Source organism: Burkholderia sp. Tr-20390 (genome assembly GCF_017104595.1).
Classification (GTDB): Bacteria; Pseudomonadota; Gammaproteobacteria; order Burkholderiales; family Burkholderiaceae; genus Burkholderia.
Map to the genome: position 1 here is coordinate 1 of NZ_JAAGPC010000046.1, position 52,191 is coordinate 52,191.

Sequence of the window (52,191 nt, forward strand, 5' to 3'; positions counted from 1 at the left end):
CGATCGCCACGAGCCCGAGCGCGTCGCCCGCGAGGCCCAGAGCCAGCGCGCGGCGCTCGCCGAGCCGCGCGATCAGCGGCCCGATCGCGAAGGCCTGCGCGAGCGCGTGACACGCGCCGTAGCCCGCCAGCGACAGCCCCGCGATCGGCGTCGACCAGCCGAAATGCTCCTGGCCGTACAGGATCCACAGTGTTGCGGGCGCCTGCGACACCAGCGCCACGATCACGTAAATGCCGATCAGCGGGGCGAGCGCGGGCGCGCCGGTCAGCCGGCGCAGGCTGGCGAACGGATTGAGCGGGCCAACCGCATGGCTTTCGCGGGCCGAACGCGGCCGTGATTCCGGCAGCGCACGCCAGACCAGCACGAGATTGAGCGCGTTGAGCACGGCGGCCGCGACGAATGGTGCGCGCAGATGCAGCGCGCCGAGCAGGCCGCCGATCAGCGGGCCCACGATGAAGCCGATGCCCATCATCGCGCCGAGCTGGCCGAAGCGTCGAGCGCGATCGGGTTCGGCGGTGACGTCGGTGACATAGGCAGTCGCGACCGCGACGTTCGCGCCGGTGATGCCCGCGATCAGCCGCCCCACGTAAAGCCACGCGAGGGTCGGCGCGAGCGCCATCAGCAGGTAGTCGAGCGCGGCGCCCGCGAGCGACGCGAGCAGGACGGGCCGGCGGCCGAAGCGGTCGCTCAGCGCGCCGAGCAGCGGGGCGCACAGGAACTGCGCGAACGCATACAGCGCGAGCAGGATCCCGTAATGGGTGTCGGTGCTGCCTGCGTCGGCGAGCGAGCGCAGCAACCCGGGCAGGATCGGCATCACGATCCCGACGCCGATCGCGTCGAGCAGGACCGTGGCCAGGATGGCAATCAGGGACGGGTTCAAGAGCGTGACTCTATCGGTGATAGAGTGGCAATTATTCCACAGCTTTCCCTATCGGTGATAGAGATGAAGGACACAGGGGCGCGGCTGACGCGCGACACGGTATTGCGCGCGGCGCTCGAACTGCTCGACGAAGTCGGCATCGACGGGTTGTCGACGCGCAAGCTCGCCGAGCGGCTCGGCGTGCAGTCGCCGACGCTTTACTGGCATTTCAAGAACAAGGGCGAACTGCTCGACGCGATGGCCGAGGCGATCATGCTCGAGCGTCACGATGCGTCGCTGCCGCGGCCGGGCGAAGCGTGGGATGCGTGGCTTTTGGACAACGCGCGCAGTTTCCGTCGTGCGCTGCTGGCCTATCGCGACGGCGCGCGCCTGCATGCCGGTACGCGGCCGCGGGCGCTGCATTTCGGCTCGATCGAACGCAAGGTCGCGCTGCTCGGCGATGCGGGTTTCGCGCCGGACGAGGCGGTCGACGTGATGTATGCGCTGGGCCGCTTCGTGGTCGGATGGGTGCTGGAAGAGCAGGCGGAAGCGGACGGCGACGCCGATGCGCCGCTGCCGGACGCGGCCGAGTATCCGCTGCTCGCGAAGGGTTGGGCCGCGCTGCGCGCACGTGGCGGCGACGAGGCGTTCGAGCGTGGCGTTGCGTTGATCGTCGACGGCGCTCGCGCGCGCCTGGCAGCGCGCAAGCGCTGCTGACGCGGTCAGTCCGGCGTGCGGCCGTCGAGCACGCGTTCGAGCGCGTCGAGTGCGCGGGCCGTCGAGTCCGGCGCGATGCAGTCGACGACGATCCGCTCCGGCATCGCGCGCAGCCAGGTGATCTGGCGCTTGCAGAGCTGGCGCGTCGCGAAGATGCCCTTGTCGCGCATCGTCCGGTAGTCGGTATCGCCGTCGAGGAATTCCCACGCCTGCCGGTAGCCGACGCAGCGCATCGACGGCAGGTCGGGATGGAGGTCCTCGCGACGACGCAGCCGCTCGACTTCGTCGATGAAGCCCGCGTCGAGCATCGCATCGAAGCGCTGTTCGATCCGTTTGTGCAGTACTGCGCGATCCGACGGTTCGAGCGCGACCGGCACGAAGCGGTAAGCGGCGGCCGCATTGTCGGTGCGCCGCGGCGCGGCAAGCAGCACCGACATCGGCTGCCCGCTCAGCATGAACACTTCGAGCGCACGCTGGATCCGCTGCGAATCGTTTGGCGCGAGTCGCGCGGCCGTGTCGGGATCGACTTGCGCGAGCCGCGCGTGCAGCGCGGGCCAGCCATCGCGCTCGGCTTCGGCATCGAGCGTCGCGCGCACGTCCGGATCGGCGCCCGGCAGGTCGTTGAGCCCCTGCGTCAGCGCCTTGTAGTACAGCATCGTGCCGCCCGCGAGCAGCGGCGTGCGGCCGCGCGCGGCGATCTCGCCGATCAGGCGCAGCGTGTCCGCGCGGAAACTCGCGGCCGAATACGCGTCGGCCGGATCGATGATGTCGATCAGGTGATGCGGCACGCTCGCGCGCTCGTCGCGCGAAGGCTTCGCGGTGCCGATATCCATGTTGCGGTAGACGAGCGCCGAATCGACGCTGACGATTTCGATCGGGCGGCGCGCGGCGAGCGCCAGCGCCGCGGCCGTCTTGCCCGATGCGGTGGGGCCGAGCAGGCAGGCGATCGTCGTCGGGCTGGGGGTGGCGTGCTGTGCTGCGCTCATTGGCCGCGCATGAAGAGGCGGTCGAGATCGTTCAGCGTGAGCTGATACCACGTCGGCCGGCCGTGATTGCACTGGTCCGCGCGTTCGGTCGCTTCCATCTGCCGCAGCAGCGCGTTCATCTCGTCGAGCGTCAGGCGCCGGTTCGCGCGCACCGCGTGGTGGCACGCGAGCGTGCCGAGCAGTTCGTGCTGACGCTCGGTGAGCACGCGCGAGCCGCCGAACGCGTGCAGATCGGCGAGCACCGCGCGCGCGAGCGACTGCAGGTCGGCATCCTTCAGCAGCGCCGGGACTGCGCGGATCGCGAGCGTCGTCGGCGACAGCACCGCCAGGTCGAAGCCGAGCGATTCGAGCGTGTCGCGCTCTTCCTCGACCGTCCCGATCTCGACCGGCGTGGCCGTCATCGAGATCGGCAGCAGCAGCGCCTGCACGGCGACCGAGCGGTCGGCCAGCGCGTTCTTGAACTGTTCGTACAGGATCCGCTCGTGCGCCGCGTGCATGTCGACGATCACGAGGCCGTGCGCGTTCTGCGCGAGCACGTAAATGCCGTGGATCTGGCCCAGCGCGAAGCCGAGCGGCTGCTCGTCGTGCGCGGTCGCCGCGATCGGCGACGCGGTGAAGCCCGACAGCGGTCCGATCGGCGCGTCGGCCGAATCGCGTGCGAGGGTCGTCGTGCCGTCCGGCGTGCCCGCGCTCGTGTCCTTGCGGCCGAACAGCGCGTCATAGAGCGCGAGCGGCTGCGCGACGGGCAGCGTGCCCTGGGTCATCCGCGCCTGGCGCATCCACGTGTTGCCCGACGACGGGGACGACGACGGCGACGAGAAGCCGCTACCGCCGCTGCCGGTTGCGTGGCCCTGGCTCTGCCCGAGCGGTGTGTCCAGGAATGAAGCGGGCCCGCGCGGTGCCGGTGAGAGTTGCGCGGCATGGCCGCCCGCCGTGGTTTCCGGCGACGCGCCCGCGTGGCGCGCCAACGCGCGCTGGACCGCATGGAAAACATATTGGTGGATCGAGCGCGAATCGCGGAAGCGCACCTCGATCTTCGACGGGTGCACGTTCACGTCGACGGCTTCGGGCGGCAGGTCGAGGAACAGCACATATGACGGGTAGCGGTCGCCGTGCAGCACGTCCTCGTAGGCCGCGCGCACCGCGTGCGTCAGCAGCTTGTCGCGCACGAAGCGGCCGTTGACGAAGAAGTATTGCTGGTCGGCGCGACCGCGGCTTGCGGTCGGCAGGCCGGCGCAGCCGTAGACCGCGAGCGGGCCGGCCTGCTCGTCGAGCGGCAGGTGTGCGGTCGCGAAGCTGTCGCCGAGGATCTTCGCGACGCGCTGCGCCGGCTCGGTCGCATTCCAGTGCTCGACCGCCTTGCCGTTGTGCAGCACCGAGATCGCGACGTCCGGCCGCGCGAGCGCCGCGCGGCGAATCATTTCCAGGCAGTGGCCGAACTCGGTCTGCTCGCTCTTCAGGAACTTGCGCCGCGCGGGCGTGTTGAAGTACAGCTCGCGGACCTCGATCGTCGTGCCGGTCGCACCGGCGGCGGGCGACAGCACGCCCGTCTGCGCGTCGATCTTCATCGCGTGCGCGGCATCGGCCGTCCGGCTCGTGATCGACATCTCGGCGACCGACGCGATCGACGCGAGCGCTTCGCCGCGGAATCCGAGCGTCGCGACCGCCTCGAGCTCCTCGAGCGAGCGGATCTTGCTGGTCGCATGGCGCATCAGCGCGAGCGCCAGCTCGTCCGGCGGAATCCCGCAACCATCGTCGGTGATCGAGATGCGCTTGACGCCGCCTTCTTCCAGCACGATGCGCAGCGTGCTGGCACCGGCGTCCATCGCGTTTTCGAGCAGCTCCTTGACGACCGACGCCGGGCGTTCGACGACCTCGCCGGCGGCGATCTGGCTGATCAGCTGGTCGGGCAGGGGCTGGATCGCGCGCAGCAGGCGCGGAGCGGGGGCGGGCGCGGCGCCCGCGGCCGTTTCGGTGATATCGGACATGGCCGAATTATAGCGAGGCGGCGAATGCGTGCCGGGGCGACCGGCGGTTACGTTTTTTCACGGAGCCTTAAGGTAGTTTCGGTATCATGGGTCCGTAACACGCCCGGCCTTGACCGGCGGGCGCTTCAGCCTTTTTCGGCCGTTCCGGCCCTATCGCCTTCGAGGAATCGCATTTGGATACGCTGCTTCATTTCGTCAACCTTGTCCTGCATATCGACGCTTTCCTCGGCGATTTCATCCGGCAGTACGGCGCGTGGGTCTATCTCGTGCTGTTCCTGATCGTGTTCTGCGAGACGGGGCTCGTCGTGTTCCCGTTCCTGCCCGGCGATTCGCTGCTGTTCATCGGCGGCGCGTTCGCGGCGACGGGCGAGATGAATGTCGGCCTGCTGATCGTGCTGCTGCTCGTCGCGGCGATTTCCGGCAACACGGTGAACTACATGATCGGCCGCTGGATCGGCCCGAAGGTGTTCAATACGCATATCCCGGTGCTCGAGCGCTTCCTCGATCGCGCCGCGCTGCAGAAGACCCACTCGTTCTACGACAAGCACGGCGGCAAGACGATCGTGCTCGCACGCTTCATTCCGGTCGTGCGGACGTTCGCGCCGTTCGTCGCGGGCGCGTCGTCGATGAGCGCCGCGCGTTTCCAGCTCTTCAACGTGATCGGTGCGCTGGTGTGGGTGCTGCTGCTCGTGCTGCTCGGCTATTTCTTCGGCAACATCCCGTTCATCCGCCAGTACCTGAACGTGATCGTGCTGGTCGGGATCGGCGCGGCGGTCGTGCCGGTCGCGCTTGGCGCGGTGTGGAAGCTGGTGCGCGGGAAGCAGTCGGATAATGTGCCGAAGGCGGGTGGGCGCTGAGCGGGAGTGGTCGGTTCTCTTCTCGGTGCAATAGAAAAGCGTGGCGGCTGCCACGCTTTTTTTTCGTCCGGTGCTTCCGTTACGCGTTGCGATGCGAGATCGGGGTTTCGGGCGTCGGGTATTGCGCGTCGCGGAACGTCTCGATGATTACGCGGTTGGTGTCGCAATACACCTGCCAGTAGTTCTCGGGTGCCGTGGACGGGCGCACGAACAGCAGCGGGCCTTCCGGCGTGAACTGCAGCACGCCGACGTCCGGCGCCGGGGTGGTCAGCACGTTCGGGATCTGCTGGATCGACGTCTTCAGGCGGTTGATCGCGTCGACCGCATCGACGCTGTTCGCGATCTTCGCGGTCAGGTCGACGCGGCGATGCGGCGTGGCACTGTAGTTCGCGATGTTGTCCGAGAAAATCTTGTTGTTGCCGACGATCGTCACGATGTTGTCGGCGGTGATGATCGTCGTGCCGAACAGGCCGAGCTCCTTCACCGTGCCCGTGACGCCGCCCGCGCTGATCACGTCGCCGATCTTGAACGGGCGCAGCACCTGCATGAACACGCCTGCGGCGAAATGCGCGAGCAGGCCGCCCCAGGCGGTACCGATCGCGAGGCCGAGGCCGGCGAGCAACGCGGCGAACGAGGTCGTCTGAACGCCGAAGATCTGCAGGATCGCGAGGATCAGCAGGATCGTCAGCAGCACGCCGACGACGGAGGTCAGGTAGTCGGTCAGTGTCGGGTCGACCTTGCCGCTGCGGCGCACGACCTTGCCGAGCAGGCGCGTGCCGATACGGATTGCCCAGCGGCCGACGAACCACAATACGATCGCGGCGAGCAGGTTGAGGCCGAAGTCGAGGCCGCGGGTCATCAGGAATTGCTGGGCTGTGGCGAGATCGATCATGCGTTCTCCGAAGTCAGGGGTAGAAAGGGCGGCGCATGCACCGGATGGGTGGCGCTTTTATAACCTGACCTGGGAGGGGCGGGCAACCGGCCTGACATTGCTTGACGTAATGGAAAACGGGCAGGACGCGTGTGCGTGCTGCCCGTGGCGGTTGCCGGTCTCATGCAAAATGACATCTGAACCGGTTCGAGTAGAAAATGCCTGACGATTCCGTGAGTGACTATGTCGTCAGGCAGCGGATGTACCGATCGTCGTCAGCGTATCGTTCGATCGCGAAAATATTGCTGCCCTTGCCACCCGGCATAACGTATCGCGTTGCGCGTCCAACGTATTGCCTTGACGAGTGGGCGGGCGCGGTTTCCGCGTATTTTCTCAAGCGGCCGAGCTGCATTCGGCGCCAGTTGCCGGGCGATTGCTTCGGGTGTCGTGAACAGCGAGAGCTGCCAGTCCCAATAAATGGCGTAACGGAGCAGCACTCCCGCCGTCAGCATGTCGAGCGATAGTCGGCGTTCGCGCCACGGCTGCTCCAGCGCATCGTGCGTCAGCCCCCAGCCAGCATAAAAGGGCAGGCCATAGGTATGGACTTCCTTCCCGCGCATCAGTGCATCGAAGCCGGCGAGCGACGAGAGCGTATGCAACTCGTCCGTCACGTCGATCAGCGAAATGAGATCCGCGTCCGCATCGACGATGTCCGCGAGGTGTTCTGCATCGACGAGCCCGGCGCGATTGCCGGACAGTACGTCCGGATGCGGTTTGTAAATGATGAATGCGTCCGGTCGGCGAGCACGCACTTCCTTTAATAAGGCTTCCGATGTGGCTATCGTGCCGGTTCCCAGTCGGATCGACGCGTCGTCCGCAACCTGGCCGGCGACGAGTACGACACGCTTGTCATGAGGGATGTGCCACGTAGGCGCCTGGCGGCCGAGATTGTATTTCGTGAGCCCGAGCCGCACGATGTCCTGCCTGAGCGCCGCCGCGCGCCGCAATTCTGCTTCGTCGAACGTGGTCTGGTTAAGGATGACGGTCAGGTCGCTCGGACGACTCGCGTCGAAATACAGGCCGCGGCGGTCGATGACCTGGCTGCACGGTGGTGACATGTCGGAGCCGAGTCCTGTCGAATGGATAAAGCCGTCTTCGATCCGGACATGGGCGACGCCGGTGGGCAGGCCTTCGGCCGATCGTCCCCCCCATATCGCCGCGTGTTCGTCGGTGTGGGCGTCGCGCGGATCTGCGATCCAGCGCAACGTTCCGCCTCCCGCCGACAGGTAGGGCGTGGCGTAAGGCCGCTTCCACCATTGGAAGCGCACGCCGGCCACGCGGCCGAGATCCCTGTATCGGTCGGCGACGGCGTGCTGCAGCTCGATGCAGTCGAGTGCAGTATCGAGCGTGCCTTGTGTGCCGCGCGCCGGGTCAAGGTAGCGCGCGAGCTGCAGGAAAGCGGCATCGAATAACGCAAATACCGAGGGGCGCGCACGGCGCTCTGGCATGGCGGTGTGGTCCTGCGTCAGTCCCCAGCCCGCGTAGTAGGGGGTGCCGAACACGTGAACCGGGACGTCGGCCAGAAGCGCTGCCATCCCCTCAGATGCTCCCACGACATGGACGGCGTCGGCGCGCCGCAGCACGTCCCGCAAGGAATGCGCAACGTCGAGAATCCTTGCATTCCCGTGCAGTTGCGTTTTCGTCGAAAGCCAGTTGCCAGCACCTGCATCGGCGGAACGCAAGATCCAAAGGTCTGCATCGCGGTGCGCCGCACGTGCTGCATCCGCCATTACAGCAAAATTCTGTCGGCGGAGTGTTGCCGGTGTGCAGATATCGGTATGCGACGTTTCGCGTTCATCGATCAGCACAATGCGTTTGCCACCACCGGATTCGTGCCATGCATTCGGCAATTCGGCGAGCTGATGGCGAACGTGCAACGCGTCGCTGTCGAGCACGCGGCGCATCAGGTCGCGACATAGCCTGTCCGTGTCGGTGTCAGGCGTGGCCGCTAGCAGGCCTTCGAGTGCGGCGACCAGTCCACCGCGCGCAACCAGATCCGACGGAACGCAGAACCACGAAAGAGGCGGAGCGTGGGTTGCGTGCCGGGCGAAGATCGGACCGGGGCATGCAGGGTACACGGTACGTCCGATCGACGCGGACGTTCGGGCAAGCGCGACGCCAAGCCACGAATCGATCCACACGAACGGCGACTTTCCGGTCAGCCAGCCGATCATGCGTTTGCCGCGTGCGGTTGCACTTGCGTCGAATGACCGGGATTCGGACGTCATCGAGTGCTCAGTGGGTGCCGGAATCATTTACCGGAGCGAATCGAGGAAGCCATCGATGCGATCGAAGTGCTCGGCCCAGGTCGGCGCTCGAAAGCGCTCGATCCGCGTGAGCTGATTCGCGCGCTCGCTGCTGTCCGAGCGAGCGTACTCGCGAATCCGTGCAAGCCATCCCGGCCCGTCGAGCGGGTCGAGATAATCGGGAATGTCCGATGCAATCTCGTGAAAGACCGGCAAGTCGCTGGCGAGTACCGGCACGCCCAACATCAGTGCCTCGACGAGCGGCATCCCGTAGCCTTCGGCGAACGACGGGAAGATGAGCGCTCGTGCATGTTGCAACCATGCGTGCAGTCGTTCATCGCTGCAATCCGATTCTTCGATAACCGCACCGCGGATCGTTGTGCAGCGCTCCAGCATATCGACGACGTTCTCGCATTCCCAGCCGCGCCGACCGATGACCACGAGCTTGGGGGCGGTTTCCCCAAACTGTTCGACCAGGCGCCGCCAGACATGCAAGATGAACCAGTGGTTCTTGCGCGGCTCGATCGTACTGAGCATCACGAAGTACGGGCCATCGATCGGAGCCGGGCTCGGTGGATGAGGTTCCACGGCGGGTGCGAGTGGAGCGACGACGACTGGCGGGAGCGGAAGCGACGCTTGCCGGGCCTCGTTCGCCAATTCGTCGTAGGTCGCCTGTGAATTGCTGATCAGGCCACTCGCATGTCGGAGTGCTGTATGGATGCGGGCACGATGCGATGCGTCCACGCCAGGGCGGCAGTATTCCGCATGCGTCAGCGGAATCAGATCGTGGACCATGAAGACCGAGCGCGCGTTGCGTTGCGCCATCGCTCGATAATATCGGGTGAACTCCATCCCGTTGTGACTTGTATGCAACAAAATTGCGCGATCGAATGTTGCCGATCGAAGCCCGTTTAGCAACGCGGAAGCAACTATTCTGCGCACTGCCCATCGGTCTCGATCGGACGACAGCAGCAACGAGAACGTCTTCTGCGAGGCTTTTTCCGTTAAAACGATGGAAAAACCGCGTTCACTCAGGACTGCGCGCGCACGGTTCCCATATCGACGGATGTAAGCCAGTCCAACTCTGTCTACCCCGGTGGGAATCAGGCCGTCATAAAATCGGGTGGCAAGACGAGTGACGTCTAGAAGTATTTTTGTCACGCAGGTGCAATGTGGTTGTGCGTACGGAAATGAAAAATGTTTCCGTTTGCCGAAGCCTGATGGCTCATGCAACAATTCCGCCGGGTAATTCTATGGCATCTCGCATGGCGGGACAATTCGCGTGTGCGTCTGTTGGTCAGCACGAATGCGGGGCATGCCAAAAAAATTGAAGCTTGATGTCAGATTTACCGATTCGTTCGCGCCCCTGTGCGCGGAAGCAATGGATTTTTGAGGCCGCCCCTGTTTGTGCGAGACCGGCTCGCTCCTTAGCGGGCTAAGGATTCGGCTGAGCGTAGCCAGGGCAGATGGACGACGAAAAACCGAGGGGGCTCCAAGGGCGTCTGCCGGCATTTCGGATGCGCCATGCTGGTAAATTCTCCGGTACATCTTACATTGTGCGGTAAAATCCGGCGGCCTTTGAATGACTGGATTGTTAAATGCAGAGTTTAAATCGCAGTGTTTGGGTGGCTGCTGCCATCGGCGGCACCATTGGGTTGGCTGCGTGTGGAGCCATTCCCACGTCCGGGCCGAGTCGTTCCGAGATTAATGCCAGTGGTGCCGGCACAAATCAAGTCAGTTCGCAAGGAGTCCAGGTCGTCGATGTGACTGATCAGGTGGCGCGGCAACTCTATGCCGGCCGCAAAAGTACGGATTTTGCTGCAGCACTAGGCGGCGATTCGGCGTTTCAGCAACAGTTAGGTGTGGGGGACGTGGTCGAGGTGTCGATCTGGGAAGCACCGCCTGCCACTCTGTTTGGCGGTGGTACGAGTGACGCTCCGACGCCCAGCGGTGTACCGACTGGCGCGCGGCTGACCAAGTTGCCGACGCAGGTGATCGACGGTAACGGCAACATCCATGTGCCGTTCGTTGGCGCCATCAAGGCAACGGGCCGTTCGCCAAGCCAGTTGCAAGCCTATATCGCAGCGCGTCTCAAGAATATCGCGCATGACCCGCAGGTTCTGGTGCAACTGGCGCGGAACGAAACCTCGTATGTCACCGTGGTAGGAGACGTATCGAGCAGCACACGCATGCAACTGAGCGCGCGTGGCGAACGCGTGCTCGACGCGCTCGCCGCGGCCGGAGGTGTGAAGCAGCCGATCAACAAGACCATGATTCAGGTGACGCGCGGCGAAACCGTCGCGCTGGAGCCGCTCGAAACGGTGATCCGCGATCCGCGCCAGAACGTGCCGCTCAAGGCAGGTGACGTTGTCACCGCATTGTTCCAGCCCTACAGCTTTACTGCGTTTGGTGCGACGGGCAAGAACGAGGAAATCAATTTCGAGGCACAGGGAATTACGCTGGCGCAGGCGTTGGCGCGGGCGGGTGGCCTGCAAGACTCGCGTTCAGACGCACAGGGCGTATTCATTTTCCGGTTGGAAGATCAACAGGCGCTGAAATGGCCCAACCAACCGGTGCGAACGACGGCAAACGGGAAAGTTCCGGTTATCTATCACATCAATCTGAAGGACCCGGATTCGTTCTTCGTGGCGCAGAGCTTCATGATGGACAACAAGGACGTCCTCTACGTCTCTAATGCGCCGGTGGCAGAACTGCAAAAAGTGCTGAACCTGGTGTTCTCCGTAGCCTACCCGATCGTGTCTGGTGTGCAGACGTTCAAATAATTATGAAATTCCTGAAGCGAATTAACCGCTTGTTTTTGATAACGGTCGTTATACCTACTAGTATTGCGATTATATATTTCGGAATTGTTGCCAGTGATGAGTATACCTCTGTCAGTAGCTTCCTGATTCGCAGTCCGCAGCAAACTAATACTTCCGGATTGGGTGGTTTGTTGAAGGGCGTCGGTGGTTTTTCGCAGCCGGAAGGGAGTGCGTATACGGTTCAGAAATACATTCTCTCTCGTGATGCAATGATGGTGTTGGATCGGGAGCAAAAGATCAAATCGAAATTTCAAAATGGTTCGATCGACTTTATTAATAGATTTTCAGTATTTGGTTTGAATGATAGCCTCGAAGAGTTCTATCTTTACTATGGTAAGAAAATCGTTGAGGCAAAGGTTGATACCGATTCCCCGATTGTGACGCTGAATACCAATGCGTATGATGCGCATCTTGCTTGGAGTATGAATAAGCGTCTGCTGGAGTTGGGTGAGCGGATCGTCAATCAAATGAATGCCCGAGCTAGGGCGGATCTGATTAATACTGCGCAGCATGATGTCGATGTTGCAAAAGAAAACGACCGTATCGCTACATTGGCGTTGGCTCGTTATCGGAATAACGCGGGTGTTATCGACCCCGAACGCCAGTCCAATATTCCACTGCAGCAGGTTGGAAAGCTTCAGGACGATCTAATTGCCACCCGTGTGCAGATTGCCCAAATGGAAAGGTTGTCGCCGGCCAACCCGGGGCTGCCGACTCTGCGCGATCGCGCTAAGTTGCTGCAACAAGCGATCGATCAGGTGAGTCAGCACGTTGCCGGCTCTCCGGGCGGCTCGTTGGCCAGCAAGGCTGCGGAGTTTCAGCGTCTGACGTTGGAGAAGGACGTTGCCGACAAGATTCTTGCGGGCGCTATAACGTTGTTGGATCAGGCACGTGTCGAGGCTGAGCGTAAGCAACTTTATCTTGAGCGCATTTCCGAACCGAGTCTGCCTGACTATGCGATGAGCCCTCGCAGGGGGCGAGCCATCCTCGCTACGTTCCTGCTCGGATTGATTTTGTGGGGCGTATTGACCATCGTTATCGGTGGAGTGAAAGAGCACTATGACCGCTGATTACCGTCCTCCGACGTTCCGGGAGCAACTGGGCATCCAGGTCAGAGTCGTCTGGGCGCTCATCATGCGCGAGATGATCACCCGTTTTGGTCGAGAGGGGCTTGGCGTATTGTGGATAATGGCTGAGCCGGCGATGTTTGTGGTCGGAGTAATAGTCATCTTCAGTAATACGGAAACGACGGCCAGGTATCCGGTTGCGGAATACCTGGCCGTCAGTTATCCGACTCTACTGTTTTGGCGCAATGCGACGAATCGAGTGATCAAGGCGATCGACTTCAATCGTGCGTTGTTGCACTATAAGCCGATCCTGCCGATGGATATACTGTACTCGAGAATCATTCTCGAGTTCGCAGGTGCTACAGCGTCGTTTCTTGTTTTGTTTGTCGTATTGATTGTAATTGGTATTTGCCAGATTCCGGCTGATCCACTTACGATGATATTGGGATATTTCCTAGTATTGTGGTTTTCGTTTGATTTCGTTTTGATTATGGCTGCGCTGTCTGAGTTGAGTGAGTCGATCGAACGGGTGTCGCATGTAATTCTCTATCTGATGATGCCCGTATCGGGGGTTTTTATACCCACGTACGTTTTGCCTCCGCGACTTGCTGAGATGATGACGTATTTCCCGCTGATCGATGCGGTCGAGTATTTCCATCACGGATATTACGGGGATCGCATGCCTACACTCTACTACATTGATTACACGGTGTTTGCGTTGTCATTTTTCACTTTGTTTGCACTTTCGCTTGTTCATTACGCCATTCGGCGAGTGCAACTCAACTGAGGTCGAATGTGATTGAGCTGCGGAATGTATGCAAACGCTATCCGATTCATCACGGTCGATCGCACCGGGAGATACTCAAGAGTATCAACCTCCGCGTTCGGTCGGGGGAGCGATGGGGTATCCTTGGGCGCAACGGTGCGGGGAAATCGACACTGATTCGCATTATCAGTGGCGCAGACCGTCCACATTCCGGCGAGGTCATCAAGACCATGTCGGTGTCGTGGCCCCTGGCATTTGGCGGCACCTTTCAAGGCAGTCTGACCGGCAAAGACAACGTCCGTCTGGTTTCTCGCGTATACAACATCGACTATCGCAAGGCTCTCAGGCTCGTCGAAGATTTTGCGGAACTTGGGCCGTATCTCGATGAACCGGTCAAATCATATTCGTCTGGTATGACGTCGCGCCTGGCATTCGCCATTTCTATGTCGATCGAATTTGATTGCTTTTTGATTGACGAAGGAATGGCTGTTGGTGATCATCGTTTTTATCAGAAATGCAATGTCGAGTTGTTCGAGAAAAGGGGTGACCGCGCCATGATCATTGTTGCGCACCAAACGGAACTGATTCGTAATCACTGCAGCCATGCCGCAGTCCTGGAGGGAGGCGTGCTCACTGTTTGCGATACAGTCGAAGATGCGATTCGTATTTATGAATCCCTTTGATCTGTAAATGAAATGCCTGCCTTCAATTTCCGAGGCCCAATAAATATTACAAATAAGATGGTGTGTGGGCGTTTAGTAAACTTAACTAATGTGAAAAATAATGTACACGCTTTGTGATTTCATCATAGAGAAAGCTGACGTGCTTCGCCAGGAAGTCGGTACGATTCTGGTTTCGCACGCTTTGATGGGGGAAGCGCGGCAACAGGCGCATGGTTTCACCGCATTTTTGCGAAATGGGCAAGGACGCTCGTTTCAGAAAATACAGGATCTGGCGCTCGACGGGAGTTCCGAATCCGATCGGCGCATTTCGTCTAATCTGGTGGCGGTTGTCGGTGCCGATTTTGAGGCTTGGGGGGAACTGCGAGCCTTGATGCAGCGGATCGGCGCCGGCGAAAGCGGTAGCGTCGTTGTTTTGGTGCCGGCAGGACAGGATGCTATGTCACAGGCCAGCCTCTCGCAGTTTGTCGCCGAATGCGCCATCCGAATGCAGGCGTTTGGCTTCTCCGGTGAAGTCCGTATCGCCTCGCAGTGCGACGGAGCAGAACTCGGCGCGATCGGGCTGAAGCGGTTGCGTCCTGCAACATCGCTCGGCAAGGTTCTTGAAAGTCTCTCGCCTAGCGACGAGGGGCGGGTTGCTGTTCTGACGTTGGGCGCTCGCGCGTCGGATATGGGCCGCACCACGCCGCGTGAACCATTGTTCACGGTCCTTACGCGCACCCAAGGCTCGCGCATGGAGACCTTGAGCGAGGTGTTCCTGTGTCTTTCCGCACAGACTGTCGATGATTTCGAGCATCTTGTCGTCGCGCACAACGCGACACCTGAGGCGGTCAGCGAGATTCGTGCATTGATTGATAGCCAGTCGGCATCGATGCGCGAACGTATCCGATTCGAAGAAGTGATCGGCGGCACCCGGACTACGCCGCTTAATGCAGGGTTCGGGATGGCGCGAGGCAAATATGTCATCATTCTGGACGACGATGACATCGTGTTCGCGAACTGGTTGGAAACGTTCCGAGCGATCGCGCGTGAAATGCCGGGTGCGCTGCTGAGGGCGACTGCCGTGCGGCAGGAGTTCACTTGGGCTTATGTTGAAGGTAAGCGAGCAGCCCGTGCGATCAGTGCAATGCACCGGGATTATGCATCGCAATTCGATTATTTTGAACATCTGGAGGTGAGCCAGACGCCTCCGGTTTCAATTGCCTTCCCGCGCAACGTGTTTGCAAACTACGGCTTGCGCTTCGACGAAACGCTCACGACGACTGAGGACTGGGACTTCATCATGCGTTGCGCTTCGCGAGTCGGCGTCGGTAGTTCCGAGGAGATCACCTGTATATATCGGTGGTGGAGCGAAGCGGAGAGTTCCCGAACCTTGCATTCCAAGTCGGAATGGGTTGATAACCATACACGTATCCAGGACAAGATTGACGCTGATATCAATCTTATGGAAGCCGGCAGCACGCGCAAATTCCGCGAGATCTCGGAAAAGATGGACGAGTATCTGCGCTGGGCGAACAAGATGCACCACGATTTGATCGATCTTCAGTTGGCTACGAATTCGAACGATGTCGAAGAGATCAAGCAGAAGATCGCGGCCATCTCCGATGACGTCCAGCATGAAATTGTGGTCATGTCGGGGGATAGTTCACCTGAGGTGCTGTATTCGCCGCCGCAGCAAGATCTTTTGCCGCCACCGCGGGTGCCGTTCTGGAAAAAGATACTCTCGGGCTCGCGTGCGATGGCGCAGATGCGTGCCAGTCAGCGTCGCAAGATCATCGAGACATCCGGTATTTTCGACGCAAACTGGTATCTCTCGACCTATCTTGATGTTGCCGAGCAAAAGGTGGATCCGCTCGTGCATTTTATTCAGTTCGGTAGTAGGGAGTTACGTAGTCCGTCGGCGCAATTCAATGCGCGTAGTTATTACGTAGAAAATGCAGACGTACGTGATCAGAAGATCGAGCCCGTTTTTCACTTCTTGCTGTTCGGCAAGCGAGAAGGGCGGCGTCATCAGGAGCACGTTTGAGGTAGGGTGTTCTCGCTAATTTTTTGTTGCGATATGCCATCAACCGATTATCTAGGGGCTCTGTAGATTTATGTCTGAAAACACGCCTGCTATGACTCTTGTCGGTGATCGTTATTGTGTGGAAATCGCACCGGCTGCGCGGGAAGTCGTGGACTTTACGCGAGAAAAACGAGGGCGCAATCTAATTTTATTTGACAAGCGGAAATGCGCGCTTCGATATCCGCTCGTAACGAAAGCTGAGAGAAATGTGTGGGATCCAGGTCTTGCACAGCTGACTCGGATTTTTTTGAACAATTATGCTCGAGTTGCGCAGGAATAACTCCAGCGAAAGTATTAATCGGCGCAATTAAATGTACGGGCAGCGCGACATCCGTGCTCGCGTGTCATTGAAGGAGCAGGAATACATGAAAGTATTGATTACGGGTGGTGCTGGGTTTATCGGCGCGGCGCTCGCACAGGAATTGGTGGGGCGGCATAATGCGCAGGTTGTCTCGGTGGATAACCTGCTTCCCCAAGTACACGAAGACGGCGTGCTCCTGAAGCGCTATCCGGCGACGGCAAAGCTAGTGCGCGGTGATGTGCGCAACGGGGAACTTCTTGATTGCGTGCTGGCTGATTTGCAGCCCGATTATGTCGTTCACTTTGCTGCGGAGACGGGAACTGCGCAGTCGATGACGCACTCCAGCCGTCACGCGAGTGTCAACGGTGTGGGCACGACTGAATTGCTGGATTCGCTTCGCCGTGTGCAGTGCCGCCCGCGGCGCATTTTGCTGTCATCTAGCCGCGCTATCTATGGCGAAGGGGCATGGCAGGCGGAAGATGGCAATCTTTTCTATCCGGGTATCCGCAGCCGGGGCCAGCTATCGTCGGGCAACTGGGATTTCTGCGGAGCAGACGGCAAGCCGGCTGTTGCGATGCTGCACAATGCTTCCACCGTGCTGCCTAATCCCACTAGCATTTACGGTGCGACGAAGCTGGTCCAGGAGCATCTGCTTAAGGCGTGGTGTGCGGCGAATGAGATTCCGTATCATATTCTGCGCTTTCAGAACGTCTATGGCATCGGTCAGTCGCCGTCAAATCCATATACGGGCATCATCAATATTTTTCACCGAATCGCTCGACGCAAGGAAGTTATTCCTGTTTACGAGGACGGCGAAATTGGCCGCGATTTTGTGTGGATCAGTGATGTCGTCGATGCTTGCCTTGCCGCGCTTCTTGACCAGAGTGCAGGCTGCGGAACTTACGACGTGGGGAGTGGCGAGGCAACGACTGTAGCGCAGGCCGCGGCCGTTGTTGCGGCGCTTCACGGTGCTCCGAGCCCGCGTGTCACAGGTCAGTTCCGCGAAGGAGATGTTCGTTGGGCTGTTGCTGACGTCAGTGCGCTCAAGGCAGATCTTGGTGTGGTGCCGAAGGTCTCGTTCGAGGAGGGGGCCGCGCGTGTCGGAGAGTGGCTTTTCGACGGAACGCAAGCTTAACGCTATCAATCGTTGACAGCACAAACATCAGGTAATCCGATGACCCCGATCAAAATTCAAGTCCAAAGCATTCTTTTCAATAACGAACCTGCGGATATCAAGCGTGCTCTTGAGGCGATTAATAGGGCAGCGCACATTCTCCGCGGCAAGCGTGATGTCGTCGTTGACGTTGCGTACGGTGATTGTTCCCCGGGGCAGGCTTGCCTGTCCCCGGAAGACGTTCGGCAGATGAGGGCCATGCTTACGTGTGGTGTCTTTCACTACACGTATTTCAACGCTAATCTCGGGTCAGCGGAGGGGCATAACAGACTGGCGGCAGGCGTCAAGGATGGATACCTTCTGATCCAGAACCCCGATGTGATCGGCGAGCCTAGCTATCTGATCCATTTGCTCGAGTCTTTCGACGATCCTGACTGCGGAATGTCCGAAGCTCGCCAGCTGCCGATCGAGCATCCGAAGGACTACGACTCGAAGACAGGGGGCACGTCGTGGGCAACCACGGCTTGTGCGCTGATTCCGGTGGACCTTTTTGTCAGGGTTTCGGGGTTCGACTCGAAGGTGTTTTTCCTGTATTGCGACGATGTCGATTTTTCGTGGCGTGTTCGTCTGGCGGATCGCAAGGTAGTCTTTCAGCCAGCTGCGGTTGTTTTCCACGACAAGCGTCTCAAGAAAGACGGATCCTGGAATCCGTCGAATGCCGAGCGCTATTATTCGATCGAAGCGGCTTTGCTAATGGCGCACAAATATTCTCGTCCGCAACGAGTGGAGGAAATTCTCCAGATGTGCGACCATCTTTCGTCTGATGATGTATTTTCTAAGGCGGCAGCACGTTTTCGCGAATTGCGGCAGGACGGCAAGTTGCCGCAGGCACTCGATCACGAGCATCGTGTTTCCGAGTTTTACGGGGATGACTACGCTCGCCACCGATTTGTTATCTGATCGCGTTCAATATTCGACCGGGACTGAGCATCGGCACAGTCAGTTCGAAGTGTCGGTTGGTCTGTCCTGTGTAGGTTGGGCGACAAGCAGTATTGCTCCGGAATAATGATTCGTCGATCGATGATTGAACCAGTCAAGATGTCCGCGCAAGAAGCGGTCTGGTGTTTGGAATCGCGTCGTTCGCGTAATTTGCGATCACCTTGACACAAGGCGCAGTTTCCCGAGAAGTTTCGCTGCAGCATGCCCTGTACTGTCGAGGGCGGGGCGAGCGGCCAGCGACGTGGTCCGATGGCTTCGTACGATGTATTCCCCTGATTCACTTGCGCAAAATTCTGCACGCGCTTAGTTCGGGCTGCCGATAGTCTTAACCTTATAAAGGTAGTTGCAAATGTTGCTTATTACAGGTGGAGCTGGCTTCATCGGTGGAAACTTTGTTCTCGACTGGCTTGCCGGCTCCGATGAACCTGTCGTCAACCTCGACAAACTGACTTATGCGGGGAATTTGGACACGCTGAAGTCGCTGGACGGCGACCCGCGACACCATTTTGTGCGAGGTGACATCGGTGATCGTGAGCTTGTTTCGAAGTTGCTCTCGGAACACCGGCCGCGTGCGGTCGTCAATTTCGCGGCAGAGTCGCACGTCGACCGATCCATTCATGGTCCCGGCGAATTCATTCAGACGAACGTCGTTGGTACGTTCAATCTTCTCGAATCGGTGCGCGCCTACTGGTCCGATCTCGCGGAAGAAGAGCGCCGCGCATTTCGCTTCCTGCATGTTTCCACCGACGAAGTGTTCGGCACACTTGATGCGAATGATCCACCGTTCGCCGAAACCAACGCATACGAACCGAACAGTCCATATTCAGCGAGCAAGGCTGCGTCGGATCATCTTGTGCGCGCCTGGCACCATACGTACGGGTTGCCGGTGGTGACCACCAATTGCTCGAACAATTATGGTCCGTATCATTTTCCCGAGAAACTGATTCCCCTGATCATCCTGAACGCGCTGGCCCGCAAGCCGTTGCCGATCTATGGCGATGGTCGGCAGATTCGTGATTGGCTCTATGTCCAGGATCACTGCTCGGCGATCCGGACCGTCCTGGCAAATGGCACGCTTGGCGAGACCTATAACGTTGGTGGCTGGAACGAAAAGCCGAACATCGAAGTCGTGCATACGATTTGCGCGATTCTCGATGAATTGCAACCGCGTGGCGACGGCAAGTCGTATGTGGAGCAGATCAGCTTCGTACAGGATCGACCGGGGCATGACCGTCGTTATGCAATCGACGCTCGCAAGCTCGAGCGCGAACTGGGCTGGAAGCCCGCTGAAACCTTTGATACCGGTATCCGCAAGACGGTCGAGTGGTATCTGGCGAATGAGGCCTGGGTGAAGAACGTCACGAGCGGCCAGTACCGTACGTGGATCGAACGGCACTACGGAGAGTGATGATGCCGCGCATCTTGATTACGGGCTCGAACGGGCAGGTTGGCTTCGAATTGCGACGCGCGCTTGCGCCCTTGGGGGAAGTCATCGCGTTGACCCGCAACGATATGGACCTGGGTGATCCTGCGAACATTGTTGCGGCGCTGGATCGTCATCAACCGGACCTGATCGTTAATCCTGCCGCTTACACGGCAGTGGACAAGGCCGAGAGCGAGCCGGAACTGGCCCGGGCCGTCAATGCGGCAGCGCCCGGCTTGATGGCCAAATGGGCGGCGGGACGGGGTTTGCCGCTCGTCCACTACTCGACCGATTATGTATTCGAAGGTACTGGTGAGACGCCATACTGCGAAGACTCACCGGTCAATCCGCAATCGGCTTACGGGGCAACCAAGTGTGATGGCGAAAACGCGGTTCGGCAGGCCTTTGCGAAGCACCTGATTCTTCGAACGAGCTGGGTCGTGGGCGCGCATGGCGGCAATTTTCTAAAGACGATTCTGCGCCTCGCCCGGGAACGGGATCAGCTGCGCATTGTGGCCGATCAGACGGGTGCACCCACGTCGGCCGCTTTGATCGCCGATGTGACGGCACATCTCGTGGCACGTTATTTTGCCGATCGCGAACACTTTGCGTTCGGCACATACCATCTCGCAGCATCCGGGGAAACGAACTGGTTTGAGTATGCGCGTTACGTCGTCGCGCTTGCGGAAGCGCGAGGCATTGCCCTCAAGTTGCGCTCGGTCGATATCGCGCCAATCGCGACGCATGAGTACCCGCTTCCGGCAAAGCGACCCATGAATTCCCGCCTCGATTGCAGCAAATTGACGTCGACGTTCGGAATAACGCTCCCCGATTGGCGAACCGGTGTTGATTGCGTCTTCGATCAATTGCATGACTGATACGGAAGAAGAACAAGTATGAAGCGAAAAGGCATCATCCTCGCAGGCGGGTCGGGTACCCGTCTTTATCCGGCGACGCAAGTAGTCAGCAAGCAACTGCTACCGATTTACGACAAACCGATGATCTACTATCCGTTGAGCACGCTGATGCTGGCGGGGATTCAGGACATTCTGATCATTTCGACGCCTCACGACACGCCACGCTTCGAGCAATTGCTGGGCGACGGATCGCAGTGGGGGATCAGTCTCCAGTACAAGGTGCAGCCCAGCCCGGACGGGCTTGCACAGGCGTTCCTTCTGGGCGAGTCCTTCATCGATGGCGACCCTTCGGCGCTCATTCTTGGCGATAACATCTTCTACGGCCATGATCTCGGTGGTTTGTTGAACGGGGCGGCTGATAGTGCCGCGGGTGCACAGGTTTTCGCGTATCACGTCCAGGATCCGGAGCGTTATGGCGTTGTCGAGTTTGACTCGACCGGTAAAGCAATTAGTATTGAAGAGAAGCCCAAGGTTCCGAAATCGCACTACGCGGTGACCGGGCTCTATTTCTATGACGAGCAGGTAGTGGATTTTGCGAAATCGCTGAAACCGTCGTTGCGCGGAGAGCTGGAGATCACAGATCTCAACGCGCTGTACCTGAAGGATGGCTCACTCAACGTACAGACCATGGGGCGCGGGTTTGCTTGGCTGGATACGGGCACGCACGAATCGATGCTCGAGGCCTCGCACTTCATCGCCACGATGGAACATCGGCAAGGATTGAAGATCGCGTGCGTTGAAGAGATTGCATATCGCTTCGGTTATATCGACGACGAACAGCTCGAACGTCTGGCGCAACCACTCAGTAAAAACGGCTACGGCCGGTACCTGCAGAACATTCTGAAAGAAGGAAAAGCTCGGTGAACGTAATAGCCACTACCATTCCCGACGTAAAGATTTTCGAACCGAAAGTATTCGGTGACACGCGTGGGTTCTTCTTCGAGAGTTTCAACCATCGCGTGTTCGAAGAAGCGGTTGGGCATTCTGTCGAGTTCGTGCAGGACAATCACTCGAAATCCGCGAAGAACGTCGTTCGCGGCCTGCACTACCAAATCGATCACGCACAGGGAAAGCTGGTTCGCGTAGTCGCCGGGGAAGTGTTCGATGTCGCGGTTGACATTCGTCGCGCGTCGCCGACGTTCGGGCAGTGGGTCGGTGTGGTACTGACTGCGGAGAACAAGCGCCAGCTTTGGATTCCGGAAGGTTTTGCGCACGGCTTTGTTGTCATGTCCGAAGCGGCGGAGTTTTTGTATAAGACTACCGATTACTGGTATCCGGACGCAGAACGAGCGATCCGCTGGGACGATCCGACGCTCGCGATCGAATGGCCCATTTCTGGTGAAGCGTTGGTGTCCGGCAAGGATGGAGCGGCGCCGGCTTTCAAGGATGCCGAGTACTTTTGAGCTGCTTCCTGCAAGTCCATGTTTGACTTCAACGCCCTGCGGCTGACATGGGGGATGCCCTTCCTGTTGACGCTGCCCGATGCCGCCTCGAACCTGTCGGCAGATCGACCCGGATCACGGGTGTATTTGATCGACGTCCAGTTGCTGCCGGGTTGGTACATGATCGAGCTTTGCGTGAGCGGTCATGCGGCGCAGCTGCGCGCTCGGTTGCGGTTGCGGCTTCGAGATGAGGCATCGCATGCCACGCTCATGATGGGCCTCAGCGCACGGCAAGTGAGCAAGCGGCTTGTTCATCTCCCGACGCGCGGAAAGATCGAAATCGAGATAGATTGCGATGATCAGTCGGTCGATCGAATCGACGCGTTCCGTCTTGTCAGGGTCACGACGCGATTTGCGTACTCGCGCATCATGACCAAGCTCGGTGCGCTGCACCCCAGGTACAAACCCAGCGACGACAATTGCGACTTGGCTGAAGTCGGCCACAGTCGCGTTGACCTGGCGCAAGCATGGCGCGATTACTGCTGTCTGTTCGACGAGTCGGAACCCCTGATCGGATACCCGGACTGGGTTCGTCGCTTCGATGCGCCGAGCCCCGATACGTACCGCGTGATGTTGGACAACTTGCGCTACTTCGCTGGCGGCCCGCTGTTCGCGATCGGCATGGAGGTGTCGGGTGCAGCGTCGCCTCACTGGGAAACGGCAATCCGCTCGATCGCCGCGCAGATTTACCCGCACTGGCAACTTCTGATCGTAGATCGGCGTTCTGACTCCGATCGCACGGCACTGATTCCCCAAGACTTGAGTGCCGATACGCGTATCCGCGTCATTATGGACCACTCTCCAGCCGAAGCGCATTCGGCGCTCGATCAAGCGCTTGCCGAAAGCGGTCGTTGGGTCATGTTCGTCGGACAGCATGATGTGCTTCCTCGACATGGCCTTTACGTCGTGGCCGATGCGATTGCCCGGCACCCCGATGTCGACCTGATTTACGCGGACGAAGACAGTATCGACATCGATGGCGTTCGCCACAGCCCGCGCTTCAAGAGCGATTGGAACGAGGATCTGATGCTCTCGTCGGATCTGTTTACCGGTCTCGGTGCTTACCGGTCGGAAGTTTTCGCCTCATCCGGTGGACGGGACCATCGCCATGGGGCTGCGTCACGCTACGATATGACGCTTCGCTGTCTCACGCATACCAGTCGCGACAGGATCCGGCATATTCCGCGCGTGCTCTATCACGTACGAGCCCAAACCGAAGCTATTCAAGACCCGGATGAGCGACCCGATGCGCGTGAAGCAGGTCGGATGGCGGTCGTGCGTCACCTGTCGCGGGCGGGTATTCGAGCGATGGTCTCGACCACTGAGCATGGACGTCACATACGGTATCCGTTGCCGGAACGGGCCCCGCTAGTCTCGCTCGTCATTCCTACGCGCAACGGGTTTGCGTTGCTCAGTCGTTGCGTCGACTCGATTATCAAAAAGACGCGCTATCGTGCCTTCGAAATCATCATTGTCGACAATGGGTCCGACGATCCGGAAACGCTCGGCTACATGGAGCGGCTTGCGATCGATCACGGTGTATGCATCCTTCGGGACGATCGTCCGTTCAATTACTCCGCGCTCAACAACCGCGCGGTCGAATTGGCGCGGGGAGAGTTCGTCGCACTCGTCAACAACGACGTGGAAATCATCGACGGTGACTGGCTCGACGAAGTGATGGGGCATGCGTTGCGTCCGGAAGTCGGCGTTGTCGGTGTCAAATTGCTGTTTTCGAACGGAACCGTTCAGCATGCAGGCGTCATCGTCGGGCTCAGCGGCTGTGCCGATCACCTGCATCGCGGGCTGGGACGCAACGAGCCGGGCTACTTGGCGCGCGCGGTAACCACACAGTCCTTGTCTGCCGTAACCGGTGCATGCCTCGTCGTCAGGCGATCCCTGTATCGGCAGTTGGGTGGGTTGAATGAACGTGATCTCGCCGTCGCGTTCAACGACGTTGACTTCTGCCTTCGCGTCCGGCAAGCGGGCTATACCGTGGTCTGGACGCCACACGTCGTGTTGTATCACCACGAATCAGCCACGCGCGGCCGCGACGATACCGAGGAGAAGATGGCTCGTGCCACTCGAGAGATCGAGTACATGCGTGACCACTGGCATGACCTGATCGCAAATGATCCGGCTTATAACCCGAACCTGTCCCTCGATCGATTCGATTGTCAACTCGCGTGGCCACCGCGTGTAGCGTCTCTCAGGCGTCTCGCGCTTCATGCGCCCGGAGCGTCGACATCCTGAGGGCATCGAGTGCAGATCACTGGCAAGCGACTGTGAACTGATTCAACTGATCGTCGGCGGCTCGTGCAAGCGCGGACAGGGAACGATTGCATGACAGGGCGTGTACGCTAGCGAGTGGCGCCTCCAAGTGTACCTTGGCTCCGCTGTTCGGGGCGACGGCCCCCGAGTTTTTACCCGCAGCCTGTTTGAGCGGGTCGTCTTGCGCCCTCGTAAAAAAACTCCTCTGTAGGTTGGGCCGGTTTCTTGTGTTGGCTTGTCATGCCATCGATCCGGAGTCATCCATTTTTGATCCATATGAAAGATTTTTTCCTGTCGATAGTTCGTCGAACCATTCGATTCAAGGTCATTCCGATCAGGGATTTGGTTTTGCAGGGGGAGGCGTCAGCCGACTGGACGTCGATTGGAGACGATCCTGTTTTTGACCTTGAGCCGGAGGACGAGGGTAAGTCCATTCCGCTCGGCTGGGTCTATGTTGAGTCCAGGCTGATTCGACGTGGTGCGAACCTAGTGGCTCGGCTTTACGTCGATACCGGATCGGGGTTTTCAGATGCTGAATCCTTTGTCATTCCTGCGGCCCGCTCGGGAAATATCAAGCAGATCATCAAAATTCCACACAATACACGCCGTTTGCGTCTGTCGCCAATGCGGAGTGAGGGGGCGGTTAGGCTGGAATCTCTGCGGATAACAGAGATATCGTGTGTGGAAAGAGTTGCCAGAATGGCCGAGTGGACCGTTGGAGACATTATAAAATTCAAGAATACCGATCGCGCGAAAAAATACAATATAACCTGGGGGCGCCTGTTGACTGATCTGAATGGGGCGTATGCCGATTGCGCAAAACTGCGTTTTCATTCAGCTCCGCTGGATTACAGCTCATACGTGGAAAAATTCGATACACTGCATCCGTCAGATATTGAATCGATTCGGCGACATATGAATTCGTTTGTGCGGCGACCATTGATTTCCATTCTGGTTCCGGTGCGCGAGACATCCGTGCGATATCTGGAGTTGACCGTCCAGTCGGTATTGGCGCAGATTTATGAGAACTGGGAGCTGTGCATTGCTGTAGATAGCACAGTTGCATTAGAAGTCGCTTCATATTTGAGATCTGTTTCGGAAAGAGATAGTCGGATAAAAGTTGCCTTTCTGAATTCGGGGGGATATGTGTCGGCTAAGGCGAAGGGCGCTCTGGAACTGGCGACTGGAGAATTTGCTGCGACTCTTGGCCAGAATGATGTTCTTTCGCCTCATTCGTTATATCTCATTGCCCTGCAGGTCAATGAGATTGACGATCTTAATATAATTTATTCCGATAGCGATGAAATGGATGAGTCCGGAATTCGAGGTAACGCGTTTTTCAAGAGTTCATGGAACCCGGATTTGTTCTTTTCGTGCGACATGATATCTCGTTCGGTTGTCTATAGGACATCACTCGTGCGTGAGGTAGGTGGATTCCGGGTTGAGTATGAGGGTGGGCACGATCGTGATTTGACACTAAGGTGTGTGAAAAGAAGCATGCCATTTCAGATTCGCCATATTCCGCGTGTGCTCTATCATTTCCGTCGACTCGGGGAGTGCGGCTCGACCGACCCGGATGAGGAAAATAATGCGTGTAACGCCAAGGAACGAGCGCTTTCTGAATTTTTCAAAGATCGGCCTGGGGTGAGTATTTCGCGGGGCGAACTGACTGGAACTTTTCGGGTGCGGTATCCTATAACCACTCCCACCCCCAAGGTCTCTATCATCATACCGACCCGAGATGGTGGTCCACTTCTGAAAAAATGCATCCTCAGCATATTCGATGGAACTGTCTATGAGAACCTGGAAATCGTTGTCGTAGACAATCAAAGCAAGGATCGAGATACGGTCGATTTTCTGAAATCGTTGTCGCTGAAAGATAATGTCACCGTATTGAGGTATGATTTTCCGTTTAATTATTCGTCGATCAATAATTTCGCAGAAAAAAATGCGTCTGGTGATGTGCTGTGCTTTCTCAACGACGATGTGGAGGCAATCGAGCCAGATTGGCTGAGGGAGATGGTTTCGCACGCGTTACGCCCGGATATTGGCGCTGTGGGGGCAAAGCTTCTGTACGCCGACGGGTTCGTCCAGCATGCAGGCGTAGTGATGGGGATCGGCGGCTTCGCGAGCCATGCGCATCGACTATATCCATCGACGCACCCGGGATATGCAGGAAGAGCCGCTCTTGTACAAAATTTTTCGGCGGTCACGGGAGCATGCCTGGTCATGCGTCGGGAAGTATTTCGCGCGGTCGGTGGTTTTGATGAAGAAAATCTTCCGGTTGCATTTAATGACGTGGATTTGTGCCTCCGCGTACGAGAGGCGGGTTACAGGGTCGTGTGGACACCATACGCAGTCCTGCATCACTTCGAATCCTACAGTAGGGGGGACGATCAGATGTCTGCCGAGAAGCGTGCCAGATTCAATAAAGAGAAGAGGTTCATGCTTACCCGGTGGAATACCGACCAATTGAATGATCCGTATTACAATCAGAATTTAACGCTCGATAGAGAGGATTTTGCTATTGCCGATTTTCCGAGGATGTATGTTCCATGGCGTGAACGGACGGTATGAATCGTTTTAACTCTATCGCGCTTTCTGTTTGGAGGCGGCTTCGTGGATGATGCAGTTATTTTGGGTTGCACTGCTCTGTGACCTCTCCGAATTGTATCGGGGTGGTCGAATAGAGGAATGGAAGGAATGATCATGGATGAAAAAAAGCGCCTGTTGCCGGGTACTCCACTGATTGAATCGCCAATTTTTGATATTGAAGTCGCACATGCAAAGTTGACGCCTGCGGAGTATGAGATCGCAGTCGCGCTAAACCGTGACGGCTACGTGGTGATCGATTTTCCGGATCCCGAACTCGATTCACGAATTACACGCATCCGGGATCATTTGGCGCCGCTGTTCGCCGACACGGGTTCCGGCGACGATGGCGTGTATTATGGCGCGGGGCGTATTCAGGACGCGTGGATCAACGACCCTGATGTCAAGGCGATCGCTACTAACCGCAATGTGCTGGATTTGCTTGAGCGCTTGTATGGCCGAACTGCGTTTCCATTTCAGACGCTCAATTTCAGGGTCGGCACGCAACAAAAATTGCATACCGATGCAGTCCATTTCTCATCGATTCCACCGCGTTTCATGTGTGGGGTATGGGTCGCTCTGGAAGATATCTCGCCGGAAGCAGGGCCACTTCATCTGGTTCCTGGATCGCACAATTGGCCGATGATCGATAACGCAATGGCCGGTCGACGTGGGTTTGCGACGTCCAGCGAATCGGCGCAATTGCCTTATCAGGAATTCTGGGATGCGATGGTGGAAGCCAAGGATGCCGAAATCAGGACTTTCAAGGCGAGGAAAGGGCAAGCGTTGATATGGTGTGCCAATCTGCTCCATGGCGGGAGCCCGCAAATCAATCCTGCGTTATCTCGTTGGTCGCAGGTGACGCACTATTTCTTTGATGATTGCGTTTACTATACGCCTGCGTTTTCCGATGAATATCTGGGGCGGCTGCAACTTCGCGATCTGGTTAGCATCGTCGATGGCACGCGAAAACAAAATTCTTATCTGGGTGAAGAGGTCGTCGCTCCGGCTTCGGGTGCACGCAAGTCGCAAACCTTGACGGGTAGATTGCGCAAATGGATCCGCTCGTCTTGAACCCATTCGTCTGATCGCGTAGTTGGAAACTTACTCATAATCCGCGAAAGCCACCAATTTTCTCGACGGCGCGCATTCCTGAAGGTACTCGCACAAGGGGGAGAATGCGTTGCGTTGATGAGGTGCTGTACGTTGTGCTGTTGAGATTCCCAGCACGGGGGGATGTTGGATTTCAGACGGGGGTGATCTATTGCTGGCGCCCGATTGCAGCGTTGCCTTTCTCGGCAGCGCACGGTCGGGCGAGCGAACAGGTGGTCCTCAGGTATGTCTCGCTCCTACCGATGCATTGTCCGCGCGTACTTACCAACCGAAATACTTTCGTTCACGCTGAGGAGCTTGCTTTGCACATTTTTCGGCTCGTGTGCCGACATCCACGCATCGGGGAACACCGTGGCTCTCGCTCTTGCGTTGCTGTGTAGGTCGAGCGCAAGCAAGCACATCTGATATAGCCCCACCGCCGTCTCGCCCGCCTCTCTCCGGCCTGGGGCAGGTCTACCCATAGTTCCATCCATGTCCTCGCACGCTTGATCGGCGAGCATCGCCCTTGTCGATGTCGAAAAATTCGATCTACATTTGGCCGGGTGCGTTGAAGTGCACGTTGTTTACGCACAAAGGCGAGCGTGAAGCGTTGATTCTGAACAATTCTGGCGGTCGTCGCCGGACGAGGCTTTGCATCTCAAAGGACGTTGCTGCAATCGCCAGAATCAAGCATATTTGCGCGGCAATCCTGCAAATTCCGACGAGGCGTGGATGGGTCAGAAGGCTTCAGTGCGCGAGGAAAATTTGTCCCGGTATCCGCTGCTAGAGCAGATCATTCTGAAGCACCTACCGGTGCGTCTAGCCGATGCGATCGACTGGCACCGGTCGAGCGCTGCGATGGAGGATAGCTTCGTGTCCAGGCGTGATCGCTCGACCACCTCGCCGCGCCTCATCGCCGAACTGCTGTACCGGCAGGTGTTCACGAGCGAGACGAACCTGCAGAGCGAGTCGCTGATCGGCCAGCGAATGCTGACTCGCTGGCGCAAGCGCGTGGGAGACGCCGGCATGGAAGAATTAAATGGCCGCGCCAAGCGAATTCTGTCGCGGAAGCCGAAGACTAAACACAAACTCTATGCACGGTACACATCGGAAGTCGAGTGTCTGGCCAAGGGAAGCGCGTGCAAGCCGTACGAGTTCGGTGTACAGGTGTCGATCGCGACCACATACGAGAAAGCGCAGGTGGCGAGTGTGCGCTCGATGCCGAGAAATCCGTACGATGGGCGCACGCTGGAAGAGGCGTTGGAGCGGGCAGCAGCCCTGGGCGAAGTGAAGCCGGTGGTAGATCGAGGGTACAGGGGCTTGACGCTCCGCCGTGGCGACGATTTCCCACTCGTGTTTGAGGCGCGAGATCACACGGACATTGAGAGCGATGATCAAGCGGCGCAGCGCGATGGAGTCAGCAATCGGCCATATGACGGCGACAAGCAACCTCGGGTGCAACTGGTTCAGGGGCCAAGCTTTGGCGATGCGTTGAACGAGGCGCTGTGCGGTGCGGGGTGCTGCAACGTGCGGATGATTCTGAGGAGGCTGCGGTTTCTTTACGCTCAATTCTGGCTGCCGTCATGGGCGAAAATCCAGCAGGGTGTAACGCCGTCGGCGAGCAAAAGGAGTTGTTTAGAACTGACTGCCTACGTCTAACGCAGTTGTGCAGTCGAAGGTGTCGGAATATCCAATTGCAAGGCTCTTGTTATAAACGAGGGATTGTCAGAGGTAGGTTAGAGGAAGATCGCATGATATGATAATAAGCTACTTTGTGCATATCGCCATATCTGTGTTTGTATAGACACTCGAGTGAAGAGAGTATATTTATATGAAGCAATTTGCTAACGTGGATTTCAAGCATGATGGTACGGCATTTCGCTGCCCAACCGATCTATCGATATCGAGCGGATCCCTTCAGCGGGTTTTGGTTATTGGTCAATGTACTGCTGATCACATTCGTGGTTTTCTGCTGGAGAGCGGCATACATTGTGATTTTGTTCATATACAGTCCTTGATGGACCCACTGTTTCAGCCGCCGCAGCCGATCGAAACCTACGATTTGCAAATTGTCTTTCTGCCGATGGATAGAATAATCCCAGATTATACCTATTTTCCTCTTTCGTACGCAGACATTGATGCAGAAGAAAAAAGGTTCGCTAACGCAGAGAAGACGACGCTTGATCTTCTTGATATTGCCACGCGCTGGTTAAAAAGTCACAAAATTCTTACCTTTATTGGTAACTTTCTTGTGCCTCAGCAGAATCCAGTTGGGAAGTTGCTGCCTCGGTATGATTTGCGGAATCCATGCTACTTCATGGAGAAAATTAATGAGAGCCTTTCTCGTCGAGTTGACGATATGGATAACGCATTTGTCATTGACATGGATGGCGTGTCTTCGACATTCGGTAAAAAATATCTAAATGATGATTCAATTTGGTCATTGAGTCATGGTGGTTTTATTCAGAACATTGAATACGAACATTACGAGTCAAATCGGCAAGATAGCCAAAAGCGTTTAGAGGATCTTGGCCCGGTAACCGAGTATTACTCGGTAAGAACAGATGACGGATACCGCGCTTTGCGTGACGAAATCCTGTCGATGTATCGTATCGTTCGTCAGGTTGATGCGGTGAAAATTGTTATTATTGATCTTGACGACACGGCGTGGCGGGGGATCGCAGCAGAGGAAGACAATTCTCGTGATTTTATGACGATTGGATGGCCTCTCGGATTTGTCGAAGCGCTCATGTTACTCAAGCGCCGCGGTATTCTGTTGGCGATCATCAGTAAGAATGAGCACGAGAATGCTGTCGGTGCGTGGGAGCGGAACTATGGGAATGTATTCCCAATCAGTAACTTCGTATCGGTCAAGGCAAACTGGCTCCCCAAGCACGAAAATATGCGTCAAATTCTTCAAGAGACGAACCTGCTCGCGCAGAATGCCATCTATATCGATGATAATCCTGCCGAGCGCGACATTATTAAGTCGATGTTTCCCGATATCAGAGTTATAGGATCAAATCCTTATTACACTCGCCGCATCTTGCTGTGGTCATCCGAAACGCAGGTGCCATTTATTTCTGGGGAATCTTCATCCCGAACTGAATCGATAAAGAGCGTCATTCAGCGTGAGAATGATAGATTGTCAATGGATCACGATGAATTTCTTCAGTCTCTAAATATTAAGATTCGATACAATGTTGTTGTGGATTCGTCTGATAAATATTTCAAACGATGCCTTGAGTTGATAAATAAAACGAATCAATTCAATACGACTGGAAGGCGCTGGACTGTAGAAGAGGTGAATTCTGAAATAAATGATGGTCTGAAGATTTATGCATTTGATGTTGATGACCGATTTACTCAGTATGGCATTGTTTGTGTGGCCCTCGTTAAAGAAAACGTCGTCCTCCAGTTCGTGATGAGCTGCCGGGTTATTGGTCTCGGGGTTGAGATGGCTGCGCTCGGCGTTATCATGAACTCCATACAAGCGGAAGGACTGAACTCTGCCCTGGGGATCTCACAGGAAACAGAAAAAAATATTCTATCTCGCGATTTGTATGCGCGAGCAGGGTTTCAGGCAGCGGACCAAGGTATTTGGAACTGCGACCTGAATGTTGAATTAGCTCTTCCGAAGCACATGCAGCTTGATATGAGCTGTTAATTGGTGCAGGTCAGGGGGAGTCACGCTCCTTCTGACTCTCTCCGGCTATCACCTCTCACCAGAATGAGAGATCCAGTGTTACATCGGCCGGGGGGTAACCCTGGTCGCATCCCCCAAGGTCAGTTCACGGACTACATCAACAAGGCAGTATTCCCCGTTGCAAGCCTCAGCCCCACCTTCTGCCTGCGCTAATGCCATGCTCAAGGAAATGCAGTCGGTGGTTGGGATGCCGCTGATCTAGTACGCGGTTGGAGAAGACCTCGCCGCAGGCATCACCGAGCTGAAACGGTCAGTCATGCCGACGCCGGTCTCGGGCATCGCTCGGCTCGCATACCCACATTCGCGTCCAGTAATGCCCATTGGCGCTTGCTCGATTGGGCGGCATCTAGTAACCCCGTACTGGTCTTGGGAGTGCAGGACGCCCTGCGTCCAAATCCAATCTCTCGCACCATTGGACGTTAGTCCAGTGGTGTCTTGCAGGCGCACGTGACTAGCCTCGGCACCATCATCTCGAGGCAACGCCGACATGTCTTGGCTGATCAGTTATTCGTCGCTGACGCCGTCGCTCGTGTGTTCAGCAGTGCGCAGCCAAGGTCAAGTGGCGCGCATTTTGTCTTTGCCCAGCGGTCAGTTTTCAGGGGCAAGGTGTTCGCAAAAAATAGAACAAGCACAATCCACTAAGAGTTCGCCCACGCGGCGCCGTGTAATTGAAGGTAATAAAGGAGCGTTTCCTTGATCAACGCAGCGCGGGCTGAGATGTGTATAAGTTGGCGAGTTCGGCAGGATCGACCGTGAAATTCGCCACACTCAACTTGCCCTCGAGCCAGTCGGGGTATGTCAAGGGAGGAGGGAGTGTGTTGCTTTGTGGCCAATTTGCAACAAACGGGAAGATCTTTGCTCCGGGTTATTTCCTATTCGTCAAGAAACGTCTACTTCCTGTGTCAATATGTATGGATTGTAAAGTTTTCTGTATGGAAGGCATAAGCCTGTAGAAAGCCCGCCGGGTCGGACGATTGAGGGCGCTGCAGCGGCTGAACAGGGACGAGCATGCAGCCCGCTGCTCCAGTCGGTGCGATGGTGATAATTACGAAATCATGAGCATTAGCGAAATTTTTCAAGTAATCAGGACGGACATCACGGAGGGCGAGCGGGCGCCAGTCTCGGTCCTGCAAAAGCCTAAAATACTGAGCATCGGGGGATGCGTTACCGAAATTCTTGCTGGGAGAATGAATCGATTGGCAGATGTCACGCATCTGTGGCGTGTAAGTGTGCCATGTCTGATGTCCAAGAAAGTAGATGGTCGTACCTACTTTGAATCGCATGACAATCAATTGTCGGATCGGATAAATTTCGAGTTGACAAAGCAGGCGCGGCGTAAACTAAAAGCGGGCGGTTATGCTTTTTTACTTTTTGATCCGACAAGTGATTTTACCAATGATTATTATGAAAAAGATGGATGTATTATTTCTGATATGGAGTCGGCGATGTTGGCGCCGAATTGGAGGTGGCCGGATGGATTTATAGAAAATGGATGGACCAGGATTTCCCCGCGAAGTCATCATTATTTGGAGATTTATTATCACTACCTGAGGGAATTAATTAATTTGTCTGAGGAGATTGGCGTTCCGCTTGTTGCTATGAAAAGACGGGCGTGCGCTAACAAGATAACTCATGACGGGGTGGTGGGGTTGGGTGATTCTGATTCGCCAGAAATAAATTGGTGGGTCGACCTGCTTTGGGCGAAGATTGATGGCCTGTTGGGGAAGGTGAATGTTCTTGATTTAAATAGTCGTTTTTCTATTACATCTTTTGATGCGCCGTACGGTGAGGCGAAATTCCATCCGATCGAAGAATTTTATGATTATGCCTCGTACAAGTTAATGGGGTTGATGAGATTCAGTGACGATCTGATATCGGAAGTCACGTTTAATGTCTACCGGGAAAGAGCAAGTCGTCGTCTGGCCATTCATTCTGAGCGAGACGGATTGATTCACGAACGAAATGGGTTGGCTCAAGAGCGAGAGAGTCTAATTCACGAGCGAGACGGGTTGGCGCAAGAACGAGAAGGCCTGATTCATGAGCGAGACAGGCTGGTTCATGAGCGAGATGAATTGGCTCAAGAGCGAGAGAGCCTGATTTGCGAGCGAGACCGGCTGGCTTGCGAGAGAGAGGCGCTAATTCAAGAGCGGAATAGCTTGATGCAGGATCGAGATAGCCTTCGTTTATCTTTTGATAACTTTGCGGCGGAGCAAGAATGCAAACAGGCTCGTGAGATCGAGAGAGTACACATCGCAAACGAGTGCCATAGGCAGGAATTGGCGGCGATCTCAGAAGCTCGGGAAACGGCTCTTGCCGAAAACGCTGCCAGCCTACTAGCGCTAAGAAATTTGCAGGAAGGTTATCGGGATCTGTCGCATAGACATGAGGAACTGAGTGCTCAACAGAGCCGCCTCTTTAACGAGTTGCGTTTGGAGGGGGGGCCAATGGCTTTGCGCGACGTGCTTCCGCTGGCAAGGGCATGGCGGCCGATAATCAGGAGAATCGGGAGGGTCAAGCGATTCTTCCGCCGATCGATTGCGGGGCAGGCAACGGATCGAGGCGGACTCCATGGAAAGTAAGGTGTTAAAAGAAATGCGCGATGCCGTTGCCGGCTGGGTACAGATGATGTACGCGCGCGCTTCGTTGGAAGTGGTGCTCACAACCGGTGAGAAGTCGCGGATTTGACGACGGAGGCTGCGGCGAATGGTGGGCGCATGAAGCTATGCCCGCCCAGCTTCAACGGATAACCTCATGACGTGTTGAATTGTGTTTCGGAGTGAATGAGTTGTGATGGCGGGGCGCACTTCTGCGCGCCGTGGTCTCCCAAATTTGGGCTTGGATCGATGGAACATGGCCGATGACGTCTTGAGGCATGCTGGATTCGCCAGAACGTGACGGCTGCAGGTGCAGGGCCCCGGGACTTGTGAAACGGTGAAGCGGGTATGACAGTGCGATTGGCGTAGATGCTGGCCGACGCCGAGCGGGCTCATCCGCAAGAATGTGACGCACGTACGAAATCGTTTTTGACGGGCGAGAGATGTCGTTTTTTTGACGACGACAGATATTTCTCGTTTGTAATGCAATGCGGTATCCTCCACACCTCCGGCGGTCATTGTCGCCTCATTCAGCCACAGAGTCTGGCGGGAAAGGTTGCGTTCATTACATATGCCTTTCTATAACATTGCGCAAACATTCCGTGCTTCTTCTGGCTTCCATTCAATAACCTAGATGCCGCGCTCGTTTCTCGTGCTGCAAGGCACTGCCTCGCTTTTTTTCTATCGACTCTCGCGTGCGCTACGGAGCAGGGGATTTGCCGTCTACCGCGTTAATTTTTGCGGTGGAGACATGCTGTATGGCGGAGTCGGGACTGTTTTAAATTATAGCGGCGGGGTCGAGGGTTTGCCGCAATGGTATGACGATATCGTGCGGCAAGAAGGAATCACCGACGTCATCATGTTCGGCGACTGCCGCGACATCCATCGCGAGATGCTCGCAGTCTCGACGGCGCACGGCCTGCGTGTCCACGTGTTCGAGGAAGGCTACGTTCGACCGCACTGGATCACGCTGGAGCGTCACGGTGTCAACGGGCGCTCGTTGCTGCCGCGCGACCCCGCATGGTATCTGCAGCAACGCAGCGTAACGCCCCCCGCCAAGCAGTGGGAGGCCACGGGCTACAACCTGTACGAGCGTGCTCTCCACGACATCACGTATCGTTTTGCGAACACGGTGTGCTGGCCCCGGTTCCCGAAGTATCGCAGCCACCGGCCGAAAAACGGCTTCTTCGAATACTCAGGGCTGGCCGTTCGGATGCTTCTGCAGCGCAAACATCGACGCGAAGCAGAGATCGTTACGCGCGAGTTGCTCGACAGCGGACGGACTTACTACCTGTTTCCGCTGCAATTGAATTCGGATGCGCAAATCGTCGTGCATTCGTCTTTCGATGGGATTCGAGCAGCGATCAGCCATGTTGTGGAGTCTTTCGCGCGATACGCGCCGCAAGATGCGTTGTTGGTGATCAAAAATCACCCACTGGATACCGGGCTGATCGAGTATCGGAATTTTTCGCTTAAAATTGCGCGTGCCGCAGGCATGGAGAATCGGCTTCGTTTCATCGATGCCGGGCATCTTCCGACATTGCTTGAACATGCGCGCGGGGTCGTGGTGATCAACAGCACGGTCGGCTTGTCCGCGCTGCATCACAAGCGGCCGCTGGTTGCACTTGGCTCGGCTATCTACAATTTCAGCGGCCTGACCTGGCAGGGTGATCTCGATGATTTTTGGCTTGAAGGCGTGCCGCCAGATATGGATCTCTATCACGCGTTCCTCGACTACGTGATGCATCACACCCAGATCAACGGCGATTTCTACACCCGAACCGGTATTGCGATGGCCATTGCCGGCGCGGTCGCCCGGCTAGAGCGTGCGGATGGCTAAGGCGTCGGTTCGGCACGTTGTTGTCACCGGCGCGAGCTCGGGTATCGGTCGCGCTCTTGCGCTCGCATACGCGCAGCCTGGTGTCGTGCTCGGCATCGCTGGCCGGAACGAGGCGCTGCTCGAATCGACCGCCGCGGCTTGCAGGGCGCGCGGTGCAACCGTGATCGTCGGTATCGTCGACGTCCGGGAGCCCGGTCCGATTCGCGCCTGGCTGCATTGCTTCGACGATCAGTATCCGATCGACCTGCTCATCGCCAACGCCGGCGTCGCGAGTACGCTGTCCTCCGCATCCGACTGGGAAGATCTCGACCGTATTACCAGTGTCGTCGACACGAATTTCTACGGTGCGATGCACACCGTCCTCCCGATTGTCGAACGCATGCGCATCCGCAAGCATGGCCGCATTGCCGCAGTCAGCTCTCTGGCAGCCCTTCGCGGCATGGCTATCTCGCCCGCATACTGCGCGAGCAAATCGGCGATCAAGGCCTACGCCGATTCCGTCCGCCCGCTTCTGAAGCGCGATGGCGTCGGTGTCTCGGTCATTCTTCCCGGCTTCGTCAAAACGTCGATGAGCGACGTGTTTCCGGGCGACAAACCTTTCATGTGGACTGCTGATCAGGCAGCCGCATATATTCGCAGAAAGCTCGATATCGGACGTGCGGAAATCGCGTTCCCCAGCCTGCTTGCATTCGGCATGCGCATCCTGGCTTTGCTGCCCAGCACGCTGGCCGATGCGATCCTCGACAAGCTTTCGTATCTGCCCGGCAAGGAAGACGCAAATTGACGGGCGCAATCTGGCTCGCGTTCGCCGCTGCGGCCGGCGCGTCGTTTCTGCCGGACCGGATCGCAGTTCCGCGCGCGCCATTGCGACGTCGCGCCGATACGCTGCTTTTGCATGTGCTTTCGGTCGTGTTCCTTGCGTCGCTGATATTGCTCGTCACTGCGCGTCCAATCTTCTCGTCGTCCGTCGCGGTTGCGCTGGTCGGGCTCGTTGCGGTCGTGAGCAACGCAAAATATGAATCCCTGCGCGAACCGTTCGTTTTTACCGACCTCAGCCTCTTCAGCCAGTTGTTCTCGCATCCGCGGCTCTATCTGCCGTTCCTGAGCGCCGGCAAGATAGTTGCGATCGGCGTAGGGATCGTGCTGGTCGTCGCCGGCTATCTCGCCGAGGCGCCCGTCACGCCGCGTCCGGTGCTCGCGCTGGCGGTCGTGGTTGCGTTCACATTCTTACTGGCGCGATACATTGCAGCTCGCCTGCCATTGGTGCTCGACGCAGAGGAAGATCAGCGCCGTCACGGTTTTTTCGCAGTATTCATCGCATACTTGCTGAACGGCATGCGGCCCGCGACGTTCGAAGCGTTCCGGCACGTGGTCGAAGCGGGACCGTTCGCGACCGGCACGCCGGCGCTGCGCCCTGACGTCATCGTGATCCAGAGTGAATCGCTGTTCGATGTGCGACGTATTTCACCAGCGATCCCCCCCACCGTGCTTTCCCATTTTGATCGGGCAAGGAACGAGGGGGTCTGTTACGGCGAGCTTTCGGTGCCGGCGTGGGGCGCAAACACGATGCGCACCGAATTCGCGATGCTGACCGGCCTGGCGTATGAGCAGCTGGGCTACGCGCGCTTTTATCCCTATGCTTTTGTGCGTCGCGCGTGCGCATCGATTGCACGGTGGTTCGGACAGGCTGGTTACAACACGGTTGCGATTCATCCGTACTACGCTGATTTCTTCGGGCGTAACCGCGTATTCCCGTTACTCGGATTCGACAAGTTTCTCGATATAGAACACTTCGCCGATGCGCCGCGCGCGGGCCCGTATATCTCCGACGCCGCCGTGCTGGACGCCGTGCTTGCCGAACTGGAAGCTGCACGCGACAAGCCGCAATTCGTGTTCGCGATGACGATGGAAAACCACGGCCCGCTGCACCTGGAGCAGGTTTTGCCTGGGGAATCGTCTTCAAGGCATACTCTGGGCGAGGGCACTTCCTGGCGCGACCTGACTGCATACCTTCGCCATATTGAAAACGCCGACACAATGATCGGGCGTTTGCTCGATCATTTGCGCGCCAGCGATCGTGAAACAGTCGTTTGCTTTTACGGCGACCATGTTCCCGCGTTACCTCACGTGTTCGAAAAGCTGGGTGTTTCTCCACAAACCAGCGACTACTTCATTTGGCGAAATTACGGCACAGATGCTCCAGAATGCCGGAATTTGGCAGCCGAAGAGCTTGGGGCGGCGCTGCTGCATGTGGTACAAGATGACGGAAATCGTACGGAACAGCCGCACGCATCCGAGAAAGCGACATAAAAGATGAACAGCAAGATTGCAATAATTGGGGTGGCTTGTCGGTTTCCCGGAAGCGCGAACAATCTCGGCGACTTCTGGCAACTGCTGCGCGACGAACGCGACGCAGTGACCGAAATCCCCGCCGACCGCTTCGGCACCGATTTCTACCAGCACCCGTCCAAGCGCGAACCGGGCAAGAGCTACACGTTCTCGGCCGGCGTCGTCGACAACGTCGCCGGCTTCGATGCCGCGTTCTTCGGCATTTCCCCGCGCGAAGCGGCCCAGATGGACCCCCAGCAGCGCTTGCTGCTCGAACTCGCGTGGGAAGCATTCGAGGACGCGGGCGTGCGCCCGGCCGACATGCGCGGCAGCAACTGCGGCGTCTTCGTCGGCGCCGCCAGCATGGACTACGGCAACCGCAACATGGACGATCTGAACGTGATCGATCCGTATTCGGCGACCGGCAACACCCTGAGCATCGCGTCGAATCGCGTGTCCTACCTGTTCGACCTGCGCGGCCCGAGCATGTCCGTCGACACGGCCTGCTCGTCATCGCTCGTCGCACTCCACCAGGCCGTCAAGGCCCTGCAGTCCGGCGAAGCCGACGTGGCGCTCGCAGGCGGCGTCAACCTGCTGCTGCACCCGTTCGGTTTCGTCAGCTTCTCCAAGGCGTCGATGCTGTCGCCGCGCGGCCGTTGCCGCGCGTTCGATGCGACCGGCGACGGCTATGTCCGCTCGGAAGGCGGCGCGTTCGTGCTGCTCAAGCCGCTCGATCGCGCGCTCGCTGACGGCGACACGATCCACGCGGTGATCGCCGGCTCCGGCGTGAACTCGGTCGGCCACACGCCGGGCGGCATCAGCGTGCCGGGTGCGGCCGCGCAGGCGTCGCTGCTGCGCAGCGTGTACGCGCGCGCGGGCATTGATCCGCAGTCGCTGGCGTATCTCGAAGCGCACGGCACCGGCACGGCGGTCGGCGATCCGATCGAGGCGCGTGCGCTGATCGACGTCGTGTCGGGCGAGCGCCCGGCGGATCGTCCGCTGCTCATCGGCTCGGTCAAGACCAACATCGGCCATCTCGAGACCGCATCCGGCATGGCCGGGCTGCTGAAGGCCGTGCTGTGCCTGAAGCACCGTGCGGTACCGCGCTCGCTGCATTTCGTCACGCCCAATCCCGGGATCGATTTCGACGGCGGGCGTCTGCGTGTCGTCGATCGCTACATGCCGCTCGACGCGGGCGACGCGCCGCTGACGGTCGGCGTCAACTCGTTCGGCTTCGGCGGGACGAACGCACACGTCGTGCTGACAGAGGCGCCGGCTGCAAACGCGGCGTTGGCGGCCGCACGTGAGCCCGAGCCGACACAAGCGCAACTGTCTCCGCTCGTCCTGACCGCGCGCAGCGCGAATGCGCTCGGCGCGCTCGCGGCCCGCTATCTGGTGATGCTCGACAACGGCGGCGACTGGCAGGCGCTGGCCGCCGCGGCCGCACGTCGTCGCCAGTGGCTCGAACATCGCGCGATCGTCGCGCCGGCCGACCAAGCCGAAGGCCGCGCGGCGCTTGCGGCACTGGCCCAGCCGGCAGCGGAAGGCCTGCCTGCCTGCGTGGCAACCGGCCAGGCCCCGGCCGACGCGGTGCGCACCGCGCTCGTCTTCTCGGGCAACGGCTGCCAGTGGGTCGGGATGGGCAACGAACTCTATGCGGAGAACGCCGTGTTCCGCGCGGCGCTCGACGAAGTCGACGCGCTGTGGTGTGCCGATGGCAGCCCGTCGCTCGTCGACGTGATGCGCGGCGGCCCGAGCGCGGAATGGCTGGCCGGCGCGGGTGCCGAATGGCTCGCCGCGACGGAGAACGCGCAGCCGCTGCTGTTCGCGATCCAGGTCGGCATGATTCGCGTGATCGACGCGCGCGGGATGCGTTACGACGCGGCGATCGGCCATAGCGTCGGCGAGATTGCCGCGGCGTGGGTGACGGGCGCGCTGTCGCTCGCCGACGCGGTTCGCGTGATCAAGATCCGCAGCCGCGCGCAGGCGATGACGCGCGGCAGCGGCCGGATGGCGGCCGTCGGCATCGGCGACGCGGCGGCGCGCGAACTGATCGCGCGCCACGGGCTGGCGCGGCGCGTCGAGATCGCGGGCATCAACAGCCCTGACGCGGTGACGCTCGCGGGCGAGCTGCAGGGCTTGCAGGCACTGGAGGCCGCGTTGCGCGGCAGCGGCAAGTTCTTCCAGATGCTGGATCTCGACTACGCGTTCCACAGCAGCCACATGGACCGCATCGAGCCGGTCGTGCTGGCCGAGCTGGCGAGCCTGCGGCCGCAACCGGGCAACGGCACGTTCGTGTCGACCGTGACCGGCGGCGCGCTGGCCGGCACCGAGCTCGATGCCCGCTACTGGTGGCGCAACATTCGCGAGCCGGTGCGCTTCGGCGACGGCATCGCGCATCTGATCGAGCAGGGCGTCCGGCTGTTCGTCGAGGTCTCGCCGCATTCGATCCTGCGCACGTACGTGAAGCAGGCATTCGCGGCCGCCGGCGCGACCGGCGTGGCGCTGCCGACGCTCAAGCGCGATCACGGCAGCGCGGTGACACTGCGGCAAGCGATTCTCGCGGCGATCGCGCACGGTGCGAGCGTCGATCCCGACCGCTTCGCGCCGGGCGAAGCGCGTGCTGCATTGCCGTCCTATCCGTGGCAGCGCGACCACTTCTGGCTGACGCCGACCGTCGAAGGCTACGGCCTCGTCAATCGTCGCCGCGAGCATCCGCTGCTCGGCTATCGCCTGCACGAGCACGCATTCGCGTGGGAAAACCAGCTCGATCCGGCGAAGCTGCCGATGCTGGCCGATCACGTCGTCGACGGGGGCGTGGCGTTCCCGGGTGCGGGCTACGTGGAAATGGCGCTCGCCGCGGCACGCACCTTCTTCGATACGCCGGATGCGGCGCTCGAAAACGTCGAGATCCGCACGCCGGTGGTATTCCAGCCGCAGCAGGCGAAGCTGTTCCGGCTCGTGATCGAGCCGCGTACCGCGACCTTCACGATCGAGACGCGCGACCGGATGTCCGACGGAGCATGGACGCTGAACGTGACGGGGCGGATGCTGGAAAGCGGCAACACGCTCGGCGATGCGAGCGTCGTGCCGTCCGACGCGCTCGATCGTCTGCTCACGTTGCCCGCGGCCGACGGCGACACGCTGTATGCAAACACGGCGGCCATCGGCCTCAGCTACGGGCCGGCATTCCGCTGGGTCCGCACCGTGCGGGTCGCCGCGGATGACGGCGCGGCGCTGGCCGACGTCGCCGCGCCGGCCGCATGCGGCGACGCGCGGGCATTGTCCGCCTATCTGCTGCATCCGGCGCTGATGGACAGCGGGTTTCATCCGCTGTTCGCACTGCTTGCGGCGCACGCGCGCGAAGGCGAGCATCCGGCTTACGTGCCGGTGCAGATCGGTCGGGTCGACTATCTGCGCGGCGACACGGTCGAGCGGGTGCTCGTGCGGATCGACCGCCACAGCCCGCATTCGATCGTCGCGCATTTCGAATTCCTCGACGCGCGCGGCGCGATTGTCGCGCGGCTCGGCGCATGCCGGTTCCGGCGTGTCGACCTCGTCGGCCGCCGTCAGAACCTGCCCGCGCGCTTCGTATACCGCCTTGAAGAAGTGCCGCTGCCGGGTGACGTCAATGCAGCCGGTTTGCCGGCCCCCGACGCGTTGCTCGCGCTTGCTGCCGCACGGCTTGATGCGGCCGGGCACGACGGCCGCCGGACGCAGCATCTGACGGAAATCCTGCCGCTGCTCGACGTGCTGGCGAGCCTCTACGCGCTCCGCGCGTTCGATGCGCTCGGCGCATTCGCCGGCACATGGCAGCCGGCGGCCGGGCGTGAGGCACTGGCTGCACGTCTTGCCGACATGCTGGTCGAGGACGGTCTCGCTCATCGCGATGGCGCGCTGCTCGTGCGCGACGACGCGGCGTGCGCGGCGTTGCCGCCGCTCGACGAGCTGTGGCGCGGGCTGCTGGCCGAATCGCCGGGGCACGTGGCCGAGCTGACGCTGCTCGCGCATTGCGGCGCGGCGTTGCCGGACGTGCTGAATGGCGCGAAGGACGGCGCCCGCCTGCTGTCGCCGACCGGGCACAGCCTGGTCGAACAACTCCTGGCCGCGTCGCCGACGTGGCAGCATGTGCACGCGTTGCTGACTGCGAGCGTCGAGCAGGCAGTCGATGAATGGCAACCCGCACGCCGGTTGCGCGTGCTCGAACTGGGCGCGACGGACGGTGACGTGCTGCAGACGCTCGGCATGCATCTCGCGGCCGCGCGCTGCGATCACACAATTGCGGCGACTGCCGGTCAACTCGCCGGGTTCGACGCCGATGCGGAAGCGGCGGTGCGCACGGTTGCGTTGCAGTCTGGCGAGCGGTTGTCGCTGGCCGCTGACGAAGCCGGCCCTTACGACGTGATCGTCGCGAACCGCGCGTTGAGCGGCCGGCACGATGTGGCCGACGCGCTGAATGCAATGCGGTCATGGTTGGCGCCGGGCGGATTGCTGCTGCTGGCCGAATCGCGTCGCGGCCGTTTCTCCGACATCGTATTCGGCGCGCAGGCTTCGTCGACGGAAGCCGATGCGCCCGTGCCGCTGGCGCCGGCGGATCTCGATGCGGCGCTCGAACACGCGGGCTTCGTCGATGTCGTGCGGCACGTCGAGCAATCGCTCGATCTGGACGGCACGCCGACGTTCGTCATCGCGCGCAACCCCGCGAGCGCCGTTGTCGCGCAACGCGGCGAGGAACCGAGCGATCTCGATACGCTTGCACGCAGCGAGCAATGGCTCGTCGTGCACGCACCGGATGCCGCCGGCAGTTTCGGCGGGCGGCTGGCCGATGCACTGGCGCGCGCGGGCTATCCGGCCGATATCGTCGACGTCACGCACGCGGCCGATGCGATCGCGTCGTTGCCGGCCGGACGGCCGACGCATGTCGTCTTCTGCGCGCCGGAAACGCCGCTCGCCGAATCGGCGACGGGCGATGGCCTGATGGCCGCTCAGCGTAACGGCGTGATCGCTCTTGCGGAACTCGTTCGCACGCTCGGCGCGCAGCCGAACGCGGCCACGCGGCTGACCGTCGTCACGCGCGGCGGCGCGCCGTTCGCCGGGACCGCGAATGCGCATCCGGAACAGGCCACGCTGTGGGGCCTCGGTCGCGTGCTGGCGAACGAGCATCCCGAACTCGCGTGTCGCCTGATCGACGTCGATCGGGCTGCGGACCGGATCCCCGACGCGCTGATTCGCGAGCTGACCGGCGCGGCGGTCGAGGAAGAGGTCGTCCTGGGCGCACACGGGCGGCAGGTGCCGCGCATGCTGACCGCCGCGCAGGCCGCGGCCCGCAACGATGGTGCGATCGCGCGTGCGGCCGTGCTCGCGTTCGACGCGCCGGGCTCGTTGCGCAATCTCGAATGGTTCGCGTTGCCGGAAAGCCCGCTGGGTGACGACGAGGTGGAGATCGAGCCCGTTGCCACCGGCCTCAATTTCCGCGACGTGATGTATGCGATGGGGCTCTTGTCCGATGAAGCGGTCGAGACCGGCTTCGCGGGCGCGACGATCGGGATGGAACTGTCCGGCCGCGTCGTGCGGGTGGGCAACGCCGTGACGGCATTCGCGCCGGGCGATGCGATGCTCGGCTTCGCGCCGGCTTCGTTCGCGACGCGCGTCAGGACGCGCGCGCAAGCGATCGCACTGAAACCCGAGCGGCTGTCGTTCGAGGAAGCGGCGACCGTGCCGACCACGTTCTTCACCGCGTACTACGCACTCGTCGAGCTCGCGCGTCTGCGTCGCGGTGAGCGCGTGCTCGTGCACGGCGGCGCGGGTGGTGTCGGGATCGCCGCGATCCAGCTCGCGCGCCACTTCGGCGCGGAAGTGTTCGCGACGGCGGGCAGCGACGAGAAGCGCGAGTTCGTGCGCCTGCTCGGCGCGGACCACGTGCTCGATTCGCGCAGCCTCGCGTTCGCGGACGAGATTCGCGCGCTGACGGGCGGCCAGGGCATCGACATCGTGCTGAACTCGCTCGCTGGCGAAGCGATGGTGCGCAGCATCGATACGCTGCGGCCGTTCGGTCGTTTCCTCGAGCTCGGCAAGCGCGACTTCTACGAAAACAGCCATATCGGGTTGCGGCCATTCCGCAACAACATCAGCTATTTCGGCATCGACGCCGACCAGCTGATGGGGGCGTTGCCGGAACTGACCGCGCGCCTGTTCGGCGAAGTGATGGCGCTGTTCGAGGCGGGCGTGCTGCATCCGCTGCCGTATCGCGCGTTCCCGGCCGAACGGGCGGAAGATGCGTTCCGCTACATGCAGCAGGCGCGCCAGATCGGCAAGGTGCTCGTGACCTATCCGTCCGGCACGCCGGCCCCGACGCGCGGCGTCACGCGCGCGGGCTCGCTCGCGCTCGATCCGCATGGCACGTACCTGGTGGTCGGCGGCACGGGCGGGCTCGGTTTCGCGAGCGCGCGCTGGATGGTCGAGCGCGGCGCACACCGGCTGACGCTGGCGAGCCGTTCCGGCGAGCTCGCTGCGGCCGCGCGCGAGGAGGTCGAGCGCTGGCGCACGACGCTCGGCGTTACGGTCGATGTCGTGTCGTGCGACGTGACCGACGCCGCGGCGGTCGACGCGATGATCGATGCGATCGTCCGGCGCGGCAGCCCGCTCAAGGGCGTGCTGCATTCCGCGATGTCGATCGACGATGGCCTCGTGCGCAATCTCGACGATGCGCGCATGGCCGCGGTGCTCGCACCGAAGGTGGCCGGCGCGTGGAACCTGCATCGCGCGACGCGCGCGTTGCCGCTCGACCTGTTCGTGGTCTATTCGTCGGCGACGACCTATCTCGGCAATCCGGGGCAGTCGAACTACGTCGCGGCCAACACCTTCCTCGAGGCGCTCGTCGAACATCGTCGCGCGGCGGGATCGCCGGGCACGTTCATGGCCTGGGGGCCGCTCGAGGACGTCGGCTTCCTCGCGCGCCACGCGGATACGCGCGAGGCGCTGCAGTCGCGGATCGGCGGTGCGTCGATCACGTCCGACGAAGCGATGGTCGCGCTTGAGCGCACGCTGGTCGCGGGCGCGGCCGGCGAGGCCGTGGTCCGGCTCGACTGGCACGCGGTAGCGCGCGGGATGCCGGCCGCGAAGGCGCGCCGGTACTCGCTGCTGCAATCGCACGCGAGCGGCGGTGATGCGCGCGACGGCGGCACGCAGTTGCGGGAAGAAGTGCTGGCGTTGCCGCGCGACGAAGCGATCGCGCTGGTGGCGCGGACGCTGCAGGCGCAGATCGCGCGGATTTTGCACATGACGCCGGATCGCATCGCGCTCGACAAGTCGGTACTCGACATGGGCATGGATTCGCTGATGGGGATGGAACTCGGCCTCGCGGTCGAGGAAGCGTTCGAGGTCAAGCTGTCGGTGATGGCGATTGCCGAAGGCGCGTCGGTGACGACGCTGGCCGGACGTATCGTCGATTCGATCGGCGCGTCGACCGATGCGGATGCCGGTTCCGCGACGGATGCCGCGCAGGAGGCCGTCGCGGCGCTCGCGGCGAAGCATGCGATCGACGGCGAAGCGCGCGCGATGCTCGATGCGCGGCAGGCGCCCGTGGCGGGTCAGGCGTCGCCGACGCTGGAGGTCGCGCGATGAGCGCGCCGTCCGGCTGGGCGACGCGTCAGGGTACGCTGGCACGGCCGCTGGTGATCGACGGTCACGGGCTGCACACGGGGCGCCGGGTGGGCGTGCGGATCCTGCCCGGGCGTCCGGAAGAGGGCGTGACGGGCATCGCGTTCCGTCGCGTCGCGCAGGGGCGCACGCTCGCGACGCTGCCGGTCGATCCCGCGCTGCGCCGCGCGCAGCCGCTGTGCACGATGCTGCGCAATGCCGACGGCGTCGGCGTTCGCACGATCGAGCATCTGCTCGCGTCGCTGCTTGCATGCGAGATCGATCACGCGATCGTCGAGATCGACGCGGAAGAAGTGCCGATTCTCGATGGCAGCGCCGCGCCGTGGGTGGACGCCATCCGCGCGTGCGGCCGGGTCGCGCTCGATGCGCCGAAGCGCTTCATCCGCGTGCTGCGGCCCGTCGTCGTCACGGACGGCGACGGCGACCAGCGGCGCGAAATGCGGATCGAACCGGCGCCGCGTTACGAACTGAGCGTGCGCAACGACCTGCGCGGCTTCGGCGACATGCACTGGGACGGGGCGCTGACGCCGGCCGCATTCGCGACCGAAATCGCACCGTCGCGCTCGTATGGCCGCGTGAAGTGGGCGGTACCCGCGATCGTCGCCGGCTATCTGCGCGGGGTGCCGATCCTGCGCGGCGCGCGGCCGTCGTGCACGGCGTCCATCGTCGGCAATCGCGTGCTGGGCGGGATGCGGCTCCCGGAAGAGTTCGTCCGGCATCGCGTGCTCGACCTGGTCGGCGATCTCGCGCTGGCCGGCGCGCCGCTGCTGGCGCGCGTGAGCGCACTGCGGCCGAGCCACGAGATGAATTTCCGGCTGGTGGACGCGCTGCTGGCCGAACCCGATGCGTGGCAATGGGCCGAGTTTCCCGACGCGTGACACCACGCTTTTTCATGATGCGGGGCGTAACATAGCGCCTTTTCGAGATACAGCGAAGGAAGCAATGGCACTGGGAGAGCATCTTCGCCAGCAACTGGCGGCGAAAGCGCTGAAACGGCAACTGGAGCGCGCGACCGATGCGGCCGCGGCACCGGGCGTGCCCGGCACGCTGGCCGCGCAGACCGCATCGGCGCGCAGCCGCTTCGAATCGATGCCGCAGTATCAGCAGGTCCGGATCATGCGCGAGATGGGCGAGAAGCTGCGCGTCGACTCGCCGTTTTTCCGCGTGCATGAAGGCGTGGCCGGTGCGACGACGCAGATCGGCGGCCGCGAGTACCTGAACTTCGCGAACTACAACTACCTCGGCCTGGCCGGCGACCCGGCCGTGTCGTCGCGCGCGAAAGCCGCGATCGACCGTTACGGCACGTCGGCCTCCGCCAGCCGGATGGTCGCGGGCGAGCGGCCGGTGCAGCGCGATCTCGAGCGCGCGCTGGCCGCGTTCTACGAGACCGACGACTGCGTCGCGTTCGTGAGCGGCCATGCGACGAACGTGACCGTGATCGGCGCGCTGTTCGGCCCCGGCGATCTGGTCGTCCACGATTCGCTCGCGCACAACAGCATCGTGCAGGGCGCGCAGCTGAGCGGCGCGAAGCGGCTGAGCTTCGCGCACAACGACTGGCAGGCGCTCGACGAACTGCTGTCGCGCGTGCGCCGCGAATACCGGCACGTGCTGATCGCGATCGAAGGGCTGTACAGCATGGACGGCGATTTTCCCGACCTGCAGCGCTTCGTCGACGTGAAGACGCGCCACGGTGCATTCCTGCTGGTCGACGAGGCGCATTCGCTCGGCGTGCTCGGCGCGACCGGCAAGGGCATCCGCGAGCACTGCGGCGTCGCGCCCGACCAGGTCGACATGTGGATGGGCACGATGAGCAAGACGCTGGCCGGCTGCGGCGGTTTCATCGCCGGCTGCCAGCCGCTGGTCGACATGCTGCGGCACCTGGCGCCGGGTTTCCTGTACAGCGTCGGGCTTGCGCCGACGCTCGCCGAAGCGTCGCTGGCCGCGCTCGAGCGCCTGCAGGCCGAGCCGGAGCGCGTCGCGCAATTGCAGGCGCGCGGGCGGCAGTTCCTGACCGAGGCGCGCGCCGCCGGGCTGAACACGGGCACGAGCGCCGGGTTCGCGGTCGTGCCGGTGATCACGGGGAGCTCGCTGAAGGCCGCGCAGTGGGCGAATGCGATGTTCGACGAAGGCATCAACGTGCAGCCGATCTTCTATCCGGCCGTCGAGGAAAAGGCAGCGCGGCTGCGTTTCTTCATCTGCTCGACGCACGAGCCGGAGCAGATCAGCCGGACGGTCGCCGTGTTGTCGCGTCTCGCCGGGCGCAGCGCATGACGCTGGCCGGTGCGTTCGCGCACGAGGTGCCGCGCGCTGGTGAGCGTGTGCGGTTTCGCGCGGCGGATGCGGGCGACGCGGGGGCATGCGCGCCGCTCGTGTTTGCGTCCGGCGTGGCCGAATTCGGGTTCTTTCTCGGCGAAAGCGATGCACGCTGCGTTGCGTTTTTGCAGCAGGCGTTTCGGTCGCGTTACGGGCGCTTCTCGTGGCGCCGGCATCGCGTCGCAGTCGCAGATGACGGTGGCGTGCTTGCCGTGATGGCGATCCACGACGGGCAGCAGACGATGTTCGACGATGTGCATGTCGTGTGGGCACTGGCGCGCTTCTTCGGCGTGCGCCGCACGATCGGCCAGTTGTTGCGCGGGCTGATCCTCGAAACGGAAATTCCGGCACCGAAGCGTTCGCAGATCCTCGTCGCGCATTGCGCGACCGACGAGCGGCAACGCGGCACGGGCGTATTCAGCGCGCTGTTTCGCGATGCGCTGGACACCGGCGCGTTGCCAGCCGACGGCAGCCGCGACGTCGTGCTCGACGTGCTGACCCGCAACGTGCGGGCCCGCGCGCTGTACGAGCGGTTGGGGTTCACTGCACTGCCGCGGCCACGCGCCCGTTCGCGCCGGCTGCCCGCCGAACTCGATTCGATCCGGATGGGTTTTTCTCGCCGCGCCTGACGGCGAGTATCGGGCCTGCCGCCTTACTTGTGCCGCAGGCCGAATAGCTGGCGGAGTTCGTTGGCATCGTGTGCGGACGTGGTTGCCGTTCGCGCGAATAGCCACCGACGCACGCGGGACGGCGTTCGATCGCGACGGCGTCAGCCGCCCAGCGGCAGTTTCCGGATGATCGCGTCCACACACTCCGAGGGACTTGCCTCGGCCGTCCTGACATGAACGTCAGGGGACTGCGGTGGCTCATAGACGGAATCGATGCCGGTAAATTGGCGAATCGCGCCTTGCCTTGCCAACGCATAGAGTCCCTTCGGGTCGCGAGCCTCTGCGACTTCGAGTGCAGTATCGACAAAGACCTCGATGAACGTACCGGCCGCAAAGCGCGCCCGCGCTTTGGCGCGCGCCTCCTGGAATGGTGAGATCAGCGCAGCGATGACGACGAATCCGGCATCCACAAGCAGCCTCGCCACCTCGGCGGTTCGCCGGATATTTTCATGGCGATCGGCATCGCTGAATCCGAGATCCCGGTTCAGCCCCTCGCGCAGGCGGTCGGCATCCAGCAGATAGGTGCGAAGTCCGCGGCCATCGAGGTGTTCCTGTAGCAAAGTCGCCAGCGTCGATTTGCCTGCGCCGGAGATACCGGTCAGCCACACCACGAAGGCGCGATCCTGTTTTCCGTCCGGACTGGTGGAGCAACCGTTCGTCGGCGTGGCGGGTGACAAATTCTTGAAATCCTGGGGCATTTCCGATGTGAGGTGCGGGCGACCGTGAGGTTGCATTCTTGGGTTCGGTTTACTCCTGGGGCGGATTGTAACGCGACGGAAAGTTTGTAATCCCTTCCTTTTTTAACGAATTGCTTCGTGCTCGTGTGTCTGATACCGCCGTCTCGATGCGGTCAACGGTATCAATGCGCTACTTGTGCCGCGGCCCGAACGGCCGCTGCTGCACATCGGCCCCCTGCGCGACGATCGCCGTGCTCTCCGGCACTTCCTCCCATGCACCCCGCAAGTCCACGAGCGGCTCGGACACGACCATGAACGCGTCGTCGCCGGCTTCGGCGATGCGCGGGTTGTGCGGATACAGCTCGTGCAGGTGCTTGAACGACGTGCTGTGGAACAGCGAGCGCGACTGCCGTTCGCTCGAATAGCGCACCGCGATGATCCGTTCGCCGTCGGTCGCGCAGATCGTCATGTTGAGCGGGTCGGCCACGCGATGCCGCGCGGCGCTCTCCTCGACCACGCCGACCATCCGCTCGAGCGCCGGCAGCGGCGTCTGCTCGAGGCCGTAGGTCAGCGCGAGGCGGAACATCAGTTCGGAGTCGGTCGAGCCTTCGAGCGTCGGGAACAGCGCCGGGTCGACTTTCATCGTCAGGTCGCGGCGCAGCTTGTGGAAATCGCGGATCAGCCCGTTGTGCGCGAACAGCCAGCGGCCGTGGCGGAACGGGTGGCAGTTGGTTTCCTGCACGGGCGTGTCGGTGGCCGCGCGGATGTGCGCGATGAACATCCGCGAGCGGATCGCGCGTGCGGCTTCGCGCAGGTTGCGGTCGTTCCACGCGGGATGCACGGAGCGGTAGCGGAACGGGAGTTCGTCGGGGCGCCCGTACCAGCCGATGCCGAAGCCGTCGCCGTTGGTGGTCGTCGCCCCCAGCTCCGAATGCAGGCTCTGGTCGATCAGCGAATGCTTTGCGCGGAACAGGACGGTCTCGAGATGAAGCGGATTACCCGTATAGGCGAGCCAGCGGCACATGGAGCGCTCCTTCACGGTGGATCGTTCGCAGCATGGTAGCCGACTTCGCGGTGCATCCGTGCCTAGGCGCACGCGGCCAGTCATTCGGGCAGGTAAGCTGGCCAATCTTCATACATCGGGTGCCTCTCCGGATGCGGGATGCGCAACCGCGCGGCCATGCAGCCCATGCGGCCAATGCGGCCGGGCGTCACCGCCTGACGGCGGCGCCGCGGCCGTCAGGTTCACTCGCCGAGCGCGTCCATCACACGCGCCGAATAGACGAGCGCCGCACCCGCGTTCAGCGCAATCGCGACGCCGAGCGCTTCCGCCACTTCCTCCTTGGTCGCGCCATGCTTGGCCGCTTCCGCGGTGTGCACGGCGATACAGCCGTCGCAGCGCGTCGTGACGGCGACCGCGAGCGCGATCAGTTCGCGCGTCTTCGCGTCGAGATGGCCCGTCTTGGCGCCGGCGCCCGACAGCGCCTTGTAGCCGGCCAGCGTATCGGGCGACAGCTTGGCGATCTCGCCGATGCGCGTCGAGAGTTCCTTCCGGTATTCGTTCCAGTTCAGCATGATGCGTCCTTTCGAGTAGAGGTGAGGAGGGCGGCGGATGCCGCGATCTCGGGCGATGCAGGGCTATTCTGATCGCTCGCGCTGAGGGTTTCGATACGCTAGAGTGTCAATTTTTAGCGCGATCGTCTCATGGATGCGTTGAGTCAACTCCTGTCGCTGGGCCGCAGCCATGTCGAGCTCGACGTGCGATGCCTGCTCGACGGGCCGTTCGCGATGCCGCACGATCCGCTGCCGTCCGGCGAGGCGGCGTTTCACCTGGTGCTGGCCGGAACCTGCCGGCTGCGTACCGCGGACGGGCGCACGCTGCAGCTCGCCGACGGCGATTTCGTGCTGCTTCCCGCAGGGGGCGCGCACGACCTGCTCGACGCAGGGGCCGGCCGGTCGCGGCCGGCTGCGGCGCTGCGCGAACAGGGCGCCGGCGGCGGCGCGGTGCTGCCGGTCAAGTCGAATCTCGATCCGGCCGAACCGGGCGGCGCGAGCGTGGATCTGCTGTGCGGGCGGTTCGTCTATGCGCGCGGCGCGGGCGAACTGCTGATGCGCACGCTGCCGCACGTGCTGCATGTCGGGTTGCGCGAGGCGTCGGGGTTCGCGCCGCTGCAACTGCTGACGAGCGTGCTGCGCACCGAGGCGTCGAACGGGCAGCCGGGCGCCGGCGCGATCGTGAACGCGCTCGGCCAGGCGCTGCTCGCGTACGCCCTG

Annotated in this window: 35 protein-coding genes and 1 pseudogene; 27 read left to right on the top strand and 9 right to left on the bottom strand. The window is 60.4% G+C overall.

What is annotated here, in order from left to right; all coding sequences use genetic code 11:
* Positions 1-880 (bottom strand): MFS transporter (locus G3N98_RS15125; RefSeq protein WP_206148575.1); only part of this gene is annotated, 880 nt, incomplete at its 3' end.
* Between the two features lie 63 nt (positions 881-943).
* On the opposite strand from G3N98_RS15125, the gene tetR reads away from it, so the two are divergent.
* Positions 944-1,576: a tetracycline resistance transcriptional repressor TetR gene (tetR, locus tag G3N98_RS15130; RefSeq protein ID WP_206148576.1), complete on the top strand. Its 633-nt coding sequence runs from the start codon at positions 944-946 to the stop codon at positions 1,574-1,576.
* 5 nt (positions 1,577-1,581) lie between these two features.
* Here tetR and miaA read toward each other — a convergent pair whose 3' ends face one another.
* Both miaA and mutL read right to left on the bottom strand, forming a co-directional pair.
* Positions 1,582-2,562, bottom strand: coding sequence for a tRNA (adenosine(37)-N6)-dimethylallyltransferase MiaA (gene miaA, locus G3N98_RS15135; protein WP_206148577.1), 981 nt, complete (start codon positions 2,560-2,562; stop codon positions 1,582-1,584).
* Entirely contained in the window at positions 2,559-4,550 is a 1,992-nt protein-coding gene (gene mutL / locus G3N98_RS15140; RefSeq protein ID WP_206148578.1) for a DNA mismatch repair endonuclease MutL, read from the bottom strand. The genes miaA and mutL overlap by 4 nt, the downstream gene beginning before the upstream one ends.
* Positions 4,551-4,723: 173 nt before the next feature.
* Between mutL and G3N98_RS15145 the strand changes: the two genes are divergently transcribed.
* Positions 4,724-5,407, top strand: coding sequence for a DedA family protein (locus tag G3N98_RS15145; RefSeq protein WP_006484968.1), 684 nt, complete (start codon positions 4,724-4,726; stop codon positions 5,405-5,407).
* A 79-nt stretch (positions 5,408-5,486) separates the two neighbouring features.
* Here G3N98_RS15145 and G3N98_RS15150 read toward each other — a convergent pair whose 3' ends face one another.
* The 3 genes from G3N98_RS15150 to G3N98_RS15160 form a co-directional block, all read right to left on the bottom strand.
* Positions 5,487-6,299 (bottom strand): mechanosensitive ion channel family protein, encoded by an 813-nt coding sequence (locus G3N98_RS15150; protein ID WP_175240431.1) that lies wholly within the window; start codon positions 6,297-6,299, stop codon positions 5,487-5,489.
* A gap of 254 nt (positions 6,300-6,553) precedes the next feature.
* Complete coding sequence (locus G3N98_RS15155; RefSeq protein ID WP_206148579.1) at positions 6,554-8,566, bottom strand: capsular biosynthesis protein; 2,013 nt, start codon at positions 8,564-8,566, stop codon at positions 6,554-6,556.
* A gap of 27 nt (positions 8,567-8,593) precedes the next feature.
* A complete protein-coding gene (locus G3N98_RS15160) occupies positions 8,594-9,745 on the bottom strand; it encodes a glycosyltransferase family 1 protein (protein ID WP_206148580.1) in 1,152 nt (383 codons plus the stop codon).
* A 437-nt stretch (positions 9,746-10,182) separates the two neighbouring features.
* Here G3N98_RS15160 and G3N98_RS15165 point away from each other — a divergent pair, with 437 nt between their 5' ends.
* From G3N98_RS15165 to G3N98_RS15280, 24 genes and pseudogenes are all read left to right on the top strand, one after another.
* Entirely contained in the window at positions 10,183-11,367 is a 1,185-nt protein-coding gene (locus G3N98_RS15165) for a polysaccharide biosynthesis/export family protein (protein ID WP_206148581.1), read from the top strand.
* Between the two features lie 2 nt (positions 11,368-11,369).
* Positions 11,370-12,476 carry a hypothetical protein gene (locus G3N98_RS15170; protein ID WP_206148582.1) on the top strand — a complete coding sequence of 369 codons (1,107 nt, stop codon included), beginning with the start codon at positions 11,370-11,372 and terminating at the stop codon, positions 12,474-12,476.
* Positions 12,466-13,260, top strand: a complete 795-nt coding sequence (locus G3N98_RS15175) for an ABC transporter permease (RefSeq protein WP_206148583.1) — start codon at positions 12,466-12,468, stop codon at positions 13,258-13,260. Before G3N98_RS15170 ends, G3N98_RS15175 begins: the two co-directional genes overlap by 11 nt.
* Before the next feature lie 8 nt (positions 13,261-13,268).
* Positions 13,269-13,922 (top strand): ABC transporter ATP-binding protein, encoded by a 654-nt coding sequence (locus tag G3N98_RS15180; RefSeq protein WP_206148584.1) that lies wholly within the window; start codon positions 13,269-13,271, stop codon positions 13,920-13,922.
* Between the two features lie 100 nt (positions 13,923-14,022).
* On the top strand, positions 14,023-15,945 hold the full coding sequence (locus G3N98_RS15185) for a glycosyltransferase family 2 protein (RefSeq protein ID WP_206148585.1): 1,923 nt from the start codon (positions 14,023-14,025) through the stop codon (positions 15,943-15,945).
* Positions 15,946-16,349: 404 nt separating this feature from the next.
* Positions 16,350-17,420 carry an NAD-dependent epimerase/dehydratase family protein gene (locus G3N98_RS15190; RefSeq protein ID WP_206148586.1) on the top strand — a complete coding sequence of 357 codons (1,071 nt, stop codon included), beginning with the start codon at positions 16,350-16,352 and terminating at the stop codon, positions 17,418-17,420.
* A gap of 39 nt (positions 17,421-17,459) precedes the next feature.
* Positions 17,460-18,359, top strand: coding sequence for a glycosyltransferase family 2 protein (locus G3N98_RS15195; RefSeq protein ID WP_241025924.1), 900 nt, complete (start codon positions 17,460-17,462; stop codon positions 18,357-18,359).
* 388 nt (positions 18,360-18,747) lie between these two features.
* Positions 18,748-19,806 (top strand): dTDP-glucose 4,6-dehydratase, encoded by a 1,059-nt coding sequence (gene rfbB / locus G3N98_RS15200; RefSeq protein WP_206148587.1) that lies wholly within the window; start codon positions 18,748-18,750, stop codon positions 19,804-19,806.
* Between the two features lie 2 nt (positions 19,807-19,808).
* On the top strand, positions 19,809-20,699 hold the full coding sequence (gene rfbD / locus G3N98_RS15205; protein ID WP_241025925.1) for a dTDP-4-dehydrorhamnose reductase: 891 nt from the start codon (positions 19,809-19,811) through the stop codon (positions 20,697-20,699).
* 18 nt (positions 20,700-20,717) lie between these two features.
* Positions 20,718-21,602 (top strand): glucose-1-phosphate thymidylyltransferase RfbA, encoded by an 885-nt coding sequence (gene rfbA, locus G3N98_RS15210; protein ID WP_206148589.1) that lies wholly within the window; start codon positions 20,718-20,720, stop codon positions 21,600-21,602.
* Positions 21,599-22,141, top strand: a complete 543-nt coding sequence (rfbC, locus tag G3N98_RS15215) for a dTDP-4-dehydrorhamnose 3,5-epimerase (RefSeq protein ID WP_206148590.1) — start codon at positions 21,599-21,601, stop codon at positions 22,139-22,141. The genes rfbA and rfbC overlap by 4 nt, the downstream gene beginning before the upstream one ends.
* 18 nt (positions 22,142-22,159) lie before the next feature.
* On the top strand, positions 22,160-24,430 hold the full coding sequence (locus G3N98_RS15220; RefSeq protein WP_206148591.1) for a glycosyltransferase family 2 protein: 2,271 nt from the start codon (positions 22,160-22,162) through the stop codon (positions 24,428-24,430).
* Positions 24,431-24,724: 294 nt separating this feature from the next.
* Entirely contained in the window at positions 24,725-27,025 is a 2,301-nt protein-coding gene (locus G3N98_RS15225) for a glycosyltransferase family 2 protein (RefSeq protein WP_241025930.1), read from the top strand.
* Between the two features lie 132 nt (positions 27,026-27,157).
* Positions 27,158-28,114 carry a phytanoyl-CoA dioxygenase family protein gene (locus G3N98_RS15230; protein WP_206148593.1) on the top strand — a complete coding sequence of 319 codons (957 nt, stop codon included), beginning with the start codon at positions 27,158-27,160 and terminating at the stop codon, positions 28,112-28,114.
* Between the two features lie 750 nt (positions 28,115-28,864).
* Positions 28,865-29,791: pseudogene (locus tag G3N98_RS15235) on the top strand (hypothetical protein).
* A 190-nt stretch (positions 29,792-29,981) separates the two neighbouring features.
* Positions 29,982-31,799 (top strand): HAD-IIIC family phosphatase, encoded by a 1,818-nt coding sequence (locus tag G3N98_RS40340; protein ID WP_206148594.1) that lies wholly within the window; start codon positions 29,982-29,984, stop codon positions 31,797-31,799.
* 1,094 nt (positions 31,800-32,893) lie between these two features.
* On the top strand, positions 32,894-34,417 hold the full coding sequence (locus tag G3N98_RS15245) for a hypothetical protein (protein WP_241025926.1): 1,524 nt from the start codon (positions 32,894-32,896) through the stop codon (positions 34,415-34,417).
* Positions 34,418-35,066: 649 nt separating this feature from the next.
* Positions 35,067-36,272 (top strand): capsular biosynthesis protein, encoded by a 1,206-nt coding sequence (locus tag G3N98_RS15250; protein WP_206148595.1) that lies wholly within the window; start codon positions 35,067-35,069, stop codon positions 36,270-36,272.
* A complete protein-coding gene (locus G3N98_RS15255) occupies positions 36,265-37,056 on the top strand; it encodes an SDR family NAD(P)-dependent oxidoreductase (protein WP_206148596.1) in 792 nt (263 codons plus the stop codon). The genes G3N98_RS15250 and G3N98_RS15255 overlap by 8 nt, the downstream gene beginning before the upstream one ends.
* A complete protein-coding gene (locus G3N98_RS15260) occupies positions 37,053-38,582 on the top strand; it encodes an LTA synthase family protein (protein WP_206148597.1) in 1,530 nt (509 codons plus the stop codon). The genes G3N98_RS15255 and G3N98_RS15260 overlap by 4 nt, the downstream gene beginning before the upstream one ends.
* Before the next feature lie 3 nt (positions 38,583-38,585).
* Positions 38,586-46,223, top strand: a complete 7,638-nt coding sequence (locus tag G3N98_RS15265) for a type I polyketide synthase (protein ID WP_206148598.1) — start codon at positions 38,586-38,588, stop codon at positions 46,221-46,223.
* Positions 46,220-47,137 carry a UDP-3-O-acyl N-acetylglycosamine deacetylase gene (locus tag G3N98_RS15270; protein WP_089472213.1) on the top strand — a complete coding sequence of 306 codons (918 nt, stop codon included), beginning with the start codon at positions 46,220-46,222 and terminating at the stop codon, positions 47,135-47,137. Before G3N98_RS15265 ends, G3N98_RS15270 begins: the two co-directional genes overlap by 4 nt.
* Positions 47,138-47,201: 64 nt before the next feature.
* A complete protein-coding gene (locus tag G3N98_RS15275) occupies positions 47,202-48,530 on the top strand; it encodes an aminotransferase class I/II-fold pyridoxal phosphate-dependent enzyme (RefSeq protein ID WP_039361294.1) in 1,329 nt (442 codons plus the stop codon).
* Positions 48,527-49,201, top strand: a complete 675-nt coding sequence (locus tag G3N98_RS15280) for a GNAT family N-acetyltransferase (RefSeq protein ID WP_206148599.1) — start codon at positions 48,527-48,529, stop codon at positions 49,199-49,201. Before G3N98_RS15275 ends, G3N98_RS15280 begins: the two co-directional genes overlap by 4 nt.
* 140 nt (positions 49,202-49,341) lie before the next feature.
* Here G3N98_RS15280 and cysC read toward each other — a convergent pair whose 3' ends face one another.
* The 3 genes from cysC to G3N98_RS15295 all read right to left on the bottom strand — a co-directional run bounded on the left by cysC (position 49,342) and on the right by G3N98_RS15295 (position 51,492).
* Positions 49,342-49,974, bottom strand: a complete 633-nt coding sequence (gene cysC / locus G3N98_RS15285; protein ID WP_241025927.1) for an adenylyl-sulfate kinase — start codon at positions 49,972-49,974, stop codon at positions 49,342-49,344.
* A 133-nt stretch (positions 49,975-50,107) separates the two neighbouring features.
* Positions 50,108-50,941 (bottom strand): class II glutamine amidotransferase, encoded by an 834-nt coding sequence (locus G3N98_RS15290; RefSeq protein ID WP_089424591.1) that lies wholly within the window; start codon positions 50,939-50,941, stop codon positions 50,108-50,110.
* A 221-nt stretch (positions 50,942-51,162) separates the two neighbouring features.
* The gene (locus tag G3N98_RS15295) at positions 51,163-51,492 is read right to left on the bottom strand and encodes a carboxymuconolactone decarboxylase family protein (RefSeq protein WP_011351062.1); all 330 of its coding nucleotides are present in this window, start codon (positions 51,490-51,492) and stop codon (positions 51,163-51,165) included.
* 129 nt (positions 51,493-51,621) lie between these two features.
* On the opposite strand from G3N98_RS15295, the gene G3N98_RS15300 reads away from it, so the two are divergent.
* The coding region (locus tag G3N98_RS15300) for a cupin domain-containing protein (protein WP_206148600.1) at positions 51,622-52,191 on the top strand (570 nt) is incomplete at its 3' end.

Coding starts and splice junctions, on each gene's coding strand:
- G3N98_RS15265 (WP_206148598.1), top strand. CDS start 38,586: ATGAACAGCAAGATTGCAATAATTGGGGTGGCTTGTCGGTTTCCCGGA.
- G3N98_RS15185 (WP_206148585.1), top strand. CDS start 14,023: ATGTACACGCTTTGTGATTTCATCATAGAGAAAGCTGACGTGCTTCGC.
- G3N98_RS15190 (WP_206148586.1), top strand. CDS start 16,350: ATGAAAGTATTGATTACGGGTGGTGCTGGGTTTATCGGCGCGGCGCTC.
- miaA (WP_206148577.1), bottom strand. CDS start 2,562: ATGAGCGCAGCACAGCACGCCACCCCCAGCCCGACGACGATCGCCTGC.
- rfbD (WP_241025925.1), top strand. CDS start 19,809: ATGCCGCGCATCTTGATTACGGGCTCGAACGGGCAGGTTGGCTTCGAA.
- G3N98_RS15290 (WP_089424591.1), bottom strand. CDS start 50,941: ATGTGCCGCTGGCTCGCCTATACGGGTAATCCGCTTCATCTCGAGACC.
- G3N98_RS15165 (WP_206148581.1), top strand. CDS start 10,183: ATGCAGAGTTTAAATCGCAGTGTTTGGGTGGCTGCTGCCATCGGCGGC.
- G3N98_RS15280 (WP_206148599.1), top strand. CDS start 48,527: ATGACGCTGGCCGGTGCGTTCGCGCACGAGGTGCCGCGCGCTGGTGAG.
- G3N98_RS15155 (WP_206148579.1), bottom strand. CDS start 8,566: ATGACGTCCGAATCCCGGTCATTCGACGCAAGTGCAACCGCACGCGGC.
- tetR (WP_206148576.1), top strand. CDS start 944: ATGAAGGACACAGGGGCGCGGCTGACGCGCGACACGGTATTGCGCGCG.
- mutL (WP_206148578.1), bottom strand. CDS start 4,550: ATGTCCGATATCACCGAAACGGCCGCGGGCGCCGCGCCCGCCCCCGCT.
- G3N98_RS15170 (WP_206148582.1), top strand. CDS start 11,370: ATGAAATTCCTGAAGCGAATTAACCGCTTGTTTTTGATAACGGTCGTT.
- G3N98_RS15245 (WP_241025926.1), top strand. CDS start 32,894: ATGAGCATTAGCGAAATTTTTCAAGTAATCAGGACGGACATCACGGAG.
- G3N98_RS15250 (WP_206148595.1), top strand. CDS start 35,067: ATGCCGCGCTCGTTTCTCGTGCTGCAAGGCACTGCCTCGCTTTTTTTC.
- rfbB (WP_206148587.1), top strand. CDS start 18,748: ATGTTGCTTATTACAGGTGGAGCTGGCTTCATCGGTGGAAACTTTGTT.
- G3N98_RS15195 (WP_241025924.1), top strand. CDS start 17,460: ATGACCCCGATCAAAATTCAAGTCCAAAGCATTCTTTTCAATAACGAA.
- G3N98_RS15230 (WP_206148593.1), top strand. CDS start 27,158: ATGGATGAAAAAAAGCGCCTGTTGCCGGGTACTCCACTGATTGAATCG.
- G3N98_RS15225 (WP_241025930.1), top strand. CDS start 24,725: ATGAAAGATTTTTTCCTGTCGATAGTTCGTCGAACCATTCGATTCAAG.
- G3N98_RS15255 (WP_206148596.1), top strand. CDS start 36,265: ATGGCTAAGGCGTCGGTTCGGCACGTTGTTGTCACCGGCGCGAGCTCG.
- cysC (WP_241025927.1), bottom strand. CDS start 49,974: ATGCAACCTCACGGTCGCCCGCACCTCACATCGGAAATGCCCCAGGAT.
- G3N98_RS15295 (WP_011351062.1), bottom strand. CDS start 51,492: ATGCTGAACTGGAACGAATACCGGAAGGAACTCTCGACGCGCATCGGC.
- G3N98_RS15275 (WP_039361294.1), top strand. CDS start 47,202: ATGGCACTGGGAGAGCATCTTCGCCAGCAACTGGCGGCGAAAGCGCTG.
- rfbA (WP_206148589.1), top strand. CDS start 20,718: ATGAAGCGAAAAGGCATCATCCTCGCAGGCGGGTCGGGTACCCGTCTT.
- G3N98_RS15150 (WP_175240431.1), bottom strand. CDS start 6,299: ATGATCGATCTCGCCACAGCCCAGCAATTCCTGATGACCCGCGGCCTC.
- G3N98_RS15220 (WP_206148591.1), top strand. CDS start 22,160: ATGTTTGACTTCAACGCCCTGCGGCTGACATGGGGGATGCCCTTCCTG.
- G3N98_RS15175 (WP_206148583.1), top strand. CDS start 12,466: ATGACCGCTGATTACCGTCCTCCGACGTTCCGGGAGCAACTGGGCATC.
- G3N98_RS15270 (WP_089472213.1), top strand. CDS start 46,220: ATGAGCGCGCCGTCCGGCTGGGCGACGCGTCAGGGTACGCTGGCACGG.